Source organism: Luteimonas sp. Soil_C_5 (genome assembly GCF_057656615.1).
The window spans coordinates 113624-171294 of the sequence record NZ_JBDGKA010000002.1 but is presented as its reverse complement, the minus strand read 5'-3'; the positions used below and the strand labels follow the sequence as shown (position 1 = coordinate 171294).

Below are 57671 nucleotides of genomic sequence, written 5' to 3'. Positions count from 1 at the left end.
CGAAGTATCCCTATGCGCCGAAACAATTGCCGATCGCCCGTCTCGAAGACGGCGCGATGTGGGACTGGTGAGGAGCGCGAAATGCTTGCCGATATCGAGGACTCCAGCATTCCGTCATGCCCGCGAAAGCGGGGGGGGCAACGGCCGAGCGGTGGGTCATCCAGTGTCTTCGCCCGCATCAGAGCGAACGTCGCCGGGTTCCCGCTTTCGCGGGAAAGACGGCATGTTCCGTTCGCGATCATCGCCAAAGGCTTGCTGCTCGCCGCGCTCGCATTGCCGGCAGGCGCCTTCGCCCGAACCGCCGATTCCGCGCCCGTCCTGTTCGACTGGTTCGAATACACCGGCCGTGACCGCGCCTTCGACACGCCGCTGCCCGATGGCCATTTCCGCAATCCGATCCTCGCGGGTTTCCACTCCGATCCGAGCATCGTCGCGGCGCGCGGCAAGTTCTACATGGTGCATTCCACGTTCACCTACTTTCCCGGCATCCCCGTATTCGAAAGCGAGGACCTGGTGCACTGGACCCAGGTCGGCAGCGCGATCCATCGGCCGGAGCAGCTGGATTTCGACGGACTCGGCCTGTCGCGCGGCGTGTTCGCGCCGGCCATTGAGTATCACGACGGCACCTTCTACGTGGTCAACACCTCGGTCGATGCCGGCGGCAATTTCATCGTCACCGCGACCGATCCGGCCGGGCCGTGGTCGGATCCGGTCTGGCTGCCGGGCATCGGCGGCATCGATCCCTCGCTGTTCTTCGACGATGACGGCCGCGCCTACATCCTCAACAATGACGAACCGGACGTGCCCGTGCGCTACGACGGCCACCGCGCGATCTGGCTGCAGGCGATCGACATCGACACGCTGAAGCCATTCGGACCGCGCAAGGTGCTGGTCGACGGCGGCGTGAAGCCGGACGAGAACCCGATCTGGATCGAAGGCCCGCACATCTACAAGGTCGACGGCTGGTACGTGCTGTCGAACGCAGAGGGCGGCACCGGGCCGCAGCATTCGCAGGTGGTGCTGCGCAGCCGCGATGTCTGGGGCCCGTATGTGCCTTATGCACACAACCCGATCCTGACCCAGCGCGACCTGCCGGAAGACCGCGACCTGCCGATCGCCAACGCCGGCCACGCAGACTTGGTGGAAGGACCGGACGGCAGCTGGTGGGCCGTGTTCCTGGCCAGCCGCAACTACGACGTGCGTCACTACAACACCGGACGCGAGACCTTCCTGCTGCCGGTCACCTGGACCGATGGCTGGCCGACGATCCTGCCGCCGCACGCGGCCATTCCGTACACGCTGCCGGCGCCGTCGTGGATGCAGGGCGCCGCGGAGCAGGCGCCGATGACCGGGAATTTCACATGGCGCGACGAGTTCGATACGACTGCGCTCAAGCGCGAGTGGATGTTCGTGCGCGTGCCCAAGCGCGACTGGGCGGATCTGCGCTCGCATCCGGGACAGCTCGCGATCCATCCGCTGCGCGAGGGCCTGGACACACTGGAGAATCCCGCGTTCCTCGGCCGCCGCCAGCAGCATCTCGTCTTCGAGGCCAGCACCGCACTCGCCCCACCGGCGCTCGGTGTGGTCGCAGGTCTCGCCGCGTTTCAGAGCGGCAACCACTGGTATCTGATCGGCACACGGCGCGACGCGGGCGATGGACTGGAAGTCTTCGTCGAACGCGCGACGGGCACCGGACGCCCCAGCGAAGTCCTCGCGACCCGCACCATGCCCGTCGCCGATACCTTGCGCCTGCGCATCAGCGGCGACGCCGGTCGGATTTCGTTCGCGTACGCCGGTGATGCGGACGACTGGCAGACGCTGCTCGACGGCGCGGATGCCACCCTGCTCAGCACCGACCACGCGGGCGGCTTCGTCGGCGCGACGCTCGGGCCCTATGCACGGGACGAACGATGAGCGCGCGGTTGTCCGATGCAACACTCGCCAGCCTGCCGCCCACCGTCGCGCGGCCGGCCTTCGATCGCGCGCGCACACGCATCGGCATCGTCCATCTGGGCGTCGGTGCGTTCCACCGTGCACACCAGGCGGTCTACATCGACGACCTGCTCGCCGACGATCCGGACTGGGCGATCTGCGGCGTCTCGCTGCGCAATCCAGACGTGCGCGATGCGCTGAGGCCGCAGGACGGGCTGTACACGCTGGCGCTGCTCGACGGTGGTCCGTCGGTGCGCGTGATCGGCGCGCTGCGCGAGGTGCTGTGCGCGGCCGACGAACGCGCCGCGGTACTGGCGCGCCTGGCCCATCCCGACGTGCGCCTAGTGATGCTGACGGTCACCGAGAAGGGCTATTGCCTGTCCGCGGACGGCGTCGACCTCGCGCATCCGGACATCGCCCGCGATCTCGACACGCCCGATGCGCCATCGAGCGCGATCGGTTACATCGTCGCCGGTCTTGCGCTGCGACGCGCGCAGGGGCTGCCGGCCTGGACCGTGCTCAGCTGCGACAACCTCGCCGACAACGGCGGGCGCCTGCGACGCGCGGTGCTGCACTACGCGCGCGAGATCGACCCCGGTCTGGCGGACTGGATCGACACCCACACACGCTTCCCGCGTTCGATGGTCGACAGCATCACCCCGGCCACGGACGACGCGCTGCGCGCCGATGTCGATGCCGCGCTCGGCCTGCACGATGCCTGGCCGGTGCAGCGCGAGCCCTATACGCAGTGGGTGGTGGAAGACGCGTTCTGCAACGGGCGTCCGCCGCTGGAACGTGCCGGCGTGATCCTCAGCGACAACATCGCCGGCTTCGACCGCGCCAAGCTGCGCCTGCTCAACGGACCGCACAGCGCGCTGGCCTATCTCGGCCTGCTGCTGGAACTGGAGACCGTCAGCGAGGCGATGCGACACCCCGGTCTGTCGGCGTATCTCGAACGCCTGATGCGCGAGGACATCGCACCGACGCTCGCGGCGATGGACGGCTTCGACGTGCAGACCTACATCGGCGCAATCCTTGCTCGCTTCCGCAATCCTGCGATCCGGCACCGGCTGGGCCAGATCGCCTGGGACGGCTCGCAGAAACTGCCGGTCCGCCTGCTCGGCACGATCGACGATGCGCTGGCGGCGGGGCGTCCGATCGAGCGGTTGTGCCTGCCGATCGCGGGGTGGATGCATTTCGTCTGGCGCCAGGCGCAGGCGGGCGTCGCGTTGAACGATCCGATGGCGAAGCCGCTTGCGGATATCGGCGTCGCGATGACGGGGGATGCCACGCACGATGTGAGTGCGTTGCTGTCGGTCGAGCCGATGTTCGGTGCGGTGGCCGGCGACGCGCGGGTTGTCGATGCGCTGGTGCGTGCGTATGCGTCACTGGGAACGGGCACGCCCGACACGGTCGCGCAGGCGCTCGTCACGGCGTGAGGTGTGCGCGTCGTGCGTCTGTGGTCCGGTCGCTCGGCCGATGAACTTGCGACGGGTCCGCCGGCGTCAGGGCGCTGCCGCCGTCTGAAAGGCTTCTTTCCGTCATTCCCGCGAAGGCGGGAATCCAGGGACGTTGCTGTTCGCAGGTTCGAAGTCATGGATGACCGAACGTGCGTCCGTCAAAAGCCCCGCCTTCGCGGGAATGAAGGACATGTTCAGAGGATCCTGATGCGTGCGGCGCAGCGCGTGCTCGCGAACGAGCGACGAGCCAGAAGCTGCGAGCACAGTTGCGCACCTATGCGGTGCGGATCTCGTTCGCTTACCTCCAGTCAACGCGCCGTCGCCTCCACCGGCACCGGCACCGCCAGCACCGCATCCAGCGCCGGCTTGGGCTGGTGGTCGCGATCGAACAGCAGCGTGTAGTTGATCCGGCCCGGCACCGGGTAGTCGTTCTTCCACGACATGCCGTCCTCGACGCCCCAGACGCTGACGCGGTCGATGACGTCGCGCTTGCGGTGGAACAGGCGGAACAGCTCGGCGTAGCGGTCGGCGAGTTGCTGCTGCACCTCGGCCGGCAGGCCATCGCGGTAGGGATCGAGGTAGCGCTTGAACTCTGGCAGCTGGAACTGCGGATGCGCCATGCCGGTGCCGATGATCTGGCCTTCGCGGGTCAGTGGCAGCACGTCGACGTCCAGCTCGGTGATCATCACCTTGACCCCGAGCGCGGCGTAGGCATCGATCGAGGCTTCGATCTCCTCGATCGCCGGGTAGTTGAGCCCCCAGTGGCCCTGCATGCCGATGCCGTCGATGCGGATGCCGGCGTCCTGCAGCATCTTCACCATGCGCACGATGCCGGCGCGCTTCTCCGGTCGCCAGGTGTTGAAGTCGTTGTAGTACAGCGCGGTGTCGGGCGCGTAGCGGCTGGCGGCCTCGAACGCATGCCGGACCACGGCGTCGCCGTCGCCGCCGAAGGCGCGCGTCCATACGGTGTCGCGGTAGGCGCCGTCCTCACCGATGATCTCGTTGACCACGTCCCAGGCATCGACGCGGCCGGCGTAGCGTCCCGCCACCACCTCGATGTAGGCGCGCATGCGCTCGGCCATCGCATCGGGCGTTGCGGGCGTGCCGTCGTCGCGTTCGAAGAACCAGCCCGGCGTCTGGTTGTGCCACACCAGGGTGTGGCCGATCAGATACATGCCGTGGCGCTCGCCGTAGGCGACGAAGGCATCCGCGGCGGCGAAGTCCCAGACGCCGGGCTGCGGATGCAGCACTTCGGCCTTCATCACGTTCTCGGCGGTGAGCGCATTGAAGTGGCGCGGGACCAGCGCCTCCGTGCGTGGATCGCGTCCGGCGATGATGTCGTCGTTGACCGCAGTGCCGAACATGAAAGCGTCGCGGTAGGCGTCCTTGAGCGTGGTCGCCGATGTGGGCGCGGCTGCAGGCGTTGTGCGCGCGACCTCGGCGCCCGATGCGGGGGCTAGGCCGAAGAGCAGCAGCGGCAGCACGAGGGCAGGGCGGATGCGTCCGGTCATGGGGAATCTCCTGTGACGGCGAAGAAGCGGCAGGCCGCGTGCGGCCCCGACGTCGTGCGCGGGGCGCACGGCGTCACAGCCGGTAGGCCTGCTTCGGCAGGCGGTAGGCGAGATCGACGACGACTTCGGCGGCGTCGTCCTCGTCGATGCGGTGCTCGGCGACGAGCTTGGCGAGGAATGCACAGTCCACCCGGCGGGCGACATCGTGCCGCGCGGGGATGGACAGGAACGCGCGCGTGTCGTCGTTGAAGCCGACGGTGTTGTAGAAGCCGGCGCTGGCGAGCGTCTGTTCGCGGAAGCGCCACATGCCTTCGGGCGCATCGTGGAACCACCAGGCCGGTCCGAGGAACAGGCAGGGATAGTGACCGGCCAGCGGCGCGAGTTCGCGCGCGTAGGTGCTCTCGTCGAGCGTGAACACGATCAGGGTGAAACCGGGTACATTGCCCACCCGGTCGAGCAGCGGCTTGAGCGCGTGCACGTAGTCGGTGCGCAACGGAATGTCGGCGCCCTTGTCGCGGCCGTAGCGCGCGAACAGGTCGCGGTTGTGGTTGCGGAAGCAGCCCGGATGGATCTGCATCACCAGTCCGTCGTCGAGACTCATCTTGGCCATCTCGGTCAGCATCTGCGCGCGGAACAGTTCGGCCTCGACCGGCGTCGCCGCGCCGCGCACCACGGTGTCGAACAGCCGGCGCGCCTCGGCCTCGGACAGGTCCGCCGTCGCGCACGTCGGATGGCCGTGGTCGGTCGACGTCGCGCCATGCGCGGCGAAGAAGTCGCGGCGCTGGCGATGGGCGCGCAGATAGCCGCTCCAGTCGTACACGTCCTCGCCGGTGATCTCGCCGAAGCGACGCAGCGCGTCTGGAAACTGTTCGTGTTCCGGATCGATCACCGGATCCGGCCGATAGGCCGTGACCACGCGGCCCGACCAGCCGCTGGACTGGATCGTCGCGTGGTGCGTCAGCGGATCGAGCGGCGACTCGGTGGTCGCGATGACCTCGATGTTGAAGCGCTCGAACAGGGCGCGCGGCCGGAAGTCCGCCGTCTGCAGCGCCGTGGTGATCGTGTCGTAGTAATCGTCCGCGGTGCCCGCTGAAAGCCGCTGGCGCAGACCGAACACGTCATGGAACACATGGTCCAGCCACATCGACGATGGAGTGCCGCGGAAGAGCGTGTAGCGCTCCGCGAACAGCCGCCAGGCGCCGCGCGGATCGACGTGCACGCGTGACCCGTCGATCCGCGGAATGCCCAGCGCGTCGAGATCCACGCCCTGGCTGTAGAGCATGCGGAACACGTAGTGGTCCGGCACCAGCAGCAGCTCGGTCGCATCGGCGAAGGGCGCGTTGTCGGCGAACCAAGCCGGATCGGTGTGCCCGTGCGGGCTGACGATCGGCAGCCCGGCGACTTCGGCATGCAGCCGCCGCGCGATGGCGCGCTGGGTCGGGTCCGACGGGAACAGGCGGTCGGCGTGCAGGGTGAGCGGGCGAGGGGCGTGCGTCATGGTGGGGCTCGGGTCGAAAGTGTGGATGTGTGCTTGCGCAAGCAGATCAGGGTCGTGATTGGGGTAGGACGCCTGACGCGATGTCGGGTCTGACGTTCGTGAAGTGCGGGCCCAGGGGCTGCAATGCCCGCTTCAATCGAGCGCCGCGGTCAGTCGATGCTTTGTCCGGCGGCGCTCTGGCCGCGCACACATTGCTGTTGCTGTTGCCGTTACCGTTGCTGTTGATCTGATCGAGCCGTAAAGCGAGCCGAGCATCGCAGGGCGGCGGGGCCGTAGAGCAGCCCATGTTTGAGCGCAGCGAGTTTGGGCTGCGTGCCCCGTCGGCCGAGAAGCGCAGGGAACCGATGCGGCTCCATCGCATCGGATCGCGTCCGGCGACGGCGTTTTGACTCGCGCCCTTGGCGCTCGCCCTTCGGGCCGGCTCCGCCGTTCGCCAGTGCATTCGCACTGTCGTGCTTACTTTTGGCAAGACAAAAGTAAGCCGCGCGACAGCGCGGAAGCCCTGTCCTTCACCGGGATACCGAGCTCTCGCAGAGGCCACGGGCGAAGCAGAACCCAGAGCAAGCGCAGAGCGGCAGATCAATTGCACGGCTTTCGCCCGCTTGCGCGTGCGAGTCCCTTTTTGAAGGACCAAAAAGGAACCAAAAAGTCCTCCCGCCGGGCGCGAGCCGACGCGATACAGCCGCGCCGGTCCCCTGCGCGCCTCGCCTGACGCGGCACGGCGCCCAAACTCGCTGCGCTCAGACATGGGCGCCTCTGCGGCCGCGTCAGGCTGCGGTGCTCGGCTCGCTTTACGGCTCGCAGGAGCAAAGGCCAGGGCCAAAGCAGCAGAAGCAGGAGCAAGCGCAGAGCGGCAGACCAATTGCGCGGCTTTCGCCCGCTTGCGCGTGCGAGTCCCTTTTTGAAGGACCAAAAAGGAACCAAAAAGTCCTCTCGCCGGGCGCGAGCCGGCGCGATACAGCCGCGCCGGTCCCCTGCGCGCCTCGCCTGATGCGGCACGGCGCCCAAACTCGCTGCGCTCAGACATGGGCGCCTCTTCGGCCGCGTCAGGCTGCGGTGCTCGGCTCGCTTTACGGCTCGCAGGAGCAAAGGCCAGCGCCAAAGCAGCAGCAGGAGCAGGAGCAGATGCCAAAGCGCGAGCAGACGCCGAAGCCAGAGCAGAAGCCGAAGCACACCGGTGCATCACCGCCGCACACTCTCCGGCGGCCCCAGATAACTCGGCCGCAAGCCATCCCGCACGATCTCGATGCGCTGGACCACCACGCCCGGATCGATGCGCCACAGCTTCAGCGTCTGCGCGCCGGCTTCGACCTGGTGACGCGACGTCGCGACGTGCACGCTGTCGCTGACCGCACGCTCCCACGCCTGGAATTGCGCGTGGCCGGGCGTCGGGTCGAGATGCATCGTGACGGTCTCCGGCGATGCATCGCCGAACGACACCGCGTAGCGCAGGCCGCCGCGGTGCGCGTAGTCGAGCGTCGGCGACAACACCACGCGCACCTCGACCTCGCCGGCCGACTGCAGGTGCACCGGATACTCGAGCCAGGCACCGGACGCATCGGCCGCGGTCGCGGCCGAGGTCACCGGCACTGACGTCACGGATGACAGCGTGCGACCGAGGTTCGGAATCGTTTCCCAGTCCAGGCCGTCCGGCGCGACTGCGCGGGCGTGATGCGCGGCCTCGATCGCGATGTGGCCTTCGCTCTCGACGAAACCGCTGAGCTGCGTGCGTGCAGCCGGCTTCGACACCGGCACCACCACACGCACTTCGGTGCGGTCGCTGCCGAGCAGATCGACCTCGGCAACATGATCGCCGTCGGGCACCGCGTCCCAGTCGACCTCGATGCGCACCGGCGTTTCGATGTCGACTTCGCCCGATGCCGGCGTCACCCGCAGCCAGGGCTGCGACGCCTGCGCGGTGAAGGTGAAGGGCGCTCGCCCACGGTTGAAGACGACGAGATCGCGCGTCCGTGCACCGTCGGGATCGAGGGCGGGCACGCGGGCCGGTGTGGTCGGGACCGGCCAGCCACGTGCATCGCCTTCGACTTCGACGCCCATCGTGCCGCGTTCGCGCACGTCGACGCGCGACAGCGCCGGCATCACGTTGCGCTCCGGCTGCTGCCAGTGGGTGTAGCCGATGCGCGGCTGCGACATCATGTGGATCCACTTGCCGCCGGCGATGTCCTGCTCGTAGACGCGGGCGAGTTCGGCGTCGCGGGCGAAGCGGCGTTCGGCTTCGTCGGCCCAGGTGTTCGCGGACGCGCGCCCCTGCGCGGCGTGCTGCCGGTTGCGGGCCACGGCGACGTAGAGGTGCGCGAGATTCGCGCTGGCCAGCACCGGGTATTCGACGATCTGGTAGTACGCGTCGCGATGCGCATCGCCCAGCGCTTTGCCGATGCGCTGCGTGCGGTCGACCAGGGCATCCCACTCGGCCAGCACGCGGTCGGCCTCGCCGAAATTCACGAGGCTCCAGGTGTCCGGCGACTGCAGCTCCGGCTTGCGACGCGCGTTGTACTGCGTGTAGCGGGTGAGGATGTCGCCGATCTCCGCCGCATAGGCATCACCGAACTGTTCGGCCGCGAACGCCTGCGGATACGCCGCCAGCGTTTCGACCGGCACCGCGTCCGGCGCCCAGGCGTAGTCGAGGAAGAAGCTGATCGGCAATTCCATCGGCTTGATGTCGCCGACGTTGACCACCCACAGGCGGTCCGCACCGTGCGCGTGCGCCAGGCGCATCTGTTCCCACACCCGCTCGATCTGCGTGGTGTTGATCCACTTGTAGTTGCGCGGGCCGCCGACGTAGTCGAAGTGGTAGTACACGCCGTAGCCGCCGGCGCGCATCGCGTCCGGTGCGGGCAGGCGGCGGATATTGCCCCAGTTGTCGTCGGCGAACAGCAGGGTCACGTCGTCCGGCACCTGCATGCCGGCGTCGAGGTAGTCCTGCACTTCCTTGTAGAGCGCCCAGGCCTGCGGCGTGGCCTCGGCCGGCTTGCCGGTTTCCTCGGCGAGGATGCGGCGCTGGTCGGCGACGATGGTCTCGAGCAGGTCGATCGCGGTGCCTTCGCCCATCGGCTCGTCGCCATCGCCGCGCATGCCCAGCGTGACCACGCTTTCGTGATCGCCCATGCGGCGGATGCCGTCGCGCCAGAAGGCCTGCAGGCGGTCCCGGTTGCGGGTGTAGTCCCACGCGCCTTCGCCGTAGCGCGACCATTCGACGTGGGCGCGCATCATCGGCTCGTGGTGGCTGGTACCGATCACGACGCCCATCTCGTCAGCCAGCGCGGCGTTCTCCGGATCGTCATCTGAGAAGGCGCGGCCCCACATCGCCGGCCACAGGTAATTGCCCTTGTGGCGCAGGATCAGCTGGAACACGCGTTCGTAGAACTGGTGATTGGGACCGCCGTAGGTCGCCTGCATCCAGCCGCCGAGCGCCGGGTCCTCGTCATTGATGAAGAGGCCGCGGTAGCGCACCGTCGGCGCATCGACGAAGCGACCGGGTGCGACGTGCAATGCGGCCTGCCGCGCCGGCGCGACGTCCGCCCACCAGGTCCAGGGCGACACGCCGATGCGGCGCGAGAGTTCGTACAGGCCGAAGATCGTGCCGCGCCGGTCGGCGCCGGCGATGACCAGGGCGCGGTCGATACCGGGCTCCGGCGCGTCGACGACCTGCAGCAGATAGCCCTCCCACTGGTCCGTGACGCCGGTGGTGTCGAGTGCGTGTGCCTGCACGATGCGGTCGATGCGCGCACTGCGGCCCAGGGTGCCGGCGATGATCGCCAGACGCGGCGCTGCGTCCGCGGCCTGCGCTGCGTCGGCGCCTGCGACCGCTGCGAGGTCCGCGCGCAGATCGTCCGCGGCGCGGGAAATCCCCGGGAAATCGTCGGCATCGACCAGCACTGCAGTCGGGCGTCCGGCATCGATCAGCGCGAGCGCGCCGGTAACGGCCTGCGCGCAGACCGCGGCTGGCTGCCTGCAGTCGCGTGCGTCGTTTGTCGGCGTGGCGGCGACGGTGGCGCCTGTGCCCGACACCAGCATCGACGCGAGGACTGCGAAGGCCCATCGACGGGAGGCGCCAGGTGCGCGCGCAGGCTCACGCGCGATCTCCGGCTGCGCCGGGATGACGGTCGGCACCGACGATCGTTTCGCCATCATTCCGCCTCACCGCGCAGATAGGTGCGCAGCCACTGCAGCGCCGGACGTTCGCGGCCTTCGCGGTCGATCAGATAGGCGCGCTGTTCGGTGCGCCACACGCCGGGCCTGAAGCCCCACAGGGTCACGCCTTCGACCGCCGGGTGTTCCCAGAACACCGGGAAGATCCGCTGCATGGCTTCGAGCTGCACCTCATCGGTCGGGCCGTCGATGTCGAGTTCGGTCACGTGGATCGGCAGGCCGGTCGACGCCAGCAGATCGAGACTCTCCTGATGCACCGACATCGGGGTTTCGGTCGTGGTCGAGAACGCGTGGCCCTGCACGCCGATCACGTCGACCAGGTGTTCGGCCTGCAGCAGCTGCACGATCGCGTGGTAGCGCTTCGCGTTCTCCGGCGTGTTGGTGATGCTGTAGTCGTTGAGCATCAGACGCGCATCCGGGAAGTGCGTACGCGCCAGCCGGAAGGATTCCAGTACCCACTCCCAGCCGCTCTCGCCGGCGCCGCCCAGCGCCTGCGCGTAATTGCCGCCGTCCTCGTCGTTCTGCGTCGGCGGATCGTGCAGCGGTTCGTTGACGACCTCGACGATGTCGATGTCGGGATAGCGCTCGGCAACGGCGGTGAACCATTCCTCGATCTCGGCCCGCTGTTCGTCCGGCGGAAGATGGCGGATCCATTCCGGCTGCTGGTTGCCCCACACCATGACGTGCATCTGGAACGGCAGGCCGTTGTCCTTCGCCAGGCGGTAGGCGGCGTCCAGCCGGTCCCAGACCATCAGGTCGCGCTGGTCCTCGACCTCGCCCCACTTGCCGGCGTTCTCGGGCGTGACCTTGTTCCAGTACGCGAGGAAGTCCTGGTCCTGCAGCGGCGAGTGCGCGCTGCCGAGGAACTTGTCGAGTCCGTGGGCGAGGGCGGTCGAAGGCGCGGGTGCCGCCTCGGGCGCGGACTGCGCTTCTGCGGGCGCCGTGCGGTCGCCGCAGGCGGCCAGTGCGAGTGCCAGCGCAGCCAGCAGGAATGGACGGGTCTTCTTCATCAATCTCTCTCCCTGGATCGGAACATCGTGGACCGCCGGTTCCGCGTGCGGATCCGCGGAGGCGGCGTCATGCCGCAGGCCGTGTCGGACAATCGGCCACCCACGTCGGCCATGCGTGCGGACCACGTGGACGACAGCGTGCGCGATGCCGGCGTTCATCGGTGCAGGCAGATGCGGCGCGGGTGCCGCGGGCATCACGCCGCACGGTCGAGTTGCGCGGGCTCGAGGCGTGGTGCGAACAGATGGATCACCAGCAGTGCGGCGAGATACGCGCCGCCGGCCATCATGAACATCGCTGCGTAGCTGCCTGTGGTCTGGCGCAACCAGCCGGCGCCGAGATTCATGAAGAACCCGCCCATCGCACCGGCGAACCCACCGATGCCGACCACCGACGCCACGGCGGCGCGCGGAAACATGTCCGAGGTCAGCGTGAACAGGTTGGCTGAGAAGCCCTGGTGCGCTGCGGCCGCCATACCGATCAGCCACACCGCGGCCCATTGCCCCTCGACATGGGGCGCGAACACCACCGGCAGAATGCACAGCGCGCACAGCAGCATCGCGGTCTTGCGTGCGGCATTCGCGGTCCAGCCGCGCTGCATCAGGAACGAACTGAACCAGCCGCCGCTGACCGAGCCGACGTCCGCCAGCAGGAACACGGTGACCATCGGGAGACCGATCGTGCGCAGGTCCACGCCGAAGCGGTCTGCCAGGAACATCGGAAACCAGAACAGATAGAACCACCACACCGAATCGCTGAGGAACTTGCCGGCGGTGAACGCCCAGGTCTGGCGGTAGCGCAGCAGCTGCAGCCACGAGGCGCGCACGGGCGGATCGGGCGGATCACTCTCGATCAGCGCCAGTTCCGCAGGCGAGACTTTCGGATGTTCGGCCGGTCGCCGGTACATCGGCAGCCAGAACGCCAGCCACACCAGTCCCACGAGGCCGGTGACCACGAACGCCGTGCGCCAGCCCCAGGTCAGCGCCAGCCACGGCACCACGAGCGGCGCGACGATGGCGCCGATGTTGGAGCCAGCATTGAAGATGCCGGTGGCGAGCGCGCGTTCGCGCTTCGGAAACCACTCGGCGACAGTCTTGACCGCAGCCGGAAAATTGCCGGATTCGCCGAGCCCGAGCGCGAAACGCATCATGCTGAAGCCGGCCACCGAGTTCACCAGCGCGTGCGCCGCGGCCGCGATCGACCAGACGGTCAGATACACGCCATAGCCCAGTCGTGTGCCGACGCGGTCGATGAACCAGCCGGCGAACAGGAAACCGATCGCGTAGGCAAGGGTGAACGATGCGCTGATGACGCCGTAGTCGCGCTCGCTCCAGCCGAACTCGGCGACGAGTGTCGGCGCGAGCACACCGAGCACCGCGCGGTCGACGTAGTTGATGGTGGTGGCGAAGAACAGCAGCGCGCAGATGACCCAGCGGTAGCGGCTGATCACGCTGTTCGGTGAGGCCACTACGGCGACCGCGCCGTCGACGAGCCTGCTCACCGCGATGCGCTCCACGTCGTGCATGTGCCTGTCGCTGCCATCCCCGTCCCCCGACGCGAAGCGCCTCGAAAAGTGATAGCGCTATCATTATCACAGCGTCAAAGCAGGCGCCTCTTGCAGCGCACCAAAACGGCTCCGGTACGGCCGGAGTGCGGCGCGGAACGCAGATAAAGCCTGTTTACAGCGCTGAATACCGCTTCGCGGATTTCATGCTGCTCCGCAGCGTGCGCGCATCGAATGATAGCGCTACCGTAAAAATCACGTCATATCCGGCCTCTTGTTGGCCTGCGACGTCGGGGTTGTTCAACACAATCAAACCACGCTGCCGGCACGCCCCTGCGTCCGGTGGTGCGTCACCAGAAACGGGAGGGGAGTACGGTGCAAATCCAAGTCACAAGAACGGCGCTGTCGCGTGCGTTGAGTCTGGCGCTGCTGGGAATGGCGAGCGCGTCCGCGCTGGCGCAGAGTCCACCGCCGCAGACACCACCACCGGCACCGGCGACATCGCCGCAGACCGCGGAATCCGAAGCGGTCACGCAGCTCGATACGGTGTCCGTCACCGGCTATCGCCAGAGCCTGCAGTTCGCCACTGAAGCCAAGCGCGATTCGACGGGCTTCACCGATTCGATCTTCGCCGAGGATCTGGGCAAGTTTCCGGACACCAACATCGCCGAGTCGCTGACCCGCATTCCGGGCATCCAGTTGAATCGCGACGTCAACGGCGAAGGTCTCAACATCGCGATCCGCGGTCTGGGCAGCAGCTTCACCAAGACCCTGATCAACGGCGCGTCGGTCGCCACGGCCTCGATCGGCCTGGACGCGACCAACCAGAACCGCGAGGTCGATCTCAACATCTTCCCGACCGAGTTCTTCAGCCAGGTCACGGTGTACAAGTCGCCGCAGGCCAGCCTGCCCGAAGGCGGCGCGGCCGGCGTGGTCGACATGCGCAGTGCACGGCCGTTCGATCGCCCGGGCACGCATGTCTCGTACCAGCTGCAGGCCGACTACAACGACATGAGCGAGGAGATCAGCCCGCGCGGCTCGTCGATCTTCAGCTGGACCAACGACGAAGGCACGTTCGGCACCTTGGTCGGCGTGACGTCGGCGCGCGGCAAGATCGGCGTCGAAGGCTACGAGACCATCGGCTGGACCAATCCCAATCTGACCAATGCGCAATGCGGCAACGGCGGTACGCCCGGCGGATTCCCTGCGCTGGGCCAGCCCTGCAACATCACCGGCGGCAACGGCTGGCGCATTCCCGATGTCGTGCCGAACAATCCGTCGACGATCGCCGCGGGCCTGACGCCCGGACAGCCGATCGATGCCGCATGGCTGCTCGCGAACAACCCGGGCCTGACGACGGCGCAGATCGGCGAAGCGCTGATTCCGCGTCTCGGCCGGCCCGTGCACATGTCCGGCGATCGCGACCGCGATGCGGTGATCGCGTCGCTGGAATGGCGGCCGAGCGATCGTCTGAACTTCTGGCTGGACGCGCTGTACACCACGGCCGACCGGACCAACGACCGCATCGACATGAACCTGATCGGTCGCAACGGGCAGATGATTCCGCTGGACATGCAGGTCGACGCCAACAATGTCGTCACCAGCGCCACGTTCACCAATGCACAGTTCTTCCTCGAATACCGCCCGTATCGCGAGGAGGTGCAGTACTGGCAGGTGGCGCCGGGCGGCACGTTCTGGTTCACCGACGACATCAAGCTCGACGTCGAGGCCAGCCTCAGCCGCAGCTGGATGCGTCGCGAATCGCCGACGGTGCTGATCAACTCGCCGTTCACCACGCTGCAGTACACCAACGACGGCAGCGTGCCGAGCTGGGATACCGATCTCGATCTCAACGATCCCAATCTCGGCTGGCGCTGGACGGGCGGCGGCCGCGTCAACGTGCAGAACGAAAAGCGCGTGACCGAAACCCGCGGCCTGCGTGCCGATCTGCAACTGGGCGAAGACGCGCGCAACGTCCGCGTCGGTGTCGCCTGGGACCGCAACCAGCGCACCATCCGCGGTTTCGACAACAGCAGTGCATGGGAAGACATCGTCTGCCGCGGCCTGAACCCGGACGGCAGCGTGCCGAATCCACGTCCCGCCTGCGCGGGCGGTCCCGGCGCCGCGGTTCCGAATGCGGCGTTGGCGGACTATCTGCTGCCCGGGCCGGCCGGTTTCGTCACCGTGGACTGGGACCGGTTCCGCCAGGACACCGACTACGCGCGCCTGCGTGATTCGGCGCCGGAATCCGCCGGCCCCAATACCGGCGGTTCGACGGGCGGGTTCAGCGAGGACACCCGGGCCGCGTACATCGAGTTCAACGGCGAGACCGAGATCTGGGATCGCAACCTCCGCTTCAACGCGGGTATGCGCTGGGTCAGCACGGACCAGGACATCGCAGGTCCGGTGACGATCGGCGGTGTGCGCCAGTACCAGACGCTGACCGGCGACTACAGCGAATGGCTGCCGTCCTTCAGTGCCGCATGGGACGTGGCCGACCGCGTGGTGCTGCGCATGTCGGGCTCGCGCACGCTGACCCGGCCCAACCCGAGTTCGATGCTGCCGGCGACGACCTTCACCGACCAGTCGGCGCAGGTCGCCAGCCAGGGCAATCCGGAACTCACGCCCTACATTTCGACCAACTTCGATCTCGGCGGCGAGTGGTACACCGGCGACGAAGGCTTCGTCGGGCTGACGCTGTTCAACAAGCGCGTCGAGGGCTACACCTTCCAGGGCGTGACCACGCGTCCGTTCCTGTCGCTGGGCATTCCGTTCGAAGACCTCACCGACACCCAGCAGCGGGCGATCAACGATCGCGGCGGCCCGGGCACGGCGACCGTCAACGTCAACCAGCAGATCAATGCCGACGCCGCGCTCAACGTGCGCGGCTGGGAAGCGATCTGGGTGCAGCCGCTGGGCTTCGTGTTCGACGGTCTGGGCTTCATGGCCAACTACACCAAGCTCGACATCACCACGACCGGTCGGGATGCCGGCGCGCTTGCCGGCAACGTCTATGGTGTGGCGCCGTCGATGTGGAATGCGACCGCGTACTGGGAGAACAGCGTGGCGTCGTTGCGGCTGTCCTACACCTGGCAGGAGGGCGCAGCCGGCACGGGCCCGAACCAGCAGGGCATTCCGCAGGCGCAGATCTTCGGCGAAGACCGCGGACAGCTGGACCTGTCGGCCGGTTACACGCTGGCCAACCTGCCGTCCAAGCCGCAGATCACCTTCAACGTGCTCAACATCACCGGCGAAGAACGGCGCTCGAACTTCTGGCATTCGAACGCCGTCAACGATCTGTACGATCCGGGCCGCACCTACAGCATCGGTATCCGGGGCACGTTCTGACCCGGACCGCCGACGCGGTCGTCTCCCCACGGTCTGTCCCGGCGCTCCGGCGCCGGGGTGGACCGTGTTCTACCCACCGGCGTCCGGATGACGCCGCCGGAACCGCCCACGCCGCACCGGTGTGGACGGGGCCGCCGGATCACCGCTCGCCACGCGCGTCCCGCTGCGTCCGCATCCGCGGCCGCCGCCCTCCCACGGGTGCCCCTCCGCAATGAACGCCGTCTCCGCCTCACGATCCACCGAAGTCCTGTCCGTCCGCGAGAAGCTGGGCTACAGCCTCGGCGATCTCGCCGCCAACCTCATCTTCCAGACGCTGGTCACGTACCTGGCGTTCTTCTACACCGATGTCTACGCGTTGCCCGCGGCCACCGCGGCGACGATCATCTTCGTCGTCGGCCTGCTGGGCGCCTTCGTGTTCACGCCGATCATCGGCCTGCTGGCCGATCGCACCCGCACGCGCTGGGGCAAGTTCCGGCCGTGGATCCTGTGGACCGCGGTGCCGTTCGGCGTGCTCTCGCTGCTGGCCTTCAGCACGCCGGATCTCGGCGAACGCGGCAAGGTCGTCTATGCGCTGGTCACCTACACCCTGCTGGTGCTGGTCTATGGCGCGAACAACCTGCCGTACGCGGCGCTCAGCGGCGTGCTCACCGGCAACATGGATCAGCGCAACAGCCTGTCGTCCTACCGCTTCGTCGCGGTGATGGTGGCGCAGTTCGTGATCCAGGTGCTGCTGCTGCCGATGGTGCTGATCCTGGGCGACGGCGACCGCGTGCGCGGCTTCGAACAGGTGATGACGATCTTCGCCGTCGTCGGCACGGTGTTCTTCCTGATCACCTTCCTCACCACGCGCGAGCGCATCGTGCCGACGCAGACGCAGTCTTCTGGCGTCCTGCAGGACCTGACCGATCTGTCGCGCAACCGGCCATGGATGATCATGCTCGCGCTCACGGTGCTGGTCTTCGTCACCCTGGCCCTGAAGGGCGGCATGACGATCTACTACTTCCAGTACTACCTCGACGGTGCGGCGCTGGCCGCGTTCCTGCAGGGCACCGGCTTCAACGGGTTCATCGCCGGACTCAATGCCACCCTGACCGGCGCCGGCCTGGCCGGTTTCCAGTGGCCGGAAGATGCGCCGACTTCGGCCTTCAGCCTGTTCAACGCCGGCGGCATCATCTTCATGATCCTCGGCATCGGCCTGTCGCGGCCGCTGGCCGACCGTTTCGGCAAGCGCGACGTGTTCGGCGGCGCGTTGTTCGTCTCGACGCTGTTCGTGCTGGCGTTCTATCTGTATCCACCGGATGCGATCTGGCTGGTGTTCGGTTCGCAGATCCTGCACGGCTTCTTCTACGGCATCACCATCCCGCTGCTGTGGGCGATGATCGCCGACGTCGCCGATTACTCGGAATGGAAGAATCACCGGCGCGCGACCGCGATCATCTTCTCGGCGATGCTGTGCGGGCTGAAGGTCGGCCTGAGCATCGGCGGCGCGCTGGTCGCGGGCCTGCTCGCGCACTACGGCTACGTCACCGGCGGCGGTGCGCAATCGGCGCAGGTCGTCGACGGCATCCGCGTGGCGATCAGCCTGGTGTGTTCGACGCCGTTCCTGCTGGCGGTGGGACTGCTGTTCTTCTACCGGATCGACAAGACCATGGAATCACGTCTGGAGCGTGAACTCGCCGAGCGCCGGCTCCAGGCGGAGGTGGTGGCATGAGCGCGCATCCCGTGCCGCCTGCAGCGGAAACCCGCGGCGACGCCGCGCTGTCGGCAGAGCTGGAGGCGCTGGCCGGCAAGGCCATCTCGCAGCCGCTGGTCACGCACATCTACACCGCCGATCCGTCTGCGCACGTGTTCGAAGGACGGCTCTACATCTATCCCTCGCACGACATCGACGCCGGCACACCGTTCGACGACGAGGGCGGGCATTTCGGCATGGAGGACTACCACGTCCTGCGCATGGACTCGCCCGAAGGCGACGCGGTGGACTGCGGCCTCGCGCTGCACGTCCGCGACGTACCGTGGGCGAAGCGGCAGATGTGGGCGCCGGATGCCACGTATCGCGATGGCCGTTACTACTTCTACTTTCCCGCCAAGGATGCCGACGACATCTTCCGCGTCGGTGTCGCCGTCGGCGACCGGCCGGAAGGGCCGTTCAAGGCGCAGCCCGAGGCGATGGCCGGCACCTATTCGATCGACCCGGCGGTCTATGCCGACGACGACGGCGAGCAGTACCTCTACTTCGGCGGCATCTGGGGTGGGCAGTTGCAGAAGTACCGCGACAATGTCCACGACGCCGCGCACGAGGAACCCGTCGGCGATGCGCCCGCACTGGGCGCGCGGGTGGGGCGGCTGCGCGCGGACATGCTGGAACTCGACGAACCGACGCGCGAAGTCCTGGTGCTGGACACGGACGGACAGCCCTTGCGCGCCGACGATCACGACCGTCGTTTCTTCGAAGGCCCCTGGGTGCACAAGCATGCAGGCCGGTACTACTTCTCGTACTCCACCGGCAACACGCATCTGTTGTGCTACGCCGTGGGCGACAGTCCCTATGGACCGTTCACCTACCAGGGCGTGATCCTGAAGCCGGTCGTCGGCTGGACCACGCACCATTCGATCGTGGAGTTCGAAGGCCGCTGGTGGCTGTACTACCACGACGCCCTGATGTCCGGCGGCGTGACCCACCTGCGCACCGCCAAGGTCACCGAGCTGCATCACGATGCGGACGGGCGGATCCGCACGATCGATCCCTATGGTGGATGAACCTCCGGACGGCGCGCAGGCGCCGCTCGCGCCGGGCGTCTTGCTCGATATCGAATGCGGCGCGTTGCAGGTCAGCGTCGCACCCGATGCCGGCGGCCGTATCGCGCAGATCGTGCAGGCCGGTACGCCCCAGCTGATCGGCCCCGACGACGGCCACCCGCAGACGATCGCCTGGGGCTGCTATCCGATGGTGCCGTGGGCGGGGCGGGTGCGGAACGGCCGCTTCCGCTTCGACGACCGCGATCGACAGCTGGCGCCGAATCTCGGCGCGCATGCGATCCACGGTGTCGGCTTCGTATTGCCTTGGCAGGTCGAACTGCACACCGCGGACTGCGTCGTGCTGTCGCTGCAGTTGCCCCACGACGCGCGCTGGCCCTTCGGTGGCGTCGCGCGACAGACGATCCGGGTCACCCCGCGCTGCCTGCGGCTGACCCTGGCGCTGCAGGCCGAAGCCCAGGCCATGGCCGCCGTGATCGGCTGGCATCCCTGGTTCCGCAAACCCGATCGCATCGAGTTCGCCCCCGAACGCATGTATCCGCGCGATGCCGATGGACTCACGGTGCTGCCGCCCGGACCGCCGACACCAGCGCCATGGGACGATTGCTTCGTCGGCGCTGAAGGCGCGGTGCTGCACCGGGCCGGGCAACGCCTCGCGTTGTCCTCGGATTGCGATCACTGGGTGGTCTTCGACGAACGCGCGCATGCGACCTGCGTCGAGCCGCAGAGCGGTCCGCCGGATGCGTTCAATCTCGCGCCGGCGCGCCTGGAGGCCGGTGAGCGGATGAGCCGCTGGTTCGAGATGCGCTGGGGCAACCGCTAGCGCGCATCGCTGTTGCGATGGCCGACGCGCTCGGGCTTGCTTGCGATGGGCGCGTCTGAAGCGTGACGGTGTCATGCCGAAGATCAACGCGCGGCGCAGCGATCGTCAGCGTCAGCTGGCAATGCGCTTCGCAAGGGCAGGCGCCTAGGCGTCTCCCGACACTCGTTGCTGACCAGCGCGCATCTCCAGTGCGATCGGGGCAGCGAGGCCCGAGACCGTTGGTCGGGATCCCCCGTAGCGCCCTCGCGCCTGCGCCGTGAGCGGCGCACACTCGGCCTCGCTCAGGGGTGGGTCCACGATCTGGATCCCGGCATCGGGGCAGGGAGTGCGCGTGCGTTCGATCATCGCTGCCATCGTCGCGGTTGTGCTGTCGGCCTGCGGGCCCGTCATGGAGTCCCGTCCCATGTTCACGCCATTCGATTTCGCCCATCTGCGGTTTCTGGAAGGTCGCTGGGAGGGCACCGGGCCCGACGGCGCGCCCTTTTACGAGCACTACGGATTTCCCTACGGGACCGAGATGCGCTCCAGCCGTTTCCCGGATGCCGGCTTCACCGATGCACAGGACGGCAGCGTCATCGCGCTGGAAGCGGACGGGCGCGTCACCGCGACGTGGAACACGTTCACCTGGGAAGCGTCGGAGCTGGTCGCCGGCAAGGCCTGCTTCGTACCGGTGAACGCGCCCAGCAGTTTCTGCTGGGAGCGCCTGTCGGACCGTTCCGCCAGGGTCACCCAGCGCTGGACGGATGCGGCCGGCGATCCGCAGCAGTCCGTCGTGCCGCTGCGTCGACTCTGAGGCGCGATGGCAGGTGCGAATCCGTTGCGTGCACGCGTGCGGATTGCGTCGTTTTCATCGATGACGCCGAACCGGATCGCACGACACGTCGCCATGACGCAATTCGATCGGTCGGATACCGGTTGCGCCGCCCATCTGCACAGCTGCGTGCGCGGATCAAGTACGCCTGCATGCCCGTGTTCCGACAGTGGCGAAATAATGGCCAGCGTTTCGGAGGCGCGTCACAGGCGCGCTCGTCACGCTTATCCACATGTTTGTCATCAGACCATCCACACCGGATGTGGACAAGCTGCGCGGACCCCGTCTTCGAACCGGCGTCAAGCCGCGTGCTGCGCGTGCATCGCCTGTGCAACGAATGCCGGATCATGCCTCCGTGGCGACCCCGAACTCGCTCGGCGCACGCGGTCTGCGGGACCTGCACAGCGATGTGCGCAGATCAAGCACGCGTTGAAGGCGATGTCGTCAACGTGGCGAAATAATGACCAGCCGTTTGCACGCCGCATCGCAGGCGGGCCCGCGAGGCTTATCCACATGTTTGTCATCAGATGATCCACACGTGATGTGGACAACGGCGCGGCTAGCGGTCCGCGCCCCGCGCGTCAACGGCTCGCGTCGTTCGACCGCAAGCTCGCCTGGGCATCGTGTTCGGCCAGCGAGCGCGCCATCGCGTGACCGGCGTCGGTCAGCCGCGCCAATGTGCGCTCGCCGTCCTCGAAGGTGCGCACCCAGCCGGGGCCGCGGGTGTCGCCGATCGCATCGTCGCCGAGATAGGCGAGCGTGCGCAGCAACACGCTCATGCGCACGCCGATGCGCTTGCACAGCCGCGGCAGGGACATGCCGTCCGGCGCTGCCGCGAGTTCCGTCAGCAGCGCCTCGAGCAGGGCTTCTTCAGCGAACGATGGCATGGATGTCACGCTGGCGCGGCATCTGCGCACCGACATCGGCGACGTGCGGGGTGACGATGACCGGGACCGACTTCGAGGTCGGCGTACGCGACTCGTCGGCGAAACTCGACAGCGGCACCAGCGGATTCGTTTCCGGGTAGTACGCCGCCAGACAGCCGCGCGGAATGTTGTACTCGACCAGCATGAAACGCAGCGCACGCCGGCGCACGCCGTCGTCGCAGATACTCTCCAGGTCCACCCAGTCGCCGGCCTGCATGTCCAAGGCCGCGATGTCGTCGGCATGCGCGAACAGCACGCGCCGTTCGCCGAATACGCCGCGGTAGCGGTCGTCGAGGCCGTAGATCGTGGTGTTGTACTGGTCGTGCGAGCGCGTGGTCGCCAGCGTGAACACCGGCTGCGTGCCATGGGTACGCCGCGCACGGTGGATCGGGTTGTCGGTCGGCACCGGGCAGGGCAGGAACACCGCCTTGCCTCCAGGATTGATCCACTTGCGGTCGCGCGCGGTGTTCGACAGGCGGAAGCCGCCGGGCACGCGCACGCGGGTGTTGAAGTCGCGGAAGTCATCGAACGTCATCGCGATCATGTCGCGGATGCGGTCGTAATCCTCGATCACGCCGAGCCAGTTGATCTTCGAGCGCCCGCCGATCGTCGCATGCGCCAGGCGCGCGACGATCGCCGGCTCCGACAGCAGCGTGTCGGATGCCGGCGGATTGATGCCCGACGACAGGTGCACCATGCTCATCGAATCCTCGACCGTCACACCCTGCGGGCCGCCGGCCTGGATGTCGATCTCGGTCCGGCCCAGACACGGCAGGATCACCGCGTCCTTGCCGTGGATCAGGTGGCTGCGGTTGAGCTTGGTGGTCACGTGCACGGTGAGATCGCAGCGGCGCAGGCCGCGTGCGGTGGCCTCGGTGTCGGGGGTGGCGATGGCGAAGTTGCCGCCCATGCCGAAGAACACCTTCGCGCGGCCGTCGATCATCGCTTCGATCGCGCCGACGGTGTCGTAGCCGTCCTCGCGGGGCGGCTCGAAGCCGAACACCTCGCGCACACGGTCAAGGAACGCGGCCGGCGGCTTCTCGTAGATCATCATCGTGCGGTCGCCCTGCACGTTGCTGTGGCCGCGCACGGGGCACGCGCCCGCACCTTCACGGCCCAGGTTGCCGCGCAGCAGCAGCAGGTTGACGAGCATGTTGATCGTCGCGACCGAGTGCTTGTGCTGGGTGATGCCCATGCCCCAGCAGGCGATGACGCGCGCGCTGGTCAGGTACAGCTCGCCGGCGCGGCGGATCTGCGCTTCGTCGAGTCCGGACTCCTCGACGATCACGTCCCAGGATTCGGCCAGCACGTCGGCTGCGAAAGTCTCGAAGCCGGTGGTGTGCTCGGCGATGAAGGCCTGGTCGAGCACCGATGCGCCGCCGTTGCCGGTGGCTTCGATGTCGCGTTCGAGTACGTGCTTGATCATGCCCTTCACCGCAGCGAGGTCGCCGCCGATCTTGAGCTGGAAGTAATCCGACGAGATCTGGGTCGATCCGTAGGTCGCCATTTCCAGCTTGTCCTGCGGATCGGCGAAGCGTTCCAGACCGCGCTCGCGCAACGGATTGAACGAAGCGATCTTCGCGCCGCGGCGCGCGGCCTCGCGCAGTTCGCCCAGCATGCGCGGATGGTTGGTGCCGGGGTTCTGGCCGAAGATGAAGATGCAGTCGGCATGTTCGAAGTCATGCAGCGACACCGTGCCCTTGCCGACGCCGATCTGCTTCTTCATCGCCGTGCCGGACGACTCGTGGCACATGTTCGAACAGTCGGGGAAGTTGTTGGTGCCGTACTCGCGCACGAACAGCTGGTACAGGAACGCCGCCTCGTTCGAGGTGCGGCCCGAGGTGTAGAAGATCGCGTCGTCGGGCGAGGGCAGGGCATTGAGATGCCCGGCGATCAGCGCGAAGGCCTCGTCCCAGGTCACCGGCACGTAATGGTCGGTCGCCGCGTCGTAGCGCATCGGCGTGGTCAGGCGGCCCTGCTGTTCCAGCCAGTAGTCGCTGTATTCGGCCAGCTGCGCGACCGAATGCTGCGCGAACAGCTCCGGTCCGGCGCGGAACCGCGTCGCCTCGGCGGCGACGGCCTTGGCGCCGTTCTCGCAGAACTCGAAGGTCGAGGTGTGGTCGCGGTCGGGCCAGGCGCAGCCGGGACAGTCGAAGCCGTCGGGCTGGTTGGCACGCAGCAGCGTCTTCGCGCCGCTGACCGTGATCTTCTGCTCGTTCAGGTGCTTGGCGACGCTTTTCAGCGCGCCCCAGCCGCCGGCGGGGCCGTCGTACTTGCGGATCGTGTCGTTGCTCATGATGCGTGGGTCCTGCCTGGGCGCGCGATGGCCGACGCATCGGTCGGTGGGTGCAGCAGCCGCTGCGCGTGGGTGTACACGGCGTGCCCGTCGTCGCGGGCGAAACCGATCAGGGTGAGATGGGCGCGGTCGGCCAGCGAGATCGCCAGCGCGGTCGGCGCGGAAATCGCCGCCATCAACGCGATGCCGACGCTCGCCGCCTTCATCGCCATTTCGTAGCTGGCGCGACTGGTGACGATGAGAAAACCATTTGCGGGATCGAAGTCATCGGCATGCAGCGCGCCGATCAGCTTGTCGAGCGCGTTGTGGCGACCGACATCCTCGCGTGCGAACAGCAGCGTGCCGTCGAGCGAGGCCCAGCCTGCCGCATGCGTGGCGCCGGTGAGCGCGGCGATGGATTGCGCATCGCGCAGTGCGCGCAATGCCCGTGACAGGGCTTCGGGTGACACGCGGACATCGGTGGTGACCGGTGCCGGATAGCGCAGTGCCGCTTCCAGCAGTTCGCTGCCACAGACGCCGCAGCCACTGCGGCCACTCATGCTGCGACGACGCAGGGCCAGTGCTTCGGCGCGCGCCTCTGGAATCCGCAACCGGATCTCGATGCCTTCGATGAAATGCTGGATGCCTTCGATCGCCACATCGCCCGGCGCATCGACGATGCCTTCGCTGATCGCGAAGCCGCGCGCGAAATCCTCGAGATCCGCCGGCGTCGCCATCATCACCGCGAACGGCACGTCGTTGTAGACGAAGGCCACCGGCACTTCTTCGGCCACGTGGTCGTCGACCTGACGCACCGCGCCGTCGCGCCAGCGTTCGACCGGACGGCGCACCGCGCCGGCAGCTGTGTCGCTCTGAAGATCTGTGTGTGGGGAACGTGTCATGTCGGAAGGGTACCGGCGACCGCGTGAGCGGCCGCCGGTCCTGTGTCGTGCCTCAGGCGAACAGCACCAGGGCTTTCTCCAGCGTTTTCCAGATGCCGAAGGCGAGCGGAATGCCGACCGCGGCCCAGCAGAACGCGACCAGTGCCGGGTTGCCACCCGCGCCGATGCGGTCCATCTCGTCCTGCGAGATCAGCGACTTGCCGCTGGCGTCGACCTTCTCGTGCGCCAGTTGCTTCTCGTGCGCCAGTTCTTCCGGCGACATGAAGTACTTCGGATTGACCGGACGCACCAGCAGGTTGCAGATCAGGCCCAGCACCAGCATGCCGGCGAGGATGTACATCGTGGTGTTGTAGACCTGCGAGGGCGGCATGCCGAGGCTCAGCTGATGCTCGCGCATATAGCCGATCACCAGCGGGCCGAGGATGCCGGCGGTCGCCCATGCGGTCAGCAGGCGGCCGTGGATCGCGCCGACGTGCTGGGTGCCGAACAGATCGGCGAGATACGCCGGCACGGTGGCGAAGCCGCCGCCGTACATCGACAGGATCACGCAGAAGGCCGCAACGAATAGTGCGATCGAACCGGCGTTGCCGAGCGTCGGCGCCGAGGCGTACAGCGCGATGCCGAGCACGAAGAAGATCGAGTAGGTGACCTTGCGGCCGAACTTGTCCGACATCGACGCCCAGAAGAACCGGCCGATGATGTTGGCCAGGCTCAGCATGCCGACGAAGCCCGCGGCGATCGCCGCGATGGCCGACAGCTGCTCGGTGCTCAGCTCACCGAAGCCGACATCCAGACCGATCAGACGGCCACCGAACATTTCCTGCAGCATCGGCGAAGCCAGGCCCAGCACGCCGATACCGGCCGACACGTTGAGGCACAGCACACCCCAGACCAGCCAGAACTGCGGAATGCCCCAGACGCGCTTCACGTGCACGTGGCCCTGGGTGATCATCGCGTTGTCCTTCGCCGGCGGCGGCGTCCAGCCCTTCGGCTTCCAGCCCGTCGGCGGCACGCGATAGCCGAACGCGCCGGCCATCATGAAGACGAAGTAGGCCGCGGCCATCACCAGGAAGGTTTCCTTCACGCCGACCGAGGTCGGGGTCGAGAAGTGGCGCATCAGCATGTCGGCCAGCGGGCTGCCGATCAGCGCACCGCCACCGAAGCCCATGATCGCCATGCCGGTCGCCATGCCGCGGCGGTCCGGGAACCACTTGATCAGCGTCGACACCGGCGAGATGTAGCCCAGGCCCAGGCCGATACCGCCGATCACGCCCGAACCCAGCCACAGCATCCAGATCTGGTGCAGGTGCACGCCGAGCGCGGAGATCAGCAGGCCGCCGCACCAGCACAGCGCGGCCACGAAGCCGGCCTTGCGCGGGCCGACGCGTTCCAGCCACCCGCCCCAGATCGCTGCCGAGCAGCCCAGCAGCACGAAGAACAGCGTGTACATCCACTGCAGTTCGCTGATGTTCCAGTCGCAGCTGGCCGAGGTGATGCGCGCGAAGAAGCTCATGTCGGCGCCGCAGGCGATGGCGGCATCGATGCCGACCGCCTTCGACAGCGGCAGCCAGAACACGCTGAAGCCGTAGGCCATGCCGATGCACAGATGGATCGCCAGCGCGGCGGGCGGCACCAGCCAGCGGTTGAAACCGGGCTTGGCGATGATGCGTTCCTTCGAGAGCAGGCTGCCCTCGCGGGCGCTGCTGGCGGAATGCGTGGTGGAACTGGTAGCCATGGAATCCTCCCGGGTGGATGCGCCGGTACATGGTGGGTACGGGGCCGCTTATGCTCTGAAAGGCATATTGGATGCGACAAAGTGTCGCAACCCTACGCCCGGCGCGCTTGCAGGGCCACTTCCATTGGTCGAATATCCGGCTCTCCAGAACATATTGAACCTGCGGCCGGTGCGCATTGCGTTGCAGCACGGCCGGACGGAGTCGTCCCATGTACAAGGTCCGCATCCAGCCCCGCTGGGAACTCGAAAGCGCCGACGGCGCCCGCCTGCCGGCCCATCTGGTCGACCTGCTGGTGGCCGTGCGCGCGACCGGATCGCTGGCGGCCGCGGCGCGCACAATCGGTCTGTCCTACCGCTACGCCTGGGGCCAGCTGCAGGACGCCAAGGCCGTGTTCGGGCAGCCCTTGCTGCGCATGACCCGCGGCCGCGGCGCGAAACTCACCGCGATCGGCGAACGCCTGGTCTGGGCCGACAACCGGATCGCCGCGCGCCTGTCGCCGATGCTCGACAGCCTGGCCACGGAACTCGAAGCCGAGCTCGAGCGCACCGTCAGTGCCCATGCCACGCCGCTGCGCATCCACGCCTCGCACGGTTTCGGCGTCGAAACGCTGCGCCGCGCGATGGCCGAGGCCGAGGTGGCCCTGGATCTCAAGTACCGCAGCCCCGACGACGCGCTGTCGGCGCTACGCAGCGGCGCCTGCGACATCGCCGGTCTGCACCTGCCGATCGGCGAACTGGAGCCGGCCCTGTTCGCGCATTACCGCGACCGCCTCGATCTCGACGCCGACCGCGTGATCCATCTGGCCATGCGCCGGCAGGGGCTGGTCCTCGCGCCGGGCAACCCACGGCGCATCGAAACCCTGCAGGATCTCGAACGGCCCGACATCCGCATGATCCACCGCCAGCCCGGCTCGGGCACGCGCCTGCTGCTGGAAGCGATGCTCGCCCGCCACGGCATCGCCTTCGAGCGCATCCGCGCTTGCGACGTCGAAGAACTCACCCATGCCGCGGTGTCGGCCTACGTCGCCAGCGGCCTCGCCGATGTCGGCTTCGCGCTGGAACCGCCCGCACGCAAGTACGGGCTGGATTTCTTCCCGATGATCACCGAGCACTATTTCTTCCTGTGCCACAACGACGTGCTCGACTCCGGCCGGCTCACCGACCTGCTCACACTCCTGCGCAGCGACGGCTTCCGCCGCGATCTCGGCAGGCTGCCCGGCTACGACCCCAGCTATTGCGGGCGTGTGCAGACGTTGGCGGAGGCGTTCGAATCTGCACGGGCGTCAGAACGCGAACCCGCTGCGGCCTGACGCCGGATCAGGCGGTGTCGGAACAGGCCTCTGTGCGAACGACGCAGGCACCTGTCCGCATCACCAGAACTTCCATCGGGGTTCGGTTGATGCCAACGACCGGCCCAGAGGTCGTAGTACGCCAGCCTGGAGAGGCTGCCGAGCACGACCTGCTCTCCCAGGTCATCCACCACCCGAGTCGGAATCGAGACGCCGAAGTGGTCATCGTGAACTGGAAAGATCTCGATGGACGGCGACAGTGCGCCCAGCGTTGATTCGATCGTGGCGATATCTGCAGCGCGTATGACGATCTGGATGCCCATCAGCGTTTGAACTCCAGAATGCAATGGGGATCGAGCGCCCGGTGAATCCGGCGGATCACCCCATCCGCCAACCTTTGCCCCCGGATGTCGTAGACCAGGCGGCAGCGTTAGAAGCGCGGCGCTACGTGCGTCATCCCGAACGCGATTCGGCTCAGGTTGTAGGCAATGCTGAGCCGTATTGCCTCATCGGAGTCGAGGTTGTGATTGGCGACGAGTACGAATTCGCGTTCCGTCTCGCTCGTGAATTCCGGGGTGAACATCGCGGCTCCCATGCTGGCCGGACCTGATGATTCGCGCAGCCCTCAGATGGGCGCGCGAAGGCTCAGAACGACTTTACCGGCAAAAAAGATGGTCGCAGGACGCACCCAATTGAAATCGAGTTTGGCGCCTCCGGAACGCACAGGAAGCCGTCACGCAGCCCAGAAGATCCCGGCGAACGGACGGGTTTCAACAAGGGTCTGGAAGACGCCCACGGACGATGGCGCAGCATTGCAGCCAGTGTCTCGCCCAGAGGCGGATCGGATTCGATGAGATGCGCACGAGGATCGACCGGGCATCACCCGGATGCACGGCGAAGGCGACGCTCCATAGATCAGTGGCGCCGATGGTCCTGATTGAGCCGATGAAAATCGGCCCCGGACGCCGATGCACGACGGTCTTCCACTTTCGTATGCAAACAGCCGACGGCGCTGAACGCCTCGGTTGCGGTCTTCACTGCATCGAAAGCGCTACCCCGGGGTGGGCCGGGGCAACGCAAGGTAACGCGCGATCGTCGCAGTCCGCGCTTACTCGATCGTCTCGTCGAGCATCAGCTGACGTGCGACGCACTGGCGGGGCGCCTTGGGCGAGCATGTCGTCGTGGTACTGCTTGAGGTTGAACGCCTCGCCGGCCTTGGCTTCGGCGGCCTTGCGCGCGTCGAAGTGTTCCTGCGCGCCGACGAAGTACGTGGCGAGCTGGGGCGAGGAGAGCTGGGCGGTCGCCGTCGTGTCCCGGGCACTGGTTGGCGACGAGAAGCGCTTCGCCTCGAGGGCGCGCGCGGACCCGGGAGTGCACATCGCGGCAGTGCGCCTGGAACGCAGACGATGGCTGCGCGCGACGGTAGCGTCGATGCGTGGCCCGCGCTGGTGACCAACGGCACATGAGGGCGCACGCCGCTGGGCGCGAGGATCGGACCACCGATCCGCAAGGAGGCTGCAGACATGAGGACGACACCGCGCAAGTGTGCGAACCTTTGGCGCCGGTGGTTGCTGGCACTCGCAGTCGCGGGCAGCGCGGCATCGCCGGTGGCCGCAGCCGATGCGCTGCCAGGGGCGTCGGTGGAGACGGCGCTGGCCGCCCACGTGGCGCCGGATTTCCGCAACGACATCATGGTCTTCGGCACGGTGCATCTGTCGGCGTTCCGCGACTGGCTGCAGCCGGCGCATCTGCAGGACACGCTGACCGCGCTGGCGCGGTTCGCTCCGACCCGGATCGCAGTGGAACGCATCCCGCCCGACGAGATCGCGCTGCTGATCGAACGCGCCGCGCACGATCCCTCGGCGCAGCGCGTCCTTGACCAGTTCGCAGGTCCCATCGTCGCGCACGGACGCAAGCTGCAGCAGACACTGAGCATGGATCGCGTCGCAGCGACGATGGCGGCCGAGGCAGCGCTGGCGCGCGCATCGGACACGCTGTCGGACGTGTCGCGCGTCGATCTTGTGGCGCATCTGCTGGCTGCGTTCGAGTTCGATTCGGCCGCACTGCAATGGTCGTATCTGTCGGCGGAAGCGCGCGCGGGCGCGGAGGCGCTGCCCGGGGATGCGCGCGAGGCGCTGGATCGACGACTGCAGGGCACCGACGAGGTCGCGCGGGTCGCGATGCCGCTGGCCCGGCAGTTCGGCCTGCAGCGTCTGTTCCCCGTCGACAGCCAGTACGAGTTGGTGCGGACGTTCGGTCTGCCTGCGGAAGCGTTGGCCGATGCATCCAACGACGCCTGGGGCGATGCCTGGAAAGCGTCCGCGCAGTGGGCGCGCATGGAGAACGCACAGCGTCTCGCCAGGACAGACGGCGACCTGCTCGCCCTGACCCGATACCTGAACTCCGGCGCGGCGCAGATCGACGATGCCGCGCAATGGGTCGGCTGGCTGACCCAGGCGCGTGCGGACGGAGTGGAACGGTTCCGGTATGCGATGTGGGAACTGCGCAATCAGCGGATGTCGGTCAATGTCCTCGACGCAACCGCCTCGACACAGCCCGAGCGCCTGCTGTTCATCGTCGGGCACTCGCACAAATCGTACGTGGAGCGGGCGCTCGCGCCCCACCTCGGGATCCGGCTGGTGCAGCCCGACTTCAGCGTGCCCTGAGCCTGTCGTCGGGCTGCAACGATCCGCGTGCGGCGCGCGCAGCCCCGGTCGCGCCGCCTCGCATCACGAGACGGCGTCAGGCTGCGCCGGCGCGTCGTCCGCGGCGGTCCACGCCGGTTCGAAACCGACCCCGTGCAGCAGCACCACACCCTCACGCGTGCGATCGAACACGAAGGCGATCGACGCGATGGCGTTCCGGTCGAAGGCCGAATTGGCGGCGACGAAGTCCGCCAGCGGGAAGGCATAGGTCTGGAAGGCCGGCTCGGGCCGTGGGGTGGGGCGGATGCTCGGTGATTTGAACAGCGCCGGGCGATCGATCCGCGGCAACGCGCCGTGGTGCGAGAGCGGCAGCATCGCGCTGTTGCCGGCGCGGTCGGTCAGGCGCACATGCAGGTCGATGCCGTCGTGGTCCGGCGCCTGCCCGGCAGTGTCGGCGCCCGGCGCCGGCGCGCGCGTGGGCGTGGCCCCGCTGTCTGCCAGCGAGAACCGCAGCGCGGCCATGCCGTCGGCGAGATCATCCTCGGGCAGTGCGATCGTGTAGTGCGTGGTCGCATCGGCGGCGGTCCAGCCCAGGTAGGCGGCGCGCATGTCGCGCAGGCCGCGGCGCAGGCTCACGCGCGTTTCCTTCCAGTCGCTCAGACCCTGCTGGTCGATGCGCGTCCCCGGCCAGGTGCCGGTGGTCGGGTCGATGTCCTCGTCGTAGCCGGCGACGATCCGGCTGCCGGCCATTGCGAACTCCGCGGCATAGACCGTGTCGGGCAGCCACGCCGCGCCGCGCCCGGGCTCGCGGAACAGCGGCAGATAGCGCGCATCGTCGCGCAGGGTAGTGTCCAGGAACGCCGACAGGAACACCTCGGCGATGCGGCGCTGGTCCGGCGCGGGCATCAGCGGTGCGATGTTGAGCAGCCAGCCGAACGGCGGGGTGATGTCGTAGCGCCCCCAGTCGGTGTTGAACTGTCCGTGATTCCCGCCGCCGAAATGCAGAGCGGACCGGAACGCCTGCGTGTCCCCGGAGAAGCGGACACGCTCTGCCTGTCGGGCGCCGTCGAACGAGAACATGTCGCCGTCCTGGCTGCCCTGCAGGGTGAAATAGCTGACGTCGCGCAGCGGCGTGCCGATGCCGCCCGGCCGGTACTGGCCGTCGACCGGCGCGATCGCCGCGACCGCACGGATGCCGTAGCCGTAATCGAAGGCGAGGGTGCCGTCATCGGGATACGCGCCCATCCGGTTGAACGCGGCGGCGACCGCGACAGCTTCGCCCCCTCGGGAATGGCCGATCAGCGCGATGCGCTCAGGATCCATCTTCCCCGCGAGCCGATGTCCCGGCGTCGCGGTCCACGTGTGCCACTGCCTCAGGTGTTCGAGCAACAGCCAGGCGCGCGCGTCATTCTCGTCGTCGGGTTTGCCTTCCGGCAGGTCGGCGATACCGCTGTTGAGGAAGTTCTGGTCGACCGAGACGAAGATGAAGCCGCGGCTGGCCAGCAACTCACCGAGATAGCCGTATCCCGCGTCGGAGAAATGTTCCATCTGGTGATTGCCGTGCACGGCCAGCACGAGCGGAAAGGGCCCCTCGCCCTGCGGCATCCAGACCCGCCCCTGCATCGGCAGGGCGGTGGTGTCGAACCCCCAGAATCCGCGGCGCAGTTCGCCGCCGCGGCCGCTCCATTCGACGAACCGCGAGCCGTCGATCCGGGGCGTGCGGAATGCGACGCCGTCCGCGTACTCGGGCCGGTGGCGATCGTCGCCGGCACCGTAGGTGAAGGCCTCGAACGCAAACGGGCCGCGCGCGCCGGGATCGGGTGCATCGAGCGGCGGCAGCGTGCTCGCGGGCATCACGCGCGGGGTCACCGCGTCGCCGGGACCCACCATCCAGACCGTGGCCCAGGCGAGCGTGCCCGCGCCGAGCAGGCACGACGCGGCAGCGACCAGACGTATACGACCGCGCGCGGCGGTCCTGCGTCGTGACAGCAGAACGCCGAGGCCGGCACCGAACAGCGAGGCCGGTAGCAGCAGCCACGCGGCGGCGTACCAGCGCCAGCCGTCGGAGGCGAAGAACTTGAACAACGGTGCGACCACTGCCGTGGACATCGCGACGGCGATCAGCCATCGCAGCGGCAGCAGGCACACCAGCCGCACGCCGACGACGAGCATCAACGCCAGCGCTGCGGCCTTGACCAAAAGCCATAGGATGTGGAGCAGCGCGCCCCAGTGGGGCACGTCGGCGTGGAACTTCAACGGCCAGGCGTGGGCGAGCACCACGATCACGGCGGCTGCCGCAGCCGCAATGGAGGCACCGGTCCAGGCCGGATTCGGTGTGGTCAGCCGCGCGGTGTGCGTCTGCGCGAAGGTGCGCGCCCGTGCGAGCGCGCGGGAAACGTGGGTCTGCGACATGATGAACTCCTCCGGCGGGCATGTGCGTCCCGCGTTCGGCGCCTTCCTGGCGTGCCGGCGCCGTGCATGGCCGGGATGCGCCGCAGCGCATCCCGGCAGACGGTTACTCGATCGTCTCGTCCAGCATCAGCTGACGGGCGAAGCGCACGGGCGGTGCGCCCTGGGCGAGCATGTCGTCGTGGTACTGCTTGAGGTTGAACGCCTCGCCGGCCTTGGCCTCGGCCGCCTTGCGCGCGTCGAAGTGCTCCTGCGCGCCGACGAAATACGTGGCGAGCTGGGTCGACGAGAGCTGGGCGCGGATCCACTTGCCTTCGGCTTCGCTGGTCTGCTGGAAGGTCTGGCGGACCATGAGGTCCATCGCCTGTTCCTTGGTCCAGTTGTCGACGTGGATGCCTTGGTCGAGGATCGCGTTGGCCACGGCGCGCGCGTAGAACTTCAGCTGCATCAGACGGAACAGCGGATCGTTGTCGGCGTATCCGGCGTCGGCCATCATCCGCTCGGTGTAGACCGCCCAGCCTTCGGCGAACGGACCCGAGCGGAACACCGCGCGCAGCGTCGACGGGTGGTTCACCGAATGCGCGCCTTCGAGGTAATGACCGGGCATCGCTTCGTGGATCGTCAGCACGTGGATCATGTGCTTGTTGTATTCGCGCAGGAACGAATCGACCTGGCCATCGTCCCAGTCGTCGGGAATCGGCGAGATTGCGTAATAGGTGTCCAGGCCCTTGTCGAGCGGGCCGGGCGAATCGCAGTAGGCGACCGCGACCCCGCGCTGGAATTCCGGCATCAGGATGATCTTGACCGGATCGTCCGGCACCGTGACCAGATCGTGCTGGCGGGTGAACTCGGTCGCGACATCCAGCGTGTGCTTGGCGAAATCGACGACCTCGTCGCGGCCCGGCTTGTCGGCGTAGGCGACTTCCATCGCCGCTTCGATCGCGGCCTGGCGCTGGTCCTCGCTCGGCTGCGCCGGCGTCTCGGGCGCGCCTTCGCGATCCTTGAGCACGGTCTGCGCGACGACGTACATCTCGTCGCGGATGCGGACGAGCTCGGCCTCCGCGCGCTGGCGGATGTCCTGGCGGCTGAGCGAGGAATTGAGCGCGAACTTCAGCTTCTGGTCGTAGGTCTCGGCGCCGATGCGGAACTCGCCCTTGGCGTTCGGCACCAGGGTGCCGTCGAGCCAGGCCTGGTGTTCGTCGACCGCGGTGCGCAGCGTGGCGACCGCGGCATCGAGTCGCGCGCGGTCCTCGCCCTGCAGCTGGTCGGCATTGGGCGTGATGAAGGTGTCGATCAGCGACAGCACACCGCGGTTCTGCGCGGCGACGGTGCGTGCGTGCGTCGCGGGCACGCGCGCCGGATCGAGGTTCTCACGGGCCTGGGCGAAGATCGCCGGAATCTTCTCCATGCGCGCGACCGCGGATTGCAGGCGCTCGGGCACCGGCGCGAACTCGCGCGCCATCAGGCCGTAGATCGCACCGCCGGCGAGGCCGCTGTAGGTCTGCGGATCCCAGGCCCAGCTCTGCAGCGTTTCGGCATCCCAGATGCCGTATTCGAGCGTGTTCCTGAGGATCAGCGCATCGACGTGGTTCTCGCGCGAGAGCTGGGCGAGGTCGATCGCGTCGAGTTCGGCCAGGGTGCGACGGTTGAAGTCGAGGCTCGCCTGACGGCCCGCTGCAGAGAGGTCGTCGACCTCTGCGTCGAAGCGGTGGTCGCCGATCTGCGTGGCCGAAATCGGCGACAGGCGCATGGCCTCGTCGAGATAGCGCTTCGAGAGTTCCGCGAATGCGGCATCGGCCTGCGAGGGCGCGGTGGCGGCAGGCACTTCCTGCGCGGCGGTGGACGATGTCGGGGCTTCGCGGCTGCAGCCGGCGAGGGCAGCGGTGAGCACGGCGACGGCGAGCAGGGAACGGCGCATGCGACAGGTTTCCGGGCATTGGGACAGCCTCCAAGCATAGGGGCGTCGCCGGGGCGCTGCATGTGCCGATGGTGGCGGAAACTGGATGCGCAGGTGGAGGCGCGTTTGCGCAGCGTCGCGTTCCGGTGCAGCCCGTCGAGTGCGGTCGCACATCACAGATCGCGCGCGTGACAGATCGCGCGTGGGGCACATCGATTTGACGCATGCACCACGCGCACAGAAGAATCGGGTGATGTGCGGCCATCGCCGCGGGGAGAATGCAATGCGGCGTCGCGACTTCATGGCCTATGGCGGCATCGGACTGGGCAGCCTGTTGTTGCCGGGCGGCATCGGACGCGCGATCGCCGCCGAGGATCTCGCCAGCACGCTCGATCCGGCGCTGAAGAAACGCCTGGCCGATGTCGCCCTGCAGGCTTCGCGCGACGGCGGCGGCAGTTACTGCGACATGCGCATCGGGCGCTATCTGCGCCAATACGTGATGACCCGCGAGACGCGTGTCGAAAACGTGGTCAACGAGGAATCCACCGGCGTCGGCATCCGCGTGATCGCCGATGGCGCCTGGGGCTTCGCGGCGACGCGCGCGCTGGACCCCGACAGCATCGCCGAGGCTACGCGCCAGGCGCTGGCCATCGCCAAGGCCAATGCGCGCATCCAGACCGCGCCGGTGCAGCTGGCACCGGTGCGCGGCGTGGGCGAGGTGAACTGGGCCACGCCGGTCCGGCGCAACGGCATGACCGTGCCGCTGGAGGAAAAGGTCGCACTGCTGATGGACGTCAACGCCGCGGCCACGGCGGCCGGCGCGGATTTCGTCAGCTCGCGGATGTTCCTGGTCAACGAGCAGAAGTATTTCGCCAGCACCGACGGCTCCTACATCGATCAGGACGTGCACCGGATCTGGGCGCCGTTCACCGTGACCGCGCTGGACAAGGCCAGTGGCAAGTTCCGCACCCGCGATGGCCTGTCGGCGCCGATGGGTCTGGGCTACGAATACCTGACGCCGGATCCCGCGCAGCGCTTCGAACTGCCCGGTGGCGTGATCGCCTACGGCCAGGCCTACGACATGCGCGCCGATGCCGAGGCGGCCGCGCGCCAGGCGCGCGAGAAGCTGACCGCGCGTTCGGTGACGCCGGGCCGCTACGACCTGGTGCTCGATCCGTCGAACCTGTTTTTGACCATCCACGAAAATGTCGGCCACCCGCTCGAACTCGACCGCGTGCTCGGCTACGAGGCCAACTACGCCGGCACCAGCTTCGCCACCCTCGACAAGCGCGAAGAGGGCTATCGCTGGGGCAGCGACATCGTCAATTTCTTTGCCGACAAGACCCAGCCGGGCAGCCTCGGCGCCGTGGGGTACGACGACGAAGGCGTGCAGTGCAAGCGCTGGGATCTGGTCAAGGACGGCGTGCTGGTCGATTACCAGACCACGCGCGACCAGGCGCACATCCTGGGCAAGACCGAATCCGATGGCTGCAGCTATGCCGATGCGTGGTCCAGCGTGCAGTTCCAGCGCATGCCCAACGTCTCGCTGGCGCCGGGCAGAACGCCACTGACCGTGGCGCAGATGATCGGCAACGTCGAGCGCGGCATCTACATCCACGGCCGCGGTTCGTACTCGATCGACCAGCAGCGCTACAACGCGCAGTTCGGCGGGCAGCTGTACTACGAGATCAAGGACGGCGAGATTGCCGGCATGGTCGAGGACGCCGCCTACCAGATCCGCACGCCGGAGTTCTGGAACGCCTGCAGCGCGATCTGCGACGAACGCGACTTCCGCCTCGGCGGCTCGTTCTTCGACGGCAAGGGCCAGCCCAGCCAGGTCTCGGCGGTATCGCACGGCTCGGCGACGACGCGCTTCGACGGCATCAACATCATCAATACCGCGCGCAACCTGGGGTGAGGCCTGCACGTCGCGTCGCCGCAGGGCGATGCGACCTGCGTCACCGTACCCATGCCAAAAGTCATTTGACGCTGCCTGCACGCAGCGTCAAGAATCGGGATGGCCCGCATGGATGCGCCGCCGCCTTGCCAACCCGTCCGCACATCGCGGACCTACGTTCCGGGAGAGCTCCCTTGCATAGACGCGACTTCCTCGCCCTCGCTGGTGTCGGCGCGGGCGGCCTGCTGCTGCCTGCCGTCTTCGGCAAGGTCATCGCCGCCGAACAGCTGGTGTCCACGCTGGACATCGGCTTCAAGAAACGGCTCGCCGATGCCGGCCTCAACGCCGCGACATCCGCCGGCGCGACCTACTGCGACGTCCGCGTCGGACGTTACCTGCGCCAGTTCGTGATGACCCGCGAAGACAAGGTGCAGAACGTCGTCAGCACCGAATCGATCGGTGTCGGCGTGCGCGTGATCGCGGGTGGGGCCTGGGGCTTCGCGGCGACCAATACGTTGACCGAGCAGGGCGTGGCCGAAGCCGCGCGCCAGGCGACGGCGATCGCGATGGCCAATTCCAAGGTGCAGACCGCGCCCGTGCAGCTGGCGCCGGTCAAGGGCGTGGGCGAGACGGCGTGGCGCACGCCTATCCGCAAGAACGGCATGGAAGTGCCGGTGGCCGAGAAGGTCGAGCTGCTGCTGGGCGTCAATGCCGCCGCCATTGGCGCAGGTGCCAGCTTCGTCAACTCGACGCTGTTCCTGGTCAACGAGCAGAAATACTTCGCCAGCACCGACGGTTCCTACATCGACCAGGACGTGCACCGCATCTGGGCGCCGATGACGGTGACCGCGATCGACAAGGCCAGCGGCAAGTTCCGCACCCGCAGCGGCCTGTCGTCGCCGATGGGCATGGGCTACGAATATCTGGACGGCGCGGCGTCGGGCAAGATCGTCTCGCCCAACGGCGTGGTCAACTACAACAAGTCCTACGACATGCGCGAGGACGCGATCGCCGCGGCCCGCCAGGCGCAGGAAAAGCTGCGGGCGCCGTCGGTCAAGCCGGGTCGCTACGACCTGGTGCTCGACCCGTCGCACACCTGGCTGACGATCCACGAGGCGATCGGCCATCCGCTCGAACTCGACCGCGTGCTCGGCTACGAAGCCAACTACGCCGGCACCAGCTTCGCCACGCTCGAAAAGCGCGAGCAGCGGTTCCAGTACGCCAGCGACATCGTCACCGTGTTTGCCGACAAGACCCAGGAAGGCAGCCTCGGCGCCGTGGGCTATGACGACGAGGGCGTCGCGACCAAGCGCTGGGACATGATCACCGACGGCAAGCTGGTCGATTACCAGGCGATCCGCGACCAGGCCCACATCCTGGGCAAGACCGAATCCGACGGCTGCTGCTATGCCGATTCGTGGTCCAGCGTGCAGTTCCAGCGCATGCCCAATGTGTCGCTGGCGCCGGGCAAGACGAGGCTCAGCGTCGCAGACATGATCAAGGACGTCGAGAACGGCATCTACATCATCGGCGACGGTTCGTTCTCGATCGACCAGCAGCGCTACAACGCGCAGTTCGGCGGCCAGCTGTTCTACGAGATCAAGGACGGCCAGATCGCCGGCATGATCGAGGACGTGGCCTACCAGATCCGCACGCCGGAATTCTGGAACGCCTGTACCGCGATCTGCGACGAAAGCGATTACCGCCTCGGCGGTTCGTTCTTCGACGGCAAGGGCCAGCCGAGCCAGGTCTCGGCCGTCTCGCACGGTTCGTCCACCGCCCGCTTCGACGGCATCAACGTGATCAATACCGCGCGTTCGCTCGGCTAAGGAGACTCCAACATGACCATCTTCACCGAAGCCCAGGCGCGCGAGATCCTCGAAAAGACCGTCGCCCTGTCCACCGCCGACGAATGCACGGCCACGCTGGCCGGCTCGGTCGCGGGCAACATCCGCTTCGCGCTCAACAACGTGTCCACCAGCGGCATCGTCACCAACGCCGAACTCGCGGTGCAGGTCGCCTTCGGCAAGCGCGTCGGCACGGCCAGCATCAATGCCTTCGACGACGCGTCGCTGCAGAACGTGGTCAAGCGCGCAGAGGATCTGGCGCGCCTGGCACCGGAAAACCCGGAATTCCTGCCGGCGATCGGCAAGCAGGAGTACCGCCCCAGCCCGACCTTCAGCGAATCGACGGCCGCGATCACCCCGGAATTCCGCGCCAACGTGGCCGCCGGTTCGATCGCGCCCTGCCGCGCCGAACAGCTGATCGCCGCCGGCTTCCTCGACGACGGCAAGAACTTCGTCGCCTTCGCCAACAGCAACGGCAACTTCGGCTACCAGCAGGCGACCAACTTCAACTACACCTGCACCGTGCGTACCGAAGACGGCCGTGGTTCGGGCTGGGTGGGCCGCAACCTGAAGGACGCCAGCGCGTTCAATGCCGAGCGCGATGTGCGTGTGGCAATGCGCAAGGCCAGCGATTCTGCCGAGGCGCAGGCGCTGGAGCCGGGCAAGTACACGGTGATCCTGGAGCCGGCCGCAGCTGCAGGTCTGATCAGTTTCATGATGCGTTTCTTCGACGCGCGCACCGCCGACGAAGGCCGCAGCTTCCTGTCCAAGCGCGGCGGCGGCAACAAGCTGGGCGAGCAGGTCTACGACCCGCGCGTGAACATCATCTCCGACCCTTGGCACCCGGAAGCGGCGGTCATGCCGTGGGACGGCGACGGCCTGCCGCGCGAGCGCATGCCGATCATCGAGAACGGCAAGATCGCCAACCTCGACTACTCGCGTTTCTGGGCGCAGCAGCAGGGCAAGCGCGCTGTGGGTCGCCCGGGCAATCTGCTGATGTCCGGCGGCGAAGGCTCGACCGCCGACCTGATCCGCGGCACCGACCGTGGCATCCTGGTCACGCGCACCTGGTACATCCGCATGGTCGATCCGCAGACCGTGCTGCTGACCGGTTTGACCCGCGATGGCACGTTCTACATCGAGAACGGCGAGATCAAGTACCCGCTGAAGAATTTCCGCTTCAACGAGTCGCCGGTGATTATGCTCAACAACATCGACGAGCTGGGCCGCCCGGTGCGTGTGGGCGGCGACGAGTCGTCGATGGTGATGATGCTGCCGCCGATGCGGTTGCGGGACTTCACGTTTACGTCGTTGTCGGATGCGGTCTGAGGACGCAGTGATTCGACGCGGTCTGCGAGCGGGAGGCTTTTGCGTCTCGTGACGACTGCAGTGCAGTTTGCAGACCCGAAGGGCGCCGCACATGGATGTGCGGCGTTTTCCGACCGAGGCAGGATGCCGAGTCGGAAAATCCCGGAACGCCTCACGACGTGGGGCTGCTTCGTCGGGGCTCGGGCCCTTTCTTTTGGTTACTTTTCTTTGGGCCAACAAAGAAAAGTGAGTCGCTCGCCGGCAGGCGAGAGGAAGCACTGTTTCTGCTCCTGCTCGCCGCAGGCGATGCTTCGAACGCTTTCGTCCGCTGGCGCGGCCGAGTTCATTTCTTTTGGTAGACGCCAAAAGAAACGGAACCAAAGAAAAACGTCTCCCCGACGGAGCACATCCGGCCCTTCATCCGTTCCGGGATTTTTCGACTCGCCATCCATGGCTCGATCGAAAAACGCCGCACATCCATGTGCGGCGCCCTCCGGGTCTGCAGCTTGGGTCGGCGATTCGTTGTGGCGTAGCAGCAACAGCTGCAGCAACAGCAACAGCAACGACGGCAGCAACAGCAGCAGCAAAAACGAAATCAACTGCCACAGCCGCAGCCACAGCCACAGCGGCGTCAGTCCTGTAGATGCGCTATCGGATTGCCGCGTCGCAATGCATCAAAGCAGGGCGCCAGCGCCATGAATCGCCGCCAGTCCCTGCAACTGCTGCTCGGCGCCGCCGCAGGCATGGCGCTGTCGCCACTCGCCGCGCAATCGGCGCGCTACGACTTCTGGTTCACCCGCCTGCGCTACGAATCCGGCGACTGGGACGTCGATGCGCGGATGCCGGCGAACCTGCTGACGTCGCTGGTCGATTACACCAATCTGCGCGTCGATCCCGAGGAACACGTGATCGCGCTGTCGGATCCGAAGATGCTCGCGGCGCCGTTCTGTTATCTGGCCGGGCACAAGCTGGTCGAGTTCAGCCCGGCGGAGCGGCGCAATTTCGAACGTTACGTGCGCAATGGCGGCTTCGTGTTCGTCGACGACTGCAACCACGACATCGACGGGCTGTTCGCGGTCTCATTCGAGCGGCAGATGGCAGCGATCTTCGGCGGCAATGCAATGCGCAAACTGCCGAATTCGCATGCGCTCTACCGCAGCTTTTTCCATTTTCCAGACGGGCCGCCGGCCACGAGCTTCGAACTCAACGGCTGGGGCGACGATCTGGTGCACGACTATCTCAAGGGCATCGAGATCGACGGGCGCCTGGCCGTGCTCTACAGCAACAAGGACTACGGCTGCGAATGGGATTACGACTGGCGCAACAAGCGATTTCTGGCCGAGGACAACACGAAGTTCGCCGTCAATATCGTCATGTACGCGCTGACCGCGTGACCCGCATTTCTTCTCGCTTTTTTTGTGGGAGCGCGCTTGCGCGCGATCGCGCTTTCCCGGCAGAGCCCCGTCGCGCGCAAGCGCGCTCCCACAGAAAAAACTACAGCCACACGCATCTCACGAGGCACGTATGACCGTCACCGATCCCACCGAAGCCGATCTCGCCGCCTGGCGCGCGAAGCTCGATGCCCTGCGCGGGGCGATCGCGCACAACGTCGTCGGTCAGACCGATGTCGTCGAACAGCTGCTGGTCGCGTTGCTGGCCGGCGGCCATGCGCTGCTCGAAGGCGTGCCGGGCCTCGGCAAGACGCTGCTGGTGCGCACGCTGGGCGAGGCGCTGGACCTGAGCTTCCGGCGCATCCAGTTCACGCCCGACCTGATGCCCGGCGACATCCTCGGCACCGAGCTGCTCGAGGAAGACCACGGCACCGGTCGTCGCCAGTTCCGCTTCCAGGAAGGCCCGGTGTTCACTCACCTGCTGCTGGCCGACGAGCTCAACCGCACGCCGCCGCGCACGCAGGCCGCGCTGCTGGAAGCCATGCAGGAGCGCACCGTCAGCCACGCCGGCGTGACCCGCGCGCTGCCGGCGCCGTTCTTCGTGCTGGCGACGCAGAACCCGATCGAGCAGGCCGGCACCTGGCCGCTGCCCGAGGCGCAGCTCGACCGCTTCCTGCTGCACGTGACGCTGGACTATCCCGGCGAATCCGAGGAACTCGCGATCCTCGCGCAGACCACCGGCGCCGCCGGCGCCGAGGTGCCGCGCGTGATGGACGCCGAGGACCTGCTCGCCTTGCAGGCGCTGGTGCGCCAGGTGCACGTGGGCGACGACCTGCTGCGCTGGATCAACCGCCTGGTGCGCGCGACCCGGCCCGGCGACGACGCGCCGGAGATCGTGCGCGAGAACGTGCGCTGGGGTGCGGGTCCGCGCGCCGGCCAGTCGCTGGTGCTGACCGCGAAGGCGCGTGCACTGCTGCACGGGCGCCTCGCGGCAACCCGCGAAGACGTGGCTGCGCTGGCCGCCCCCGTGTTGCGCCATCGCCTGGTGCTGTCGTTCGCGGCCGAGTCGGCGCGGATGGGACCCGACGCGGTGGTGGCCGGCCTGCTGCGCGCCGTACCCGCGCCGGACCGCTGACGCCCGCCATGCAGGCCCCCGCTGCCCCGGATCTGTTGCCGCCCGAATTGCGGGCGCGCCTGCGTGGTCTGCGCATCCTGCCGCGGCGCGCCAGCGGCGGGCAGGGCATCGGCCTGCATGCCAGTCTCAGCCGCGGCGCCGGTGTGGAATTCGCCCAGTACCGGGGCTACGAGCAGGGCGACGAGCCGCGCCGGATCGACTGGAAGCTCTATGCGCGCAGCGACCGCCTGTTCGTGCGCGAGGCCGAACGCGAGAGTCCGCTGCGCATCTGGTTGTTGCTCGATGCCAGCGCCTCGATGACCCAGGCCGACGAGGCGCGTCCGGACTGGTCGCGCTTCGACGCGGCGCGCCAGCTGGCGCTGTGCGTGGTCGAGATCGCACGGGCCCAGGGCGATGCCTGCGGGCTGGTGCTGTGTCCGGACCAGGGCCTGCCGCCGGCGGATCCCGGCGTCGGCCCCCGCCAGCGCGACCGGCTGCGCCAGATGCTGGCCGGTGCGACGGCGTCCGGCGTCTGGCCTGCCGAAGCGCAGCGCACACCGGCCTGGGCGCGCATCGCGCGCGGCGATCTGGTCGTCGCGTTCGGTGACTGGTTCGATCCCGGCGCGGTGGACGCGCTCGCACGGCTGTCGGCAACCGGGCGCGAGGTGATCGCGCTGCAGGTGCTGACTGTCGAGGAATACACGTTCCCGTTCCGCGACGGCCGTCGCTTCGTCGATCCGGAAACCGGCGACGCGCTGCTCGGCGATGGCCCGGCGCTGCGCCGCGATTACCTCGCGCGTTTCGAGGCCGCGCAGCGCGACCTCGATGCGCGCCTCGGCGGCGCCGGCATCCGCCATGCCCGCCATGTGCTGGACGCCTCGCCGGAGACGGTGTTGCGCCAGCTGTTCGACACCCGCGCGGCAGGGGGCTGAGCGGATGGGATTCGGCCTGTTGCTGCCCGCCGCGCTGGCTGCGCTCGCCGCGTTGGCCCTGCCGTTGCTGCTGCACCTGGCGCGGCGCAGCGAGCAGCGGCCGACGCCGTTCGCCGCATTGCGATGGCTGTACCAGCGCCCGCGTCCGCGGCAGCGCCTGCGATCCGACGACTGGCCCTTGCTGCTGCTGCGTCTGCTGCTGCTGGCATTGCTCGCGCTGTGGCTGGCGCAGCCGGTCTGGCGTGAACACCGTGCGCCGGTGCGCGTGGTGGCCATCGTGCCCGGCGTCGTCGCCGGTGCGGACGTCGCCAACGCGGCCGACAGCGAGCGGCGCTGGCTGGTGCCCGGATTTCCGTTGATCGACGCGGCAACGCCGGCGCCCGCGCCGGATCCGGACGCCACGCTGTCCAGCCTGGTGCGTGAACTCGATGCCGATCTGCCGGCCGAGATCGCACTCACTGTCGTCGTGCCGCCGGTGCTCGACGCCGTCGACGCGCAGCGCATCGTGCTGGGTCGCGCGGTGGATTGGCGCATTGCCGGGGCCGCATCCGGCATCTCGACGCCGGCCCCGACGATGCCGGATGCAACGCCGCTGGCGATCCGTCACGACGGCAGCCAGCCCGATGCGGTGCGCATCCTGCGCGCGACCGCTTTGTCCTGGCAGCCCGAGGCCACGCCCGCGACGCTCGATCTTCTCGATGGCGACGGCCTGCCGGATGGCGATGTGCCGCTGGCGTGGATGCGGGCCGGCCCGATGCCGGACGCGCTGCGGGACTGGATCGCGCAGGGGGGCACCGCGCTGCTCGGCGATACCACCGATCGCGATGGCATCGAAGTGTGGACGCCGCTGTGGCGCGACGCCGACGGCGCGGTCACGCTCGAAGCGGCGCAGTTGGGCGCCGGGCGCGCACTGCGCGTGACCCGGCCACTGGCACCCGCGCGCCTGACGGCCGCCCTCGACGGCGCCTTTCCGAAGTCATTGTTGGCGGCGATGCGGCCGGCGCCCGCGCCGACGCAGGTCGACGCCGCCAGCCATGCGCCGACCCGGGGCGGCGTCGGCGCCGCTGCGCCGCGCGCGGTCGATGTCCGCGATCTGCGTGATGTCCTGGCGCTGCTGATCGGATTGGTGTTCCTGCTCGAACGCTGGCTCGCGACCACGCGGCGACGGAGCATCGGCGCATGACGCACGCATCACGTCTGCAGCAGGCCCTGCGCGCGGCGCGGCTGCGGGCGGCTGCGCGCGTGCTCGCGCTGGGGTTGCCCGCCATCGTCGCCGTGGCCGGTGTCGGTGCGCGCTTGTCCGGACCTGCCATTGCAGTCGCGCTTGCTGTCATCGGGCTCGCGATCGTCGGTGCCATCGCGTTCGCACAGGCACGGCAGCGCGACACGGCGTGGCTGGCGCGGCGGCTCGACGCCGCACGTGCCGACATGGACGACAGCGCGGCGTTGCTGTTCGCCGGCGCGCGCACGCTGTCGCCGCTGCAGACCTTGCAGCAGGCCCGCCTGGCGGAACGCATCACCCGCGATCCGACGATGCCGGCATCCGTGCCGTGGCCGTGGCGCGCGCTCGCGCTCGCATGGCTGGGCGGTGCGCTGGTTGTCGTGGTGACCCTGATGTGGCCTGCGCTTGCACCGTCGGATGCGGTCGCGCCAGATGCTGCCGCGTCGCGTGCGGCAGCGGCCGGACCGCCCGTGCTGCAGGCCCAGCAGCTGCGGATCGAGCCGCCGGCCTACACCGGCCTGCCGGCGCAGGTGCTCGACACCTTGGATGCGCAGGCGCCCGAGGGCGCGCAGCTGGTGTGGACGTTGCGGTTCTCGCCGCAGCCGGACGCGGTGAGGCTGGAACGTCTTGACGACAGCGGGATCGCCTTCGAGCGCGTGGGCGAGGACTGGGTCGCACGCCTGCGCCTGACGCGATCGATGCTCTATCGCGTCGCGGTTGATGGCGACGTGGACGGCGCCGCCGCGCGCGCGCAGCCGTACCGGATCGACGCCGTACCCGATCGTCCACCGCTGGTGCGCGTGCGTGAGCCCGAGGGCACGCTGACCACGATGATGCCCGGCCAGCGCGCCTGGCGTCTGGTGTTCGAGGCCGAGGACGATTACGGCGTGGCCGCCGATGCGCAGCTGCGCATCACGATCACCCGCGGCACCGGCGAGAACATCACCTTCGAAGACAGCACGCGCACGCTGCGCGGGCAGGGCGCGCCGCGCGCGCGCCGGTTCGAGGCCACGCTCGATCCGATCGCGCTGGGCCTGCAGGCAGGCGGCGATCTCGTCGCGCAGTTGCGGGTGACCGACAACCGCGCGCCGCAGCCGCAGGCCGCCACCGGGCCAAGCCTGATCCTGCGCTGGCCCGTGCCGGTGCCGCCCGACGCCGACGGCTTGGAAGGTCTGGCGCGCGACGTGCTGCCCGCGTACTTCCGCAGCCAGCGCCAGATCATCATCGATGCCGAGGCGCTGATCGCGCAGCGTGCGGCGCTGGCGAACGATGCCTTCGCCGCGCGGTCTGACATCATCGGCGTCGACCAGCGTCTGCTGCGCCTGCGCTATGGCCAGTTCCTCGGCGAGGAAAGCGAAGGCACGCCGCGTCGGCCGCTGCCGACCGCCGACGGCGAGCCCGAACCCGCACCGCCGCCGCGGCGTCCCTTGCCGATCGACGACTTCGGCCAGCAGGACACGCCGCTGCCGGCGGCCGGCGACGACGTCCACGACCACGACCACGACCACGACCACGACGAGGACGACGCCGACCCGGCCGCCGCCGACGGCCACGCCCACGACGATGGCCACGATCACGACCATGGCGGTGCGCCGCGCGATGCGACGACCTTCGGCCGCGCCGAGGACGTGCTGGAGACCTTCGGCCACACCCACGACCTGCCGGAAGCCGCGACCCTGCTCGATCCGAAGACGCGCGAGATCCTGCGCAGTGCGCTGCGCGAGATGTGGCAGTCCGAGCTGCACCTGCGCCAGGCCGAACCGCAGCGTGCGCTGGCGCCGGCCAACCGCGCGCTCACGCTGATCAAGGAAGTGCAGCAGGCCGACCGCATCTATCTCGCCCGCGTGGGCACGGTGTTGCCGCCCGTGGACATGGGCCGACGGCTCGGCGGCGACCGCGACGGGATCGCGCCGCGTCGCGTGCCCGGTCCGGATGGCGATGCGGTCGCCGCCCCCGATCTCGCATGGCAGGCGCTGGCCTGGGACGAGGCCGTCGATCTCGACGCGCTCGCCGGCTGGCTGCGCACGCATCCGGCGCAGGCCGACGATCCGCTGGCGCTGATGGCCGCCCTCGACACCGTGCGTCGCGATCCCGCCTGCGCGGCCTGCCGGCAGACCCTGCGCGCGCAGCTGTGGAGCGTGTTGCGCCGTCCGCCGTCGACGCCGGCGCCGCGTCCTGCCCTGGATGCGATGGGCGCGCGCTATCTCGATGCCCTGCGCGGTGAGGTCGATCCATGACGGCGGAACAGCTACTCGGCCCGGTACTGGCCATCGCCGTGGTGCTCGCCACGCTGCGCCTGTTGTGGGCGATCCGGCGCACAGCCTCGGCGCAGCGCCCCGGCGGCCTGCGCACGGCTGCGATCCTGGTGCTGCAACCGCTGGTCGCGATCCTGCTGTACCTGACGCTGCTGCCGCCGGCATCGACGGTCGCCAGCGGCAGCCTCACCGTGCTCACGGCCGGCGGCAGTGTGCCGGCGGATGCGGACGGCGCGGTCATCGCCCTGCCGGAAGCGACGGAGCTTCCGGCATCGACCGAACGCGCCCCGGATCTAGCAACGGCCCTGCGCCGATATCCGCAGGTCGCCCGGCTGCAGATCGTCGGGTACGGCCTGGAGCCACGCGATCGCGAGGCTGCCGGCGCACGCGCGGTGGCGTTTGTTGCGCCGCCATTGCCGGCCGGCGTGGTCGAACTCGAAGCGCCGGACACCGCCGCGCCCGGTGCCGGCATCGTCGTCCGCGGGCGGATCGACGGGATCGCCGGTGCGACCGTCGCGCTGCACGATCCTGCCGGTCGCCGGGTCGCGCTGTCGACGCCTGACGACAGCGGACGTTTCGCCCTCGATGGCGTGGTGCGCGGCCCGGGCGCGGTGTTGTTCGACATCCGCGTGCTCGATGCCGAAGGCGGCGAGCACACACGCGTCGCAGTGCCGGTGGTGGTCACCGCGGCGCCGCCGTTGCAGATACTGCTGCTGGCCGGTGCGCCGAATCCCGACGTGCGCGCGCTGCGCCGCTGGTCCGAGGACGCGGGCATGGAGTTGCGCTGGCGGGTCACGCTCGGCGGCGGGACCCAGCTCGGCGATGCGGGACGACTGGATCGCGCGCTGCTCGACGCCCAGGACCTGGTGGTGCTGGACGGCCGCGCCTGGAGCGACCTGGGCGCGGCGCAGCGCACGCTGCTGCAGGCGGCGATGCGCGACGGTCTCGGCGTGCTGCTGCATCTGCCGGTTGCGCCCGCGCCGGCGCTGCGCACGCAGCTGCGCGATGCCGGTCTCGATCTGAGCTTCGCCGTCTCCCGCACCTGGCGCCCGGACGGCGGACCCGACGACAGTGCGCAATTGCGCGCCCGCCTGGGGCCGGGCAGCGACGATGCGCCGTTCGATCCCGGTCTGGCCCAGGAAGCGCTCCCCGAACTCGCGTATCTGCCGATGCAGGGCGGCGGCGTCGCCTTCACCGGGCCGGCGCCGGGGACCATGGCGCGCTGGCAGGCTGTGGGGCGCGGCCGGCTCGGCGTGACCACGCTGGCCGACAGCCACCGTCTGGGTCTGGCCGGACGCGGCGATCTGCATGCCGCGCTGTGGAGCGGTTGGGCGGCGACGCTGGCGCGGCCGCGGCGCGACGATCCCCGCGCGGCGATCGATACGTGGATGCGCGTCGGCACGCGCGGCGCTCTGTGCGACGTGGACGCGGAGACGCAAGTGCAGGCGCCCGACGGCGCGGTCGTGGCGCTGGTGCCCGATCCCGCCAGTGGCTGCGCCGGGTTCTGGCCGCGCATCGCAGGCTGGCACCGTCTGCAGCACGATGACCGCGTGCAGCCGTTCCATGTCGCCGACGCCGATGTCGCACCGGCCCTGCACGCCGCGCAGCTGCAGGCCGCCACCCGCGCGCTGGTCCGCGATGCCGCCGGTGCGCCGCAGACGGCGTCGACGACGCACCGGCGCGGTCCGTCCTGGCCGTGGGCCATCGGACTGCTGCTCGCGCTGGCCGCGCTGTGGTCGATCGAACGCGCGCGCATCGGACTCCCGGCGCGCAGACCGGAGGCGTAATCTCCCCGCAACCACGCGCGGGAGAACCCAATGACGCATACCGGACGCTGCCATTGCGGCAGCCTGTCGTTCGAACTGGACGGGCCGATCGACGAGGCCTACGACTGCAACTGTTCGATGTGCCGCAGGCGCGGCGGCCTGCTGGCATTCGCAGCCGCCGACGCACTGCGCGAAACCGGCAGCGGCACGCCGCAGACCTATCGCTTCAACACCCACAACATCGCGCACCACTTCTGCGGCACCTGCGGCATCGCGCCGTACAGCCGCGGCGTCGGTCCGGACGGTGCGGCGATGGCCTGCGTCAACGTGCGCTGCGTCGACGGGATCGATCTCGCGTCGCTGAAGATCGTGCAGATCGACGGCGCGCGCCTGTGAGGCGCGTACCGCTGCGCCGTGTCTGCGCGCTCTTGCTTGCAGGCGCACTGGCGACCGGCTGTTCCGACCCGGGCGCCCACGCCGATGGCATGGCCTATTCCGGATCGGGCGCGGCATCGACCGGCGAGGCCGACGATGCCTTGCTGGCCTACGAACACAGCGTCGGCGTGCAGCTCGATCGCGAGACGATCGTGCCGCGTCTGCAGGCGATCCAGGCCGCGTGCCGCGATGCGCGCTTCGGTGCGTGCACGCTGATCGAGGCGCAGCAATCCGCAGGCGATCGACCGTCCGCACGTGCGGTGTTGCGCATGGCGCCGGCAGGCATCGAACCGATGATCGCGCTGGCGGGCGAGGGCGGCGAAGCCGGCGAGCGCAGTACGCGCGCCGAGGATCTCGCGGTCGTCGTGCGCGACAACACGCTCGGGCAGGACCGGCTGACGAAGGAGATGGCACGGCTGCAGGCATTCGAAGCGCGGCGCGATCTCTCGGTGGCCGACATGATCGCCTTGTCGGAGCGCATCGCCGCTACCGAAGCGCAGCTCGAAGCCGCACGCCGCGACGGCGCCCAGCATCGGCGTCGCATCGACACGCAACTGCTGACCGTGCAGCTGCGCGCGCGCGACGGCCAGCAGGGCCGCAGCGAGATCGGTGCCGCGTTCCGCGAATTCGGCGGAACGCTCGCCACCGGCACCGCCTGGACGATCCGCGCGACCGCGTTCCTGTTCCCGTTGGCGATCGTCGGTGTCGCGCTGTTCGTACTGCTGCGCGCGCTGTGGCGGCGACGTCGCCGCGGCTGATCGACGCGAACGCGCGTCGGTTGCCCGGCGCGGTGGGGTCCTGCAGACTCGGGACGCCGCATTCCAGCCGGCATTCCGTGCGCGCAGCGCGTGATCCAGCACCGCGCCGGTTTCCGACGCAGGCCCGGCCTGCGCCATCCATGCAAAGGAGGACGCCATGGTCACCCGTCGCGATGCCCTGAAACTTTCACTCGGTGCCGGCCTGTCGCTGGCATTGCCCGGCGCGCTGTTCGCCGCCACGCCCGCGCCGCTGCTGACGCGCCCGATTCCGTCCAGCGGCCAGCGTATTCCCGTGATCGGCCTCGGCAGTTCGGCGACGTTCTCGTCGACTGCGCGCGACGATGCATCCGCGCTCAATGAAGTGCTGCGCACGCTGGTCGACCAGGGCGGCGCCGTGTTCGACACCGCGCCCAGCTATGGCGCCTCGGAAGAAGTGGCAGGCAAGGCGGTGCAGGACCTCGGCATTGCCGACCGCGTGTTCTGGGCGACCAAGGTCAATGTCGCCGGCCGCGAGGCGGATGCGAAAGCCGACCCGGCCGCGGCGCGCGCGCAGATCGAAGCCTCGTTCTCGCGACTCGGCCGCGACACCATCGATCTGATCCAGGTGCACAACCTCGGTGACGTGCCGACCCAGCTCGGCATCCTCAAGGAACTGAAGGACGCCAAGCGCGTGCGCTACATCGGTGTCACCTCGACCAGCAAGCCGGCGTATCCGAAGCTGATCGAGACGATGCGCAACGAGCCGCTGGATTTCATCGGCGTGGATTACGCGATCGACAACCGCGACGTCGAGGAGACGATCCTGCCGCTGGCCGCCGAACGCGGCATCGGCGTGCTGGTGTACGCGCCGTTCGGTCGCACGCGCCTGTGGCGTCGTGTCGGCGAGCGTCCGGTGCCGGACTGGGCCGCGGAGTTCGACGTGGCCTCCTGGGGCCAGTTCTTCCTGAAGTTCGTGCTGTCGCATCCGGCGGTCACGTGCGCGACGCCGGCGACGAGCCGCGCCTCGAACCTGATCGACAACCTCGGCGCGGGCCGCGGGCGACTGCCGGATGCCGACCAGCGCCGCCGCATGATCGAACTGGTGGAGTCGCTGCCGGCCGCGGCCTGAGACCGGTGCGGGTGCTGCGTCGCCGGTTCCGGATCAGCCGGCCGGCGGCGTGAAGCGCCCGAGTGGAATGCGCAGGAAACGGCGACCGCGGTCATCGGGTTCCGGCAACCGGCCGCCGCGGATGTTGAACTGCAGCGCATGCAGCATCAGCTTCGGCAATGGCAGCGTCGCGTCGCGGGCCTGCCGCGTGCGCACGAAATCCGCTTCCGTCACGTCACCTGCCAGATGGATGTTGTGTGCGCGCTGCGCGTCCACCGTGCTCATGCATGCCGGCGCACGGCCGTCGCGTCCGTAATCGTGTCCGACGAACAGCGCGGTGTTGCCGGGCAGCGCCAGGATGCGTTGCAGCGTGGCGTACAGCTGATGCGGATCGGCGCCGGGAAAATCGGCGCGCGAGGTGCCGCTGTCCGGCATCATCAGCGTGTCGTGGACGAAGGCATTGGACCCGACGAGATAACTCACCGACGCCAGCGTGTGGCCGGGCGAGAACAGCACGCGGACGGTCAGCGTTCCGACTGCGAAGGTGTCGCCATCGGCGAACAGGCGGTCCCACTGGCGGCCGTCGGTCGCCAGATCGTCGAGACCGTAGATCTCCTGCCACAACGCCTGCACGCCGGTCACGTGCGCGCCGATGGCCATCGGTGCGCCCAGTGCATCCTTGAGATAGGCCGCGGCCGACACGTGGTCGGCATGCGGATGCGTGTCGAGGATCCACGCGACGGTCAGCCCCTCGCGCTGGACATGCGCGATCAGCGCATCCGCATTGGCAGTGGAGACACTGCCGGAGGCTTCGTCGAAATCAAGGACCGGATCGATGATCGCGGCCATGCGCGTGACCGGATCGGCGACGACGTACTGGAAACTGCCGGTACGGGCATCGTGCAGCGAGTGGATCAGGGCGTCGTCACGGGGATGGTGCCGCAGGGTCATGCAGTCGCTCAGCCTTCTTCTTCGGTCTCGAATTCCACCAGTGCATCGAGGTCGAATGCAAGCGCTTCGACCGCTTCGCGCACCTTGCGCTCGGTGGACGGGTTGCCGGTTTCGATCTCGATGGTGTGCATGTCGGGACCGGACACGTCGCTCAGCCCCGCGGAACTGGAGTCGGCGTCGTCCATGTGCGGCATGAGGTCGTCGATCTCCTCGACGTGCTCGATCCCTTCGAGGCTCTGCAGGAGGTTGATGACGGCGCGGGCGGTGTCGTCGCTGCCGGTCAGTCGGATGCGGAGCATGGGCATGGCGGTTCCTTCGTGGCGTGGAGATGCAGGCTAGGAAGCGTGGAGCTAAGCCGACGTGACGACTGCAACCGGTCGTGACGGTCGCGCAGGTAAGCTCGGTGCATGAACACGCAGATGCCCGCACCCCCGATCGCCAGTCCGGTCCTGCTGCGTCCGCTCGAACGCGGCGACCTGCACTTCGTGCACCAGCTCAACAACAACCGCAACGTGATGGGCTACTGGTTCGAAGAGCCGTACGAATCCTTCGTCGAGCTCGAGGAGCTGTTCCGCAAGCACATCCACGACCAGAGCGAACGCCGCTTCATCGTCGAGGATGGCGAGGGCACGCGCGTGGGCCTGGTCGAGCTGGTGGAGATCGACCATCTGCACCGGCGCGCCGAATTCCTGGTGATGGTGTCGCCGGACCACCAGCGACGCGGCTACGCGCGCGCGGCGACCACGCTGGCGATCAACTACGCGTTCCGCGTATTGAATCTCTACAAGCTGTTCCTGCTGGTCGACGTCGACAACGCACCCGCGATCCACATCTACGAAACGCTGGGGTTCCAGCGCGAGGGCGTACTGGTCGACGAATTCTTCAGCGACGGTCGCTATCGCAGCGCGATCCGCATGTGTCTGTTCCAGCACCAGGCGCTGGGCAGCGACGACAGCCGCCGCGACGCCTGATCCCGGAACCGGTTCAAGATCCGCCGCGCGCCGTCGCATGGCGCGTTGCGGCGCGCAGCGCACGTGGACGTACGCATGCATGTCGGATCGCTTTGCCGATGACCGGCCTTGGGGCAGCGGCCAAGTCTGTGGAAACGCGACGAGCGGTCGGTGCTCTGGAGCACCGTCCCGCGCGCGCCTGCCGGCAAGCGCAGCCGGCCATCGAACAGGAAATCAGAACGGGCGCAGGCGCTCGAAGGTCAGCGTCGTCTCGTCGTGATACTGCGTCGGCCCGGTTTCGACATAGCCGAGCTTGCCAGCCAGTTTGCGCGACGGCGCGTTGTCCGGATTGATGATGCAGACGCTGCGCCCGCCGAACGGCTGCGCATCGAACCAGGCATGCATGGCCTGTGTGGCTTCGAAGGCGATGCCGCGGCCGTGGGCCTCTTTCGCGAATACCCACGCGCCTTCAGGCGATGCGGAAAACGCATCGCCGAGACCGCGCCGGAAATCCGCGAAGCCGGCGCCGCCGACGTTGCGGCCGGTCTCGCGTTCGACGACGACGAAGATGCCGAAACCGAACGCGGTCCAGTGGCCGATGTACCGCAGCAGACGGTTCCAGATGTCCTCGTCGCTCGGCACGATCGAGGTGATGTGCCGCATCACTTCGGGGTCGCGGATCATCGCGCGCAAGGCGTCGAAGTCCTCGACCGTGTGCGGGCGGAGCAGCAGACGTTCGGTCTCGATGCGCATCGCACTCAACCCGCGGGCGGCGTGCGCACCGGCACGCTGATGTTGCACAGGTCGATATGGCCGGCCGGCTGCAGATACCAGTCGTCGCGGCGGTTGCGGCGCGACTCCACCACGGCGTCGAACAGGGCCGTATCCGTGCGCAGGACCTGCAGCGGCGTGCGCTGCGCGACCGGCACGTCGGACGCCAGCCGGATCGAGCGGATCGGCGTGCGCTGCGCGGGATCTTCGTAGAAACCGAGCGGGCCGGTGCCGCGCGGCAGCACGCTCAGCAGCTCCATGCCCTGCAGCACGCGTCCCACCACGGTGATGTTGCGGTCGAGCTGCCGCGGCGACTGCCCGGTGACCACATAGAGTTCGGTGCCGTTGCTGGAATCGGGCGCCATGTCGCGGCCGGCGCCCAGCGTGCCGTAGCAGTGCGCCAGCCAGGCGCGGCCGGTGCGGGGATCGCGCGCTGCGGGAAAGCCGTCGGCGAAACCGGTTTCCGCGGCCCAGCCGTCCGGATCGGGCAGGGCATGGAAGGCGAGGCCCGACGCGGCGCGATCGAACTCGGCCGGCAACGTCGCCTGCGCGCTGCCGATCGGCTTGCCGGGCGCGCCTTCTTCGGTGATGTCGCCGAACTGCACGACGAAGTTGTCCTGCGAGCGGTACAGCGTGAGCCCGTTCCAGAACCCCTCACTGGCGAGGGTGCGGATGTTGCCGACGTGCGCGGGCGCGAAGGCCGGCGCCAGTTCGATGACCACGCGGCCGCCGGCCAGGTCCATGTACAGCAGATCCGACGGATCGGGCGTGCGCCAGTCGGCAGGCGTCGAGGCGTCCAGCAGGGCCTGGGTGCTGCGGGTTTCGACCGGACGTTCGTCGACGGTGGCGCCGCGCGCGCCCGTACATCCGGACAGGACGGACAACAGGGCGACGGACAGCACGAGGGCGCAGGGCAGGGCACGGGACGGAACGGTCGGCATGGGCGGATCCGGCAAGGTCGGGCCCCGATTGTGGCCGAGCCGCGCGCGTCGTATGACTAGCGGCACATCCGCTATAGCGAAGTCCGCACTAGTATCTGGATCGACCTAGCGGAGGTGGCCCATGGCCGACGGCCCGGATGACAGCGAACTGCAGCTGCGCAAGTTCCAGAAGGAACTGAGCGCGGGCACGGTGTCGCTGGCATTACTGGCGGTGCTGGGCAGTGCGGGCGAGCCGATGTACGGCTACCAGATCGCCAAGCGTCTCGAATCGCTCGACGGCGTGCTCAGCGGCAAACAGAGCGCGCTGTATCCGGTGCTGCGCAATCTCAGCGCGGCCGGGCTGCTCGACAGTCACGTGGAACCGTCCGTCGCCGGACCGCCGCGCCGTTACTACCGCATCACCGAGGCAGGGCGGACGACCCTGCAGCACTGGACCGCCGCGTGGCGGGCCACACGGGATTCCGTCGACGCCGTCCTGGAGGGGATACGCGAATGAAAATGCACACGCCACCGCAGAGCATCCCCGAGTACCTGGAACAGCTGCGCGTCGCGCTCACCGGCGCGGACCCCGCACTCGTGCAGGACGCGCTCTACGACGCCGAGGAATACCTGCGCTCGGAACTGGCCGAGCAACCGGGCCGTTCGGAAGCCGAAGTCATCGCCTCGGTCGCGTCGAGCTACGGGGCGCCGGACGAGGTGGCCGACATCTACCGCGATACCGAGGTCAAGGTGCAGACAGCGCTGCGGCCGCCAGCGCCAAAGCCGCGCACGTCGCTGCTCGGCCGATTCTTCGGCGTCGCCGCCGACCCGCGCACTTACGCGTCGCTGTTCTACATGGTGCTGTCGCTGGCGACCGGCATCTTCTACTTCACCTGGGTGGTCACCGGCCTGTCGGTGTCGCTGAGCCTGGTCGTCATCCTGATCGGCATTCCGCTGCTGATCCTGTTCTTCGGCTCGGTGCGGCTGCTGTCGCTGGTCGAAGGCCGCCTGGTCGAAGTGATGCTCGGCGAGCGCATGCCGCGCAGACCGCTGTACTCGGCGCGCGGTCGCAACTGGCTGCAGCGCATCGGCGACATGTTCACCGACGTGCGTACCTGGAGCACGCTGTTCTACCTGCTGCTGATGCTGCCGCTGGGCATCGTCTACTTCACGATCAACGTGACCCTGCTGTCGCTGTCGCTGAGCATGATCGCCGCGCCGCTGCTGGTATGGACCGGCATGGCGACAGCGGGTGTCAGCAATTACGGCTGGTCGGTGTTGAACTGGTCCAGCGAGTCGGGCCTGTCGACGGTCTTCCCGCTGATCGCGACCCCGCTGCTGCTGGTGACCGGCGTGCTGACCCTGTTCGCCAGCCTGCACCTGTTCCGCGGCATCGGCCGCATGCACGGCAGCATTGCCAAGCATCTGCTGGTGAAGACGGCGCAGTACAGCTGAGGGCCGCGGCCGGTCGCGTGGCGCGTGCAGACCGGCCTGCGTGTCCGCAGGGGCGCATCCGCATGCGCCTTGGCGGGGTGGCGCGTCTCGCGACTCCGCAAGGCGGACACCGCCGCGGACGCGCGCTCATGGGACGGGCCGCCTTTGCCGTGAGACCTGCGATCCGGCGGCGCTGCGGGATGGATGCCCGCCGCGTCATCTAACGCCCGTAAGGCAGCGACTGGCCGATGAGGCGATGCCCGGCTGCGGCCGTGCACGCATGTCGCACGCGCGGTGAACACGCGATCCTGGCCTTCGGCGGGGATGAACCGCCGGCGCGATCCCGCGCCCGCGCAGTGTCAGGCCGGGCGCCAAGCGGCGCCGCGGAACGCGGGCGTACGCACCCAGGCGACTAACGGACACTTCCACCCGCTGAGGTCCCGCCGCCGATGCCCGGCAGGACGTTCCCCGACGCCCACAATGCAGAAGGCCGCCCTGGGGCGGCCTTCGATGCACGGTGTGACGCGCGGTCAGACGCCGGCGACGCGCCGTGCGGACTTGAAGCGGGTGGCCCAGTAGCCGGTGTCGAGTTCGGACACCATGACGTCCTTGCCGGTGCGGGGCGCGTGGACGAAGCGGCCTTCGCCCAGATAGATGCCCACGTGGTCGATGCGGTTGCCGCGACGGCCGAAGAACACCAGGTCGCCGGCGTTCAGCGAGGCGCGCTCGACGCGCTCGCCGTTCTGCGCCATGTCGCGCGAGACGCGCGGCAGGTCGATGCCGAGGGCGGTGCGGAAGACGTAGCCGACCAGGCCGCTGCAGTCGAAGCCGCTGTCGGGGTTGGAGCCACCCCAGCGGTAGGGCGTGCCGATCAAGGTCAGGGCGCGGCGGAGCAGGGTCTCGACACGGCCGTCGGCGGCGACCGGCTTGTCCACTTCGAGGGCGATCAGCTGGTTGATGTCGCTGGCGAGCAGCATCTCGGGCTGCGCGAGCTGGACGGTCGGTGCGGAGATGGCCTTGGCGACCGAAGTGGCCTGGGACAGTTCGAGCTGGTCGGCGGAGTCGCCGGCGAGGCCGGGGCCTGCGAAAACGGGTGCGGCGGCGAGGGTGAGAACACTGGCGACGACGGCATTGCGAAGGCGGCTGTGGCGGGTGGCGCGGGCGCCTGGCGTTGCGTCTGTCTTCGTCACGTGGGTTTCACTTGTCGCGGACCAGCGGCGGAAGCTACCGGACGAAGGTGCAGAAGTTGTTAAATGAAAATTAATGAATGCGACTAAGTGCTCGTTTTTGATCACAATTCAGTGAAGAACGCGTCGAGACCCCGTGTAGGCGCGGCGCCAGTAGGTGCCGTCCAGATGGTCCAGCCGGACCGTGCCGCCGGTGCTGGGGGCGTGGACGAACCGGCCTTCGCCGACATAGATGCCGACGTGGGTGACGCTGGCCCCGCTGCCGAAGAACACCAGATCACCGGCCACCAGCCGACCGGCGTCGATCTTCGGGCCCTGGTAGGCGTAGAGCTCGCGCGAGGTACGCGGCAAGCGCAGGTCCAGCATGTCGCGGAAGACGTAATTGACCAGGCCGCTGCAGTCGAAGCCGCCCTCGGGCGTATTGCCGCCGTAGCGGTAGGGCGTGCCGACCAGGCTGATCGCGCGCATCAGCACCGCATTGGCGGCCGCCGGGTTCGACGGCGCGATCGGCGTCCAGTCGCGGGACGGAGCCGGGGTCGACGCCGC

43 protein-coding genes and 1 pseudogene (2 of these 44 running past the window's edge) are annotated in these 57671 nt (G+C 68.3%); 25 read left to right on the top strand and 19 right to left on the bottom strand.

All coding sequences use genetic code 11. The features are described 5' to 3' along the window. From manD to AC3A5K_RS05155, 3 genes are all read left to right on the top strand, one after another. On the top strand, positions 1-71 hold the final stretch of the coding sequence (gene manD, locus AC3A5K_RS05165; protein WP_487616451.1) for a D-mannonate dehydratase ManD. Its footprint begins 1189 nt before the window's first position; the window shows 71 of its 1260 coding nt (coding positions 1190-1260); its start codon lies off the left edge, out of view; the stop codon is at positions 69-71. Between the two features lie 169 nt (positions 72-240). Beyond that, positions 241-1914, top strand: a complete 1674-nt coding sequence (locus AC3A5K_RS05160; protein ID WP_487617055.1) for a glycoside hydrolase family 43 protein — start codon at positions 241-243, stop codon at positions 1912-1914. Beyond that, on the top strand, positions 1911-3371 hold the full coding sequence (locus tag AC3A5K_RS05155; protein WP_487616450.1) for a mannitol dehydrogenase family protein: 1461 nt from the start codon (positions 1911-1913) through the stop codon (positions 3369-3371). Before AC3A5K_RS05160 ends, AC3A5K_RS05155 begins: the two co-directional genes overlap by 4 nt. A gap of 329 nt (positions 3372-3700) precedes the next feature. On the opposite strand, the gene AC3A5K_RS05150 is transcribed toward AC3A5K_RS05155, so the two are convergent. From AC3A5K_RS05150 to AC3A5K_RS05130, 5 genes are all read right to left on the bottom strand, one after another. Continuing rightward, positions 3701-4903, bottom strand: a complete 1203-nt coding sequence (locus AC3A5K_RS05150; RefSeq protein ID WP_487616449.1) for an endo-1,4-beta-xylanase — start codon at positions 4901-4903, stop codon at positions 3701-3703. Positions 4904-4976: 73 nt separating this feature from the next. Beyond that, positions 4977-6401 (bottom strand): glucuronate isomerase, encoded by a 1425-nt coding sequence (uxaC, locus tag AC3A5K_RS05145; protein ID WP_487616448.1) that lies wholly within the window; start codon positions 6399-6401, stop codon positions 4977-4979. 1182 nt (positions 6402-7583) lie between these two features. Next, positions 7584-10532, bottom strand: coding sequence for a glycosyl hydrolase 115 family protein (locus AC3A5K_RS05140; RefSeq protein WP_487616447.1), 2949 nt, complete (start codon positions 10530-10532; stop codon positions 7584-7586). A gap of 17 nt (positions 10533-10549) precedes the next feature. Then, complete coding sequence (locus AC3A5K_RS05135) at positions 10550-11581, bottom strand: endo-1,4-beta-xylanase (protein WP_487616446.1); 1032 nt, start codon at positions 11579-11581, stop codon at positions 10550-10552. Positions 11582-11775: 194 nt separating this feature from the next. Beyond that, the gene (locus AC3A5K_RS05130; RefSeq protein ID WP_487616445.1) at positions 11776-13104 is read right to left on the bottom strand and encodes an MFS transporter; all 1329 of its coding nucleotides are present in this window, start codon (positions 13102-13104) and stop codon (positions 11776-11778) included. Positions 13105-13458: 354 nt separating this feature from the next. Here AC3A5K_RS05130 and AC3A5K_RS05125 point away from each other — a divergent pair, with 354 nt between their 5' ends. The 5 genes from AC3A5K_RS05125 (at position 13459) to AC3A5K_RS05105 (ending at position 20804) form a co-directional block, all read left to right on the top strand. Further along, the gene (locus AC3A5K_RS05125) at positions 13459-16431 is read left to right on the top strand and encodes a TonB-dependent receptor (RefSeq protein ID WP_487616444.1); all 2973 of its coding nucleotides are present in this window, start codon (positions 13459-13461) and stop codon (positions 16429-16431) included. Between the two features lie 211 nt (positions 16432-16642). Then, a complete protein-coding gene (locus AC3A5K_RS05120; protein WP_487616443.1) occupies positions 16643-18142 on the top strand; it encodes an MFS transporter in 1500 nt (499 codons plus the stop codon). Then, entirely contained in the window at positions 18139-19191 is a 1053-nt protein-coding gene (locus tag AC3A5K_RS05115) for a glycoside hydrolase family 43 protein (RefSeq protein WP_487616442.1), read from the top strand. The genes AC3A5K_RS05120 and AC3A5K_RS05115 overlap by 4 nt, the downstream gene beginning before the upstream one ends. Beyond that, positions 19181-20011, top strand: a complete 831-nt coding sequence (locus AC3A5K_RS05110) for an aldose epimerase family protein (protein WP_487616441.1) — start codon at positions 19181-19183, stop codon at positions 20009-20011. Before AC3A5K_RS05115 ends, AC3A5K_RS05110 begins: the two co-directional genes overlap by 11 nt. Positions 20012-20414: 403 nt before the next feature. Next, the gene (locus tag AC3A5K_RS05105) at positions 20415-20804 is read left to right on the top strand and encodes a hypothetical protein (protein WP_487616440.1); all 390 of its coding nucleotides are present in this window, start codon (positions 20415-20417) and stop codon (positions 20802-20804) included. A gap of 599 nt (positions 20805-21403) precedes the next feature. Here the strand turns inward: AC3A5K_RS05105 and AC3A5K_RS05100 are convergent. The 4 genes from AC3A5K_RS05100 to AC3A5K_RS05085 are packed head-to-tail and all read right to left on the bottom strand — an operon-like array spanning position 21404 to position 26660. Then, positions 21404-21709 (bottom strand): hypothetical protein, encoded by a 306-nt coding sequence (locus AC3A5K_RS05100; RefSeq protein WP_487616439.1) that lies wholly within the window; start codon positions 21707-21709, stop codon positions 21404-21406. Beyond that, entirely contained in the window at positions 21693-24044 is a 2352-nt protein-coding gene (locus tag AC3A5K_RS05095) for an FdhF/YdeP family oxidoreductase (RefSeq protein WP_487616438.1), read from the bottom strand. The genes AC3A5K_RS05100 and AC3A5K_RS05095 overlap by 17 nt, the downstream gene beginning before the upstream one ends. After that, positions 24041-24925 (bottom strand): formate dehydrogenase accessory sulfurtransferase FdhD, encoded by an 885-nt coding sequence (gene fdhD, locus AC3A5K_RS05090; protein ID WP_487616437.1) that lies wholly within the window; start codon positions 24923-24925, stop codon positions 24041-24043. The genes AC3A5K_RS05095 and fdhD overlap by 4 nt, the downstream gene beginning before the upstream one ends. A 52-nt stretch (positions 24926-24977) precedes the next feature. Then, entirely contained in the window at positions 24978-26660 is a 1683-nt protein-coding gene (locus AC3A5K_RS05085; protein WP_487616436.1) for an OFA family MFS transporter, read from the bottom strand. A 209-nt stretch (positions 26661-26869) separates the two neighbouring features. On the opposite strand from AC3A5K_RS05085, the gene AC3A5K_RS05080 reads away from it, so the two are divergent. After that, positions 26870-27970: a substrate-binding domain-containing protein gene (locus AC3A5K_RS05080; RefSeq protein WP_487616435.1), complete on the top strand. Its 1101-nt coding sequence runs from the start codon at positions 26870-26872 to the stop codon at positions 27968-27970. Between the two features lie 1087 nt (positions 27971-29057). Here AC3A5K_RS05080 and AC3A5K_RS05075 read toward each other — a convergent pair. Further along, positions 29058-29250, bottom strand: a pseudogene (locus tag AC3A5K_RS05075) (DUF885 family protein); the annotation flags it as partial. 267 nt (positions 29251-29517) lie between these two features. Here AC3A5K_RS05075 and AC3A5K_RS05070 point away from each other — a divergent pair. Further along, positions 29518-30615 (top strand): DUF5694 domain-containing protein, encoded by a 1098-nt coding sequence (locus tag AC3A5K_RS05070; protein ID WP_487616434.1) that lies wholly within the window; start codon positions 29518-29520, stop codon positions 30613-30615. A 63-nt stretch (positions 30616-30678) separates the two neighbouring features. Here AC3A5K_RS05070 and AC3A5K_RS05065 read toward each other — a convergent pair whose 3' ends face one another. Continuing rightward, the gene (locus AC3A5K_RS05065) at positions 30679-33006 is read right to left on the bottom strand and encodes an alpha/beta hydrolase (protein WP_487616433.1); all 2328 of its coding nucleotides are present in this window, start codon (positions 33004-33006) and stop codon (positions 30679-30681) included. A gap of 103 nt (positions 33007-33109) precedes the next feature. Beyond that, the gene (locus tag AC3A5K_RS05060; protein ID WP_487616432.1) at positions 33110-34921 is read right to left on the bottom strand and encodes a DUF885 domain-containing protein; all 1812 of its coding nucleotides are present in this window, start codon (positions 34919-34921) and stop codon (positions 33110-33112) included. Positions 34922-35183: 262 nt separating this feature from the next. Here AC3A5K_RS05060 and AC3A5K_RS05055 point away from each other — a divergent pair, with 262 nt between their 5' ends. From AC3A5K_RS05055 to AC3A5K_RS05045, 3 genes are all read left to right on the top strand, one after another. Continuing rightward, positions 35184-36818 carry a TldD/PmbA family protein gene (locus AC3A5K_RS05055; RefSeq protein ID WP_487616431.1) on the top strand — a complete coding sequence of 545 codons (1635 nt, stop codon included), beginning with the start codon at positions 35184-35186 and terminating at the stop codon, positions 36816-36818. 173 nt (positions 36819-36991) lie between these two features. Then, positions 36992-38626 carry a TldD/PmbA family protein gene (locus AC3A5K_RS05050; RefSeq protein WP_487616430.1) on the top strand — a complete coding sequence of 545 codons (1635 nt, stop codon included), beginning with the start codon at positions 36992-36994 and terminating at the stop codon, positions 38624-38626. A 12-nt stretch (positions 38627-38638) separates the two neighbouring features. Continuing rightward, a complete protein-coding gene (locus tag AC3A5K_RS05045; RefSeq protein WP_487616429.1) occupies positions 38639-39973 on the top strand; it encodes a TldD/PmbA family protein in 1335 nt (444 codons plus the stop codon). Positions 39974-40170: 197 nt separating this feature from the next. Here the strand turns inward: AC3A5K_RS05045 and AC3A5K_RS05040 are convergent, their stop codons facing one another. Further along, positions 40171-40539 carry a hypothetical protein gene (locus AC3A5K_RS05040; RefSeq protein ID WP_487616428.1) on the bottom strand — a complete coding sequence of 123 codons (369 nt, stop codon included), beginning with the start codon at positions 40537-40539 and terminating at the stop codon, positions 40171-40173. 108 nt (positions 40540-40647) lie between these two features. Between AC3A5K_RS05040 and AC3A5K_RS05035 the strand changes: the two genes are divergently transcribed. The 9 genes from AC3A5K_RS05035 to AC3A5K_RS04995 all read left to right on the top strand — a co-directional run bounded on the left by AC3A5K_RS05035 (position 40648) and on the right by AC3A5K_RS04995 (position 50933). Next, the gene (locus AC3A5K_RS05035) at positions 40648-41346 is read left to right on the top strand and encodes a DUF4159 domain-containing protein (RefSeq protein ID WP_487616427.1); all 699 of its coding nucleotides are present in this window, start codon (positions 40648-40650) and stop codon (positions 41344-41346) included. A gap of 130 nt (positions 41347-41476) precedes the next feature. Further along, positions 41477-42478: an AAA family ATPase gene (locus AC3A5K_RS05030; protein WP_487616426.1), complete on the top strand. Its 1002-nt coding sequence runs from the start codon at positions 41477-41479 to the stop codon at positions 42476-42478. Between the two features lie 8 nt (positions 42479-42486). Continuing rightward, entirely contained in the window at positions 42487-43389 is a 903-nt protein-coding gene (locus AC3A5K_RS05025) for a DUF58 domain-containing protein (RefSeq protein WP_487616425.1), read from the top strand. Positions 43390-43393: 4 nt separating this feature from the next. Then, on the top strand, positions 43394-44572 hold the full coding sequence (locus AC3A5K_RS05020) for a BatA domain-containing protein (protein ID WP_487616424.1): 1179 nt from the start codon (positions 43394-43396) through the stop codon (positions 44570-44572). Next, on the top strand, positions 44569-46848 hold the full coding sequence (locus AC3A5K_RS05015) for a hypothetical protein (protein ID WP_487616423.1): 2280 nt from the start codon (positions 44569-44571) through the stop codon (positions 46846-46848). Before AC3A5K_RS05020 ends, AC3A5K_RS05015 begins: the two co-directional genes overlap by 4 nt. Continuing rightward, positions 46845-48653, top strand: coding sequence for a carboxypeptidase regulatory-like domain-containing protein (locus AC3A5K_RS05010; protein ID WP_487616422.1), 1809 nt, complete (start codon positions 46845-46847; stop codon positions 48651-48653). The genes AC3A5K_RS05015 and AC3A5K_RS05010 overlap by 4 nt, the downstream gene beginning before the upstream one ends. Before the next feature lie 30 nt (positions 48654-48683). Then, the gene (locus AC3A5K_RS05005) at positions 48684-49028 is read left to right on the top strand and encodes a GFA family protein (RefSeq protein ID WP_487616421.1); all 345 of its coding nucleotides are present in this window, start codon (positions 48684-48686) and stop codon (positions 49026-49028) included. Between the two features lie 89 nt (positions 49029-49117). Then, positions 49118-49825 carry a DUF4349 domain-containing protein gene (locus AC3A5K_RS05000; RefSeq protein ID WP_487616420.1) on the top strand — a complete coding sequence of 236 codons (708 nt, stop codon included), beginning with the start codon at positions 49118-49120 and terminating at the stop codon, positions 49823-49825. Between the two features lie 157 nt (positions 49826-49982). Further along, a complete protein-coding gene (locus AC3A5K_RS04995; protein ID WP_487616419.1) occupies positions 49983-50933 on the top strand; it encodes an aldo/keto reductase in 951 nt (316 codons plus the stop codon). Between the two features lie 33 nt (positions 50934-50966). Here AC3A5K_RS04995 and AC3A5K_RS04990 read toward each other — a convergent pair whose 3' ends face one another. Further along, the gene (locus tag AC3A5K_RS04990) at positions 50967-51863 is read right to left on the bottom strand and encodes an MBL fold metallo-hydrolase (RefSeq protein WP_487616418.1); all 897 of its coding nucleotides are present in this window, start codon (positions 51861-51863) and stop codon (positions 50967-50969) included. Between the two features lie 8 nt (positions 51864-51871). Next, complete coding sequence (locus tag AC3A5K_RS04985) at positions 51872-52168, bottom strand: hypothetical protein (RefSeq protein WP_487616417.1); 297 nt, start codon at positions 52166-52168, stop codon at positions 51872-51874. Between the two features lie 114 nt (positions 52169-52282). Between AC3A5K_RS04985 and speG the strand changes: the two genes are divergently transcribed. Then, positions 52283-52834 carry a spermidine N1-acetyltransferase gene (speG, locus tag AC3A5K_RS04980; RefSeq protein WP_487616416.1) on the top strand — a complete coding sequence of 184 codons (552 nt, stop codon included), beginning with the start codon at positions 52283-52285 and terminating at the stop codon, positions 52832-52834. A gap of 213 nt (positions 52835-53047) precedes the next feature. Here the strand turns inward: speG and AC3A5K_RS04975 are convergent, their stop codons facing one another. Both AC3A5K_RS04975 and AC3A5K_RS04970 read right to left on the bottom strand, forming a co-directional pair. Beyond that, on the bottom strand, positions 53048-53566 hold the full coding sequence (locus tag AC3A5K_RS04975) for a GNAT family N-acetyltransferase (RefSeq protein ID WP_487616415.1): 519 nt from the start codon (positions 53564-53566) through the stop codon (positions 53048-53050). 5 nt (positions 53567-53571) lie between these two features. Next, the gene (locus AC3A5K_RS04970; RefSeq protein ID WP_487616414.1) at positions 53572-54525 is read right to left on the bottom strand and encodes a peptidylprolyl isomerase; all 954 of its coding nucleotides are present in this window, start codon (positions 54523-54525) and stop codon (positions 53572-53574) included. Positions 54526-54646: 121 nt separating this feature from the next. Between AC3A5K_RS04970 and AC3A5K_RS04965 the strand changes: the two genes are divergently transcribed. Together AC3A5K_RS04965 and AC3A5K_RS04960 are read left to right on the top strand one after the other, a co-directional pair. Then, positions 54647-55021 (top strand): PadR family transcriptional regulator, encoded by a 375-nt coding sequence (locus AC3A5K_RS04965; RefSeq protein ID WP_487616413.1) that lies wholly within the window; start codon positions 54647-54649, stop codon positions 55019-55021. Beyond that, complete coding sequence (locus AC3A5K_RS04960) at positions 55018-55959, top strand: sensor domain-containing protein (protein WP_487616412.1); 942 nt, start codon at positions 55018-55020, stop codon at positions 55957-55959. Before AC3A5K_RS04965 ends, AC3A5K_RS04960 begins: the two co-directional genes overlap by 4 nt. 509 nt (positions 55960-56468) lie before the next feature. Here AC3A5K_RS04960 and AC3A5K_RS04955 read toward each other — a convergent pair. Next, complete coding sequence (locus AC3A5K_RS04955) at positions 56469-57128, bottom strand: C40 family peptidase (RefSeq protein WP_487616411.1); 660 nt, start codon at positions 57126-57128, stop codon at positions 56469-56471. 108 nt (positions 57129-57236) lie between these two features. Next, positions 57237-57671, bottom strand: the 3' portion of a protein-coding gene (locus tag AC3A5K_RS04950) for a C40 family peptidase (protein ID WP_487616410.1). The gene runs 84 nt beyond the window's last position; only the last 435 of its 519 coding nucleotides appear in the window; its start codon lies beyond the right edge, outside the window; the stop codon is at positions 57237-57239.

Excerpts from the sequence above, each read along its gene's own strand:
- AC3A5K_RS04960 (WP_487616412.1), top strand. The coding sequence starts at position 55,018 with ATGAAAATGCACACGCCACCGCAGAGCATCCCCGAGTACCTGGAACAG.
- AC3A5K_RS05025 (WP_487616425.1), top strand. The coding sequence starts at position 42,487 with ATGCAGGCCCCCGCTGCCCCGGATCTGTTGCCGCCCGAATTGCGGGCG.
- AC3A5K_RS05015 (WP_487616423.1), top strand. The coding sequence starts at position 44,569 with ATGACGCACGCATCACGTCTGCAGCAGGCCCTGCGCGCGGCGCGGCTG.
- AC3A5K_RS05110 (WP_487616441.1), top strand. The coding sequence starts at position 19,181 with ATGGTGGATGAACCTCCGGACGGCGCGCAGGCGCCGCTCGCGCCGGGC.
- AC3A5K_RS05055 (WP_487616431.1), top strand. The coding sequence starts at position 35,184 with ATGCGGCGTCGCGACTTCATGGCCTATGGCGGCATCGGACTGGGCAGC.
- AC3A5K_RS05150 (WP_487616449.1), bottom strand. The coding sequence starts at position 4,903 with ATGACCGGACGCATCCGCCCTGCCCTCGTGCTGCCGCTGCTGCTCTTC.
- AC3A5K_RS05080 (WP_487616435.1), top strand. The coding sequence starts at position 26,870 with ATGTACAAGGTCCGCATCCAGCCCCGCTGGGAACTCGAAAGCGCCGAC.
- AC3A5K_RS05010 (WP_487616422.1), top strand. The coding sequence starts at position 46,845 with ATGACGGCGGAACAGCTACTCGGCCCGGTACTGGCCATCGCCGTGGTG.
- AC3A5K_RS05030 (WP_487616426.1), top strand. The coding sequence starts at position 41,477 with ATGACCGTCACCGATCCCACCGAAGCCGATCTCGCCGCCTGGCGCGCG.
- AC3A5K_RS05155 (WP_487616450.1), top strand. The coding sequence starts at position 1,911 with ATGAGCGCGCGGTTGTCCGATGCAACACTCGCCAGCCTGCCGCCCACC.
- AC3A5K_RS04995 (WP_487616419.1), top strand. The coding sequence starts at position 49,983 with ATGGTCACCCGTCGCGATGCCCTGAAACTTTCACTCGGTGCCGGCCTG.
- AC3A5K_RS05135 (WP_487616446.1), bottom strand. The coding sequence starts at position 11,581 with ATGAAGAAGACCCGTCCATTCCTGCTGGCTGCGCTGGCACTCGCACTG.
- AC3A5K_RS05130 (WP_487616445.1), bottom strand. The coding sequence starts at position 13,104 with ATGCACGACGTGGAGCGCATCGCGGTGAGCAGGCTCGTCGACGGCGCG.
- AC3A5K_RS05095 (WP_487616438.1), bottom strand. The coding sequence starts at position 24,044 with ATGAGCAACGACACGATCCGCAAGTACGACGGCCCCGCCGGCGGCTGG.
- AC3A5K_RS05005 (WP_487616421.1), top strand. The coding sequence starts at position 48,684 with ATGACGCATACCGGACGCTGCCATTGCGGCAGCCTGTCGTTCGAACTG.
- fdhD (WP_487616437.1), bottom strand. The coding sequence starts at position 24,925 with ATGACACGTTCCCCACACACAGATCTTCAGAGCGACACAGCTGCCGGC.
- uxaC (WP_487616448.1), bottom strand. The coding sequence starts at position 6,401 with ATGACGCACGCCCCTCGCCCGCTCACCCTGCACGCCGACCGCCTGTTC.
- AC3A5K_RS05115 (WP_487616442.1), top strand. The coding sequence starts at position 18,139 with ATGAGCGCGCATCCCGTGCCGCCTGCAGCGGAAACCCGCGGCGACGCC.
- AC3A5K_RS05000 (WP_487616420.1), top strand. The coding sequence starts at position 49,118 with ATGGCCTATTCCGGATCGGGCGCGGCATCGACCGGCGAGGCCGACGAT.
- speG (WP_487616416.1), top strand. The coding sequence starts at position 52,283 with ATGCCCGCACCCCCGATCGCCAGTCCGGTCCTGCTGCGTCCGCTCGAA.
- AC3A5K_RS05020 (WP_487616424.1), top strand. The coding sequence starts at position 43,394 with ATGGGATTCGGCCTGTTGCTGCCCGCCGCGCTGGCTGCGCTCGCCGCG.
- AC3A5K_RS04975 (WP_487616415.1), bottom strand. The coding sequence starts at position 53,566 with ATGCGCATCGAGACCGAACGTCTGCTGCTCCGCCCGCACACGGTCGAG.
- AC3A5K_RS05065 (WP_487616433.1), bottom strand. The coding sequence starts at position 33,006 with ATGTCGCAGACCCACGTTTCCCGCGCGCTCGCACGGGCGCGCACCTTC.
- AC3A5K_RS05100 (WP_487616439.1), bottom strand. The coding sequence starts at position 21,709 with ATGCCATCGTTCGCTGAAGAAGCCCTGCTCGAGGCGCTGCTGACGGAA.
- AC3A5K_RS05120 (WP_487616443.1), top strand. The coding sequence starts at position 16,643 with ATGAACGCCGTCTCCGCCTCACGATCCACCGAAGTCCTGTCCGTCCGC.
- AC3A5K_RS04970 (WP_487616414.1), bottom strand. The coding sequence starts at position 54,525 with ATGCCGACCGTTCCGTCCCGTGCCCTGCCCTGCGCCCTCGTGCTGTCC.
- AC3A5K_RS04965 (WP_487616413.1), top strand. The coding sequence starts at position 54,647 with ATGGCCGACGGCCCGGATGACAGCGAACTGCAGCTGCGCAAGTTCCAG.
- AC3A5K_RS05105 (WP_487616440.1), top strand. The coding sequence starts at position 20,415 with ATGTTCACGCCATTCGATTTCGCCCATCTGCGGTTTCTGGAAGGTCGC.
- AC3A5K_RS05035 (WP_487616427.1), top strand. The coding sequence starts at position 40,648 with ATGAATCGCCGCCAGTCCCTGCAACTGCTGCTCGGCGCCGCCGCAGGC.
- AC3A5K_RS05045 (WP_487616429.1), top strand. The coding sequence starts at position 38,639 with ATGACCATCTTCACCGAAGCCCAGGCGCGCGAGATCCTCGAAAAGACC.
- AC3A5K_RS04985 (WP_487616417.1), bottom strand. The coding sequence starts at position 52,168 with ATGCCCATGCTCCGCATCCGACTGACCGGCAGCGACGACACCGCCCGC.
- AC3A5K_RS05085 (WP_487616436.1), bottom strand. The coding sequence starts at position 26,660 with ATGGCTACCAGTTCCACCACGCATTCCGCCAGCAGCGCCCGCGAGGGC.
- AC3A5K_RS04990 (WP_487616418.1), bottom strand. The coding sequence starts at position 51,863 with ATGACCCTGCGGCACCATCCCCGTGACGACGCCCTGATCCACTCGCTG.
- AC3A5K_RS05060 (WP_487616432.1), bottom strand. The coding sequence starts at position 34,921 with ATGCGCCGTTCCCTGCTCGCCGTCGCCGTGCTCACCGCTGCCCTCGCC.